At 66.6% G+C, this 55,354-nt stretch carries 51 protein-coding genes and 1 pseudogene (1 of these 52 cut by a window edge); 28 read left to right on the top strand and 24 right to left on the bottom strand.

The annotated features are described in order from the left end of the window. Together recX and recA are read right to left on the bottom strand one after the other, a co-directional pair. Positions 1–278 carry the 5' portion of a recombination regulator RecX gene (gene recX, locus PO605_RS25130; protein ID WP_047474582.1) on the bottom strand. The gene continues 202 nt to the left of window position 1, outside the view, so the window shows 278 of its 480 coding nt (coding positions 1–278); the start codon lies at positions 276–278; the stop codon falls past the left edge of the window. Between the two features lie 202 nt (positions 279–480). Next, a complete protein-coding gene (gene recA, locus PO605_RS25125) occupies positions 481–1,584 on the bottom strand; it encodes a recombinase RecA (protein ID WP_016449400.1) in 1,104 nt (367 codons plus the stop codon). A 147-nt stretch (positions 1,585–1,731) separates the two neighbouring features. Here recA and PO605_RS25120 point away from each other — a divergent pair, with 147 nt between their 5' ends. The 3 genes from PO605_RS25120 to PO605_RS25110 all read left to right on the top strand — a co-directional run bounded on the left by PO605_RS25120 (position 1,732) and on the right by PO605_RS25110 (position 4,599). After that, entirely contained in the window at positions 1,732–2,232 is a 501-nt protein-coding gene (locus tag PO605_RS25120) for a MarR family winged helix-turn-helix transcriptional regulator (RefSeq protein ID WP_016449401.1), read from the top strand. A gap of 100 nt (positions 2,233–2,332) precedes the next feature. Continuing rightward, positions 2,333–3,007 (top strand): response regulator, encoded by a 675-nt coding sequence (locus PO605_RS25115; RefSeq protein WP_012202808.1) that lies wholly within the window; start codon positions 2,333–2,335, stop codon positions 3,005–3,007. Positions 3,008–3,102: 95 nt separating this feature from the next. Next, positions 3,103–4,599 (top strand): sensor histidine kinase, encoded by a 1,497-nt coding sequence (locus tag PO605_RS25110; protein WP_047326381.1) that lies wholly within the window; start codon positions 3,103–3,105, stop codon positions 4,597–4,599. Here PO605_RS25110 and PO605_RS25105 read toward each other — a convergent pair. Next, positions 4,583–5,566 (bottom strand): LysR substrate-binding domain-containing protein, encoded by a 984-nt coding sequence (locus PO605_RS25105; protein ID WP_047474584.1) that lies wholly within the window; start codon positions 5,564–5,566, stop codon positions 4,583–4,585. The genes PO605_RS25110 and PO605_RS25105 overlap by 17 nt on opposite strands. Positions 5,567–5,675: 109 nt before the next feature. On the opposite strand from PO605_RS25105, the gene PO605_RS25100 reads away from it, so the two are divergent. Together PO605_RS25100 and PO605_RS25095 are read left to right on the top strand one after the other, a co-directional pair. Continuing rightward, entirely contained in the window at positions 5,676–6,644 is a 969-nt protein-coding gene (locus tag PO605_RS25100; protein WP_026062916.1) for a Bug family tripartite tricarboxylate transporter substrate binding protein, read from the top strand. Positions 6,645–6,819: 175 nt separating this feature from the next. Next, the gene (locus PO605_RS25095) at positions 6,820–7,752 is read left to right on the top strand and encodes an N-formylglutamate amidohydrolase (RefSeq protein ID WP_047218928.1); all 933 of its coding nucleotides are present in this window, start codon (positions 6,820–6,822) and stop codon (positions 7,750–7,752) included. Between the two features lie 74 nt (positions 7,753–7,826). On the opposite strand, the gene PO605_RS25090 is transcribed toward PO605_RS25095, so the two are convergent. Genes PO605_RS25090 through PO605_RS25080 form a run of 3 tightly spaced genes read right to left on the bottom strand, consistent with a single transcriptional unit; the run spans position 7,827 to position 10,070 of the window. Further along, positions 7,827–8,558, bottom strand: a complete 732-nt coding sequence (locus PO605_RS25090; RefSeq protein ID WP_047218929.1) for a hypothetical protein — start codon at positions 8,556–8,558, stop codon at positions 7,827–7,829. Positions 8,559–8,592: 34 nt separating this feature from the next. After that, a complete protein-coding gene (locus PO605_RS25085) occupies positions 8,593–9,423 on the bottom strand; it encodes a biotin--[acetyl-CoA-carboxylase] ligase (protein WP_016449407.1) in 831 nt (276 codons plus the stop codon). Then, positions 9,420–10,070, bottom strand: coding sequence for an SET domain-containing protein (locus PO605_RS25080; RefSeq protein ID WP_016449408.1), 651 nt, complete (start codon positions 10,068–10,070; stop codon positions 9,420–9,422). Before PO605_RS25080 ends, PO605_RS25085 begins: the two co-directional genes overlap by 4 nt. Positions 10,071–10,198: 128 nt before the next feature. Here PO605_RS25080 and PO605_RS25075 point away from each other — a divergent pair, with 128 nt between their 5' ends. Next, positions 10,199–13,114 (top strand): DNA topoisomerase III, encoded by a 2,916-nt coding sequence (locus PO605_RS25075; protein WP_034368856.1) that lies wholly within the window; start codon positions 10,199–10,201, stop codon positions 13,112–13,114. Between the two features lie 218 nt (positions 13,115–13,332). Next, positions 13,333–14,112 (top strand): tyrosine-protein phosphatase, encoded by a 780-nt coding sequence (locus PO605_RS25070; RefSeq protein ID WP_016454230.1) that lies wholly within the window; start codon positions 13,333–13,335, stop codon positions 14,110–14,112. A 479-nt stretch (positions 14,113–14,591) separates the two neighbouring features. Here the strand turns inward: PO605_RS25070 and PO605_RS25065 are convergent, their stop codons facing one another. Both PO605_RS25065 and PO605_RS25060 read right to left on the bottom strand, forming a co-directional pair. Continuing rightward, positions 14,592–17,117, bottom strand: a complete 2,526-nt coding sequence (locus PO605_RS25065; protein ID WP_272207047.1) for a penicillin-binding protein 1A — start codon at positions 17,115–17,117, stop codon at positions 14,592–14,594. Between the two features lie 163 nt (positions 17,118–17,280). Continuing rightward, complete coding sequence (locus tag PO605_RS25060; protein WP_017405563.1) at positions 17,281–17,850, bottom strand: ferritin-like domain-containing protein; 570 nt, start codon at positions 17,848–17,850, stop codon at positions 17,281–17,283. 232 nt (positions 17,851–18,082) lie between these two features. On the opposite strand from PO605_RS25060, the gene PO605_RS25055 reads away from it, so the two are divergent. From PO605_RS25055 to PO605_RS25045, 3 genes are all read left to right on the top strand, one after another. Continuing rightward, positions 18,083–18,589 carry a glutathione peroxidase gene (locus PO605_RS25055; protein WP_013804566.1) on the top strand — a complete coding sequence of 169 codons (507 nt, stop codon included), beginning with the start codon at positions 18,083–18,085 and terminating at the stop codon, positions 18,587–18,589. A 109-nt stretch (positions 18,590–18,698) separates the two neighbouring features. Next, positions 18,699–19,763: an asparaginase gene (locus PO605_RS25050; protein ID WP_016452086.1), complete on the top strand. Its 1,065-nt coding sequence runs from the start codon at positions 18,699–18,701 to the stop codon at positions 19,761–19,763. A gap of 113 nt (positions 19,764–19,876) precedes the next feature. Then, complete coding sequence (locus PO605_RS25045) at positions 19,877–20,335, top strand: RDD family protein (RefSeq protein WP_047471816.1); 459 nt, start codon at positions 19,877–19,879, stop codon at positions 20,333–20,335. Positions 20,336–20,437: 102 nt separating this feature from the next. Here PO605_RS25045 and PO605_RS25040 read toward each other — a convergent pair whose 3' ends face one another. From PO605_RS25040 to sbcD, 4 genes are all read right to left on the bottom strand, one after another. After that, positions 20,438–21,046, bottom strand: coding sequence for a hypothetical protein (locus tag PO605_RS25040; protein ID WP_047471814.1), 609 nt, complete (start codon positions 21,044–21,046; stop codon positions 20,438–20,440). 206 nt (positions 21,047–21,252) lie between these two features. After that, positions 21,253–22,191 carry a GSU2403 family nucleotidyltransferase fold protein gene (locus PO605_RS25035; RefSeq protein ID WP_026062422.1) on the bottom strand — a complete coding sequence of 313 codons (939 nt, stop codon included), beginning with the start codon at positions 22,189–22,191 and terminating at the stop codon, positions 21,253–21,255. 82 nt (positions 22,192–22,273) lie between these two features. Then, complete coding sequence (locus PO605_RS25030) at positions 22,274–25,771, bottom strand: AAA family ATPase (protein WP_047471811.1); 3,498 nt, start codon at positions 25,769–25,771, stop codon at positions 22,274–22,276. Then, on the bottom strand, positions 25,768–27,045 hold the full coding sequence (gene sbcD, locus PO605_RS25025; RefSeq protein WP_272207046.1) for an exonuclease subunit SbcD: 1,278 nt from the start codon (positions 27,043–27,045) through the stop codon (positions 25,768–25,770). Before sbcD ends, PO605_RS25030 begins: the two co-directional genes overlap by 4 nt. A gap of 139 nt (positions 27,046–27,184) precedes the next feature. Here sbcD and PO605_RS25020 point away from each other — a divergent pair, with 139 nt between their 5' ends. The 4 genes from PO605_RS25020 to PO605_RS25005 all read left to right on the top strand — a co-directional run bounded on the left by PO605_RS25020 (position 27,185) and on the right by PO605_RS25005 (position 30,760). Continuing rightward, positions 27,185–27,571, top strand: a complete 387-nt coding sequence (locus PO605_RS25020) for a VOC family protein (RefSeq protein WP_012202828.1) — start codon at positions 27,185–27,187, stop codon at positions 27,569–27,571. A gap of 90 nt (positions 27,572–27,661) precedes the next feature. Beyond that, positions 27,662–28,273 (top strand): class I SAM-dependent DNA methyltransferase, encoded by a 612-nt coding sequence (locus tag PO605_RS25015; protein WP_016449866.1) that lies wholly within the window; start codon positions 27,662–27,664, stop codon positions 28,271–28,273. Next, positions 28,270–29,118: a tRNA-uridine aminocarboxypropyltransferase gene (locus tag PO605_RS25010; protein ID WP_272207045.1), complete on the top strand. Its 849-nt coding sequence runs from the start codon at positions 28,270–28,272 to the stop codon at positions 29,116–29,118. Before PO605_RS25015 ends, PO605_RS25010 begins: the two co-directional genes overlap by 4 nt. A gap of 493 nt (positions 29,119–29,611) precedes the next feature. Next, complete coding sequence (locus PO605_RS25005; RefSeq protein WP_016449864.1) at positions 29,612–30,760, top strand: acyltransferase family protein; 1,149 nt, start codon at positions 29,612–29,614, stop codon at positions 30,758–30,760. An 81-nt stretch (positions 30,761–30,841) separates the two neighbouring features. On the opposite strand, the gene PO605_RS25000 is transcribed toward PO605_RS25005, so the two are convergent. Together PO605_RS25000 and yjjJ are read right to left on the bottom strand one after the other, a co-directional pair. Continuing rightward, positions 30,842–31,489, bottom strand: coding sequence for a DUF924 family protein (locus PO605_RS25000; RefSeq protein WP_047472087.1), 648 nt, complete (start codon positions 31,487–31,489; stop codon positions 30,842–30,844). A gap of 200 nt (positions 31,490–31,689) precedes the next feature. Further along, positions 31,690–33,042, bottom strand: coding sequence for a type II toxin-antitoxin system HipA family toxin YjjJ (gene yjjJ, locus PO605_RS24995; RefSeq protein ID WP_272207044.1), 1,353 nt, complete (start codon positions 33,040–33,042; stop codon positions 31,690–31,692). A 497-nt stretch (positions 33,043–33,539) separates the two neighbouring features. On the opposite strand from yjjJ, the gene PO605_RS24990 reads away from it, so the two are divergent. The 3 genes from PO605_RS24990 to PO605_RS24980 all read left to right on the top strand — a co-directional run bounded on the left by PO605_RS24990 (position 33,540) and on the right by PO605_RS24980 (position 36,128). Then, positions 33,540–33,989, top strand: coding sequence for a DUF1439 domain-containing protein (locus PO605_RS24990; protein WP_223275342.1), 450 nt, complete (start codon positions 33,540–33,542; stop codon positions 33,987–33,989). A gap of 237 nt (positions 33,990–34,226) precedes the next feature. After that, positions 34,227–34,949 (top strand): glutathione S-transferase C-terminal domain-containing protein, encoded by a 723-nt coding sequence (locus PO605_RS24985; RefSeq protein ID WP_016449860.1) that lies wholly within the window; start codon positions 34,227–34,229, stop codon positions 34,947–34,949. Positions 34,950–35,081: 132 nt separating this feature from the next. Further along, complete coding sequence (locus PO605_RS24980; protein WP_012202840.1) at positions 35,082–36,128, top strand: pirin family protein; 1,047 nt, start codon at positions 35,082–35,084, stop codon at positions 36,126–36,128. 16 nt (positions 36,129–36,144) lie between these two features. Here the strand turns inward: PO605_RS24980 and PO605_RS24975 are convergent, their stop codons facing one another. From PO605_RS24975 to PO605_RS24965, 3 genes are read right to left on the bottom strand one after another with little or no spacing between them, the layout of a single operon-like run. Further along, positions 36,145–36,597 carry a carboxymuconolactone decarboxylase family protein gene (locus PO605_RS24975; protein WP_016452075.1) on the bottom strand — a complete coding sequence of 151 codons (453 nt, stop codon included), beginning with the start codon at positions 36,595–36,597 and terminating at the stop codon, positions 36,145–36,147. A 16-nt stretch (positions 36,598–36,613) separates the two neighbouring features. Then, positions 36,614–38,014 carry a lyase family protein gene (locus PO605_RS24970; protein WP_272207043.1) on the bottom strand — a complete coding sequence of 467 codons (1,401 nt, stop codon included), beginning with the start codon at positions 38,012–38,014 and terminating at the stop codon, positions 36,614–36,616. 16 nt (positions 38,015–38,030) lie between these two features. Continuing rightward, positions 38,031–39,047, bottom strand: a complete 1,017-nt coding sequence (locus PO605_RS24965) for a Bug family tripartite tricarboxylate transporter substrate binding protein (protein ID WP_047472830.1) — start codon at positions 39,045–39,047, stop codon at positions 38,031–38,033. Between the two features lie 100 nt (positions 39,048–39,147). Here PO605_RS24965 and PO605_RS24960 point away from each other — a divergent pair, with 100 nt between their 5' ends. Further along, positions 39,148–40,041, top strand: coding sequence for a LysR family transcriptional regulator (locus PO605_RS24960; RefSeq protein ID WP_047326367.1), 894 nt, complete (start codon positions 39,148–39,150; stop codon positions 40,039–40,041). A 111-nt stretch (positions 40,042–40,152) separates the two neighbouring features. Next, entirely contained in the window at positions 40,153–40,623 is a 471-nt protein-coding gene (locus PO605_RS24955; RefSeq protein WP_034399899.1) for an FKBP-type peptidyl-prolyl cis-trans isomerase, read from the top strand. 85 nt (positions 40,624–40,708) lie between these two features. Here PO605_RS24955 and PO605_RS24950 read toward each other — a convergent pair whose 3' ends face one another. Both PO605_RS24950 and PO605_RS24945 read right to left on the bottom strand, forming a co-directional pair. Then, the gene (locus PO605_RS24950) at positions 40,709–41,554 is read right to left on the bottom strand and encodes a class III extradiol dioxygenase family protein (RefSeq protein ID WP_047474107.1); all 846 of its coding nucleotides are present in this window, start codon (positions 41,552–41,554) and stop codon (positions 40,709–40,711) included. Between the two features lie 47 nt (positions 41,555–41,601). Then, positions 41,602–41,943 (bottom strand): protocatechuate 4,5-dioxygenase subunit alpha, encoded by a 342-nt coding sequence (locus PO605_RS24945; protein WP_016449852.1) that lies wholly within the window; start codon positions 41,941–41,943, stop codon positions 41,602–41,604. A gap of 76 nt (positions 41,944–42,019) precedes the next feature. Between PO605_RS24945 and PO605_RS24940 the strand changes: the two genes are divergently transcribed. Continuing rightward, on the top strand, positions 42,020–43,039 hold the full coding sequence (locus PO605_RS24940) for a LysR family transcriptional regulator (protein ID WP_047474106.1): 1,020 nt from the start codon (positions 42,020–42,022) through the stop codon (positions 43,037–43,039). Here PO605_RS24940 and PO605_RS24935 read toward each other — a convergent pair. Continuing rightward, entirely contained in the window at positions 42,941–43,822 is an 882-nt protein-coding gene (locus PO605_RS24935; RefSeq protein ID WP_012202849.1) for a gamma-glutamyl-gamma-aminobutyrate hydrolase family protein, read from the bottom strand. The two genes, PO605_RS24940 and PO605_RS24935, sit on opposite strands and share 99 nt — an antisense overlap. A gap of 371 nt (positions 43,823–44,193) precedes the next feature. Between PO605_RS24935 and PO605_RS24930 the strand changes: the two genes are divergently transcribed. Continuing rightward, positions 44,194–44,574 carry an HPF/RaiA family ribosome-associated protein gene (locus PO605_RS24930; protein ID WP_016449850.1) on the top strand — a complete coding sequence of 127 codons (381 nt, stop codon included), beginning with the start codon at positions 44,194–44,196 and terminating at the stop codon, positions 44,572–44,574. A 97-nt stretch (positions 44,575–44,671) separates the two neighbouring features. On the opposite strand, the gene PO605_RS24925 is transcribed toward PO605_RS24930, so the two are convergent. Then, positions 44,672–45,610 carry a pirin family protein gene (locus PO605_RS24925; RefSeq protein ID WP_016452068.1) on the bottom strand — a complete coding sequence of 313 codons (939 nt, stop codon included), beginning with the start codon at positions 45,608–45,610 and terminating at the stop codon, positions 44,672–44,674. A gap of 191 nt (positions 45,611–45,801) precedes the next feature. Between PO605_RS24925 and PO605_RS24920 the strand changes: the two genes are divergently transcribed. Beyond that, the gene (locus PO605_RS24920) at positions 45,802–46,098 is read left to right on the top strand and encodes a hypothetical protein (RefSeq protein WP_272207042.1); all 297 of its coding nucleotides are present in this window, start codon (positions 45,802–45,804) and stop codon (positions 46,096–46,098) included. Between the two features lie 81 nt (positions 46,099–46,179). On the opposite strand, the gene PO605_RS24915 is transcribed toward PO605_RS24920, so the two are convergent. Both PO605_RS24915 and PO605_RS24910 read right to left on the bottom strand, forming a co-directional pair. Continuing rightward, positions 46,180–46,590, bottom strand: coding sequence for an OsmC family protein (locus PO605_RS24915; protein ID WP_047473446.1), 411 nt, complete (start codon positions 46,588–46,590; stop codon positions 46,180–46,182). A 57-nt stretch (positions 46,591–46,647) separates the two neighbouring features. After that, complete coding sequence (locus tag PO605_RS24910; RefSeq protein WP_047473444.1) at positions 46,648–47,544, bottom strand: MBL fold metallo-hydrolase; 897 nt, start codon at positions 47,542–47,544, stop codon at positions 46,648–46,650. Between the two features lie 81 nt (positions 47,545–47,625). Here PO605_RS24910 and PO605_RS24905 point away from each other — a divergent pair, with 81 nt between their 5' ends. The 4 genes from PO605_RS24905 to PO605_RS24890 all read left to right on the top strand — a co-directional run bounded on the left by PO605_RS24905 (position 47,626) and on the right by PO605_RS24890 (position 50,793). Continuing rightward, positions 47,626–47,943: an ArsR/SmtB family transcription factor gene (locus PO605_RS24905; RefSeq protein WP_017404646.1), complete on the top strand. Its 318-nt coding sequence runs from the start codon at positions 47,626–47,628 to the stop codon at positions 47,941–47,943. A 25-nt stretch (positions 47,944–47,968) separates the two neighbouring features. Next, positions 47,969–48,499 carry a rhodanese family protein gene (locus PO605_RS24900; RefSeq protein WP_047473442.1) on the top strand — a complete coding sequence of 177 codons (531 nt, stop codon included), beginning with the start codon at positions 47,969–47,971 and terminating at the stop codon, positions 48,497–48,499. Between the two features lie 100 nt (positions 48,500–48,599). Continuing rightward, positions 48,600–49,982 carry an aminopeptidase P N-terminal domain-containing protein gene (locus PO605_RS24895; protein ID WP_047473440.1) on the top strand — a complete coding sequence of 461 codons (1,383 nt, stop codon included), beginning with the start codon at positions 48,600–48,602 and terminating at the stop codon, positions 49,980–49,982. Beyond that, positions 49,975–50,793 (top strand): hypothetical protein, encoded by an 819-nt coding sequence (locus PO605_RS24890; protein WP_047217866.1) that lies wholly within the window; start codon positions 49,975–49,977, stop codon positions 50,791–50,793. Before PO605_RS24895 ends, PO605_RS24890 begins: the two co-directional genes overlap by 8 nt. Positions 50,794–50,832: 39 nt before the next feature. On the opposite strand, the gene PO605_RS24885 is transcribed toward PO605_RS24890, so the two are convergent. Then, positions 50,833–52,104 carry a TIGR03118 family protein gene (locus PO605_RS24885; RefSeq protein WP_047473439.1) on the bottom strand — a complete coding sequence of 424 codons (1,272 nt, stop codon included), beginning with the start codon at positions 52,102–52,104 and terminating at the stop codon, positions 50,833–50,835. Positions 52,105–52,723: 619 nt separating this feature from the next. Here PO605_RS24885 and PO605_RS24880 point away from each other — a divergent pair. Both PO605_RS24880 and PO605_RS24875 read left to right on the top strand, forming a co-directional pair. Next, a complete protein-coding gene (locus tag PO605_RS24880) occupies positions 52,724–54,787 on the top strand; it encodes a hypothetical protein (RefSeq protein WP_133074171.1) in 2,064 nt (687 codons plus the stop codon). After that, positions 54,781–55,209: pseudogene (locus tag PO605_RS24875) on the top strand (hypothetical protein); the annotation flags it as partial. The gene PO605_RS24880 and the pseudogene PO605_RS24875, both read left to right, overlap by 7 nt. Positions 55,210–55,354: the final 145 nt, after the last annotated feature.

Below are 55,354 nucleotides of genomic sequence, written 5' to 3'. Positions count from 1 at the left end.
GCGGCGGCGCGCACCAGGCCATCGTCCAGCCCCTTGCTGCGCAGCTCCTGCACCACGCGCGATGTGCCAAAGCGCGCGGCCTTGCGATGCAGCACGGACTCGGCCACGCGCTCGGCGCTGATGAAGCCGCGCTGCTCCAGCGCGTCGAGCATGGCGCCCAGGTCCTCGCCTTCCTCCACATGGGGGGCGAGCTTGCGTTCCAGCTCCAGCCGTGAATGTTCGCGCTGGCCCAGCAGCTTGAGCGCCCGGCCCTTGAGCGACAGCTTGGCGAATCCCATGCGGCAATGTCTCCTGAATCATCCCGAATAAAAAAGGCCCCCACGCTCCCCTTGCTGCGCAAGGTCCGCTGCCTCCCAAGGGGGCCGCTTTTTTGCCTTGGGGCGTCCCGGCGATAAAAAAGGCGCAGACGTGAGCCTGCGCCAAGATGGCAAACACAGTGTGTGCAGGCGCGGCGGCGCCTGCTGTGAGGGGTCTGGGCGCTCAGGCTTCGATCACGCCGTCCTTGTCGGCCTTGGCCTTGGCGCCCTTGGCGGCCTTGGCTTCGGGGGCATCGCCGCCGGCCGTGGGCAGCAGGGCAATGCCCAGGCTGTCGCGCACCTTGTTCTCGATCTCCACGGCCAGGCCGCTGTTCTCGCGCAGGAATTCGCGGGCGTTGTCGCGACCCTGGCCGATCTTTTCGCCGTTGTAGGCGTACCAGGCCCCCGACTTGTCGAGGATCTTGGCGTTGACGCCCATGTCCAGGATTTCACCTTCGCGCGAGATGCCTTCGCCGAAGAGGATGTCGAACTCGGCGGTCTTGAACGGGGGCGAGACCTTGTTCTTGACGACCTTGACCTTGGTTTCGTTGCCGATGGCTTCGTCGCCCTTCTTGATGGTGCCGGTGCGGCGGATGTCCAGGCGGACCGAGGCGTAGAACTTCAGCGCATTGCCGCCCGTGGTGGTTTCGGGGCTGCCGAACATCACGCCGATCTTCATGCGGATCTGGTTGATGAAGATGACCATGCAATTGGTCTTCTTGATGGTGGAGGTCAGCTTGCGCAGCGCCTGGCTCATCAGGCGGGCCTGCAGGCCGGGCAGCTGGTCGCCCATCTCGCCTTCGATTTCGGCGCGCGGTGTCAGTGCGGCCACCGAGTCCACGACGATCATGTCCACGGCGCCCGAGCGCACCAGGCTGTCCACGATTTCCAGGGCCTGCTCGCCGGTGTCGGGCTGGCTGATCAGCACTTCGTTGAGGTTCACGCCCAGCTTCTGGGCATAGCTGGTGTCCAGCGCGTGTTCTGCGTCGATGAAGGCGCAGGTGCCACCCTGCTTTTGCATTTCGGCGATGACCTGCAGCGTCAGCGTGGTCTTGCCCGAGGATTCAGGGCCGTAGATCTCGATCACGCGGCCACGGGGCAGGCCGCCCACACCCAGGGCGATGTCCAGGCCCAGCGAGCCGGTGGAGACGACCTGGATGTCCTGGATGGCTTCGCCTTCACCCAGGCGCATGATCGTGCCCTTGCCGAACTGCTTTTCGATCTGGGCGAGTGCGGCCTGCAGGGCCTTGGCTTTTTCACTGTTGGCGGTGGTGACGGCGGTGTTCATGCGGACTCCTGGGTTGGGTATGGATTCAGCTCTGTATTTGCATTCAGGCTGGATGCTTGAACAGTAGTTTATGGGCTTGCTGTCTTGATTTGTTGGTGTTTTTAGTCAGTTTTCCTGACTTGTTGGATTTGCCTCCACAATGCATCCATGAGTGAGCTTTCCCCCGTCACGCCGCCCGCCGACGCCTGGCGCCAGACCCACCTGGGCCGGTTGCTGGGCCATGCCATGCGGCGGTTCGACGCGCGTGTGCTGCAGCTCATGGCGCGCGATGTGGAGGTGCCGCTGGCACTGTCCAACCTCGCTGCGCGCGACAAGGTGGGGGCGGCCCATATCCACATCACGCGGCATCTGTCGCTGGCTGGCGACCGGCTGACGGACCTGGCAGAGCGCGCAGGCATGACCAAGCAGTCCATGGGCGACCTGGTGGCCCAGTGCGAGGCCTGGGGCCTGGTCACGCGCGAGAGCGACGAGCGCGATGCGCGCGCGCGCCGCATCCGCTTCACGCCAGCGGGCCTGGCCTGGCTGCAGGCTTTCCATGACGCCGTCTCCCAGGCCGAGGCCGAATTCCGCGAGGAAGTCGGCGACGACATCGCCACCGTGGTGGCGCTGGGGCTGGAGGCCTACGCGGGCGGCGGCTCACTCGGGTAAGGTCCCTGCCCGCACTGCGGGGCGCATCCTAGAATCCTGGGAATTAAAGGCGCGCATTTCCAACTCCCAGAGCGCGCCTGCATTACAGGAGACATCCCCCATGCGCATTCTGATTGCCGAAGACGACCAGGTCCTGGCCGATGGCCTGCTGCGCAGCCTGCGCGGCTCGGGCGCCGTGGTCAGCCATGTGGCCAATGGCAGCGAGGCCGACACCGCGCTGATGACCAGCAGCGAATTCGATTTGCTGATCCTGGACCTGGGCCTGCCCAAGATGCACGGTCTCGAAGTGCTCAAGAAGCTGCGCGGCCGCGGCGATGCGCTGCCGGTGCTCATCCTCACGGCGGCCGACAGCGTGGAAGAGCGCGTGCAGGGGCTGGACTACGGTGCCGACGACTACATGGCCAAGCCGTTTGCGCTGTCCGAGCTGGAGGCGCGCGTGCGCGCCCTCACGCGGCGCGGTATGGGCGGCGCCAGCAGCACCATCAAGCACGGCCCGCTGGTCTACGACCAGGCCGGCCGCGTGGCCACCATCGACGGCAAGATGGTCGAGCTGTCGGCGCGCGAGCTGGGCCTGCTGGAAGTGCTGCTGCAGCGGGCCGGCCGGCTGGTCAGCAAGGACCAGTTGGTCGAGCGCCTGTGCGAGTGGGGCGACGAAGTCAGCAACAACGCCATCGAGGTCTACATCCACCGGCTGCGCAAGAAGATAGAGCGCGGCCCCATCCGCATCGCCACCGTGCGCGGCCTGGGCTACTGCCTTGAGAAGATCGCGTCCTGAGGCCGCAGCCGTGGCTGTCAGGCCCGGGTTGGCTTGCCTGCGCATAGTGGTGGTTGCCGCGGGGCCGTGAACCCGTCGTAAGGGGCTGCCCGCCGATGAAAATCTTCCAGCGTGAACAGCGCTCCCTGTTCGGCGAGATCCTTGACTGGATGCTCACGCCGCTGCTGCTGCTGTGGCCCGTGAGCCTGGCGCTGACCTGGCTGGTGGCCCAGGGCCTGGCCAACAAACCCTTCGACCGCGCGCTGGAATACAACGCCCAGGCGCTGGCCCAGCTGGTGATGGTGCAGCACGGCAAGGTGCTGTTCAACCTGCCGCAGTCGGCCAGCGAGATCCTGCGTGCCGACGAGTCGGACACCGTGTATTTCCAGGTGCTGGGCGTGAAGGGCGAATACCTGGCCGGCGAGCGCGACCTGCCGCCGCCGCCCGAGCCCGACGAGGCTCTGACTGGCGCGGCGCCTCCAGGCTTGCCGTCCGGCGGCACCGTGCAGCTGCGCGATGCGGAATTTCGCGGCATCGATCTGCGCGTGGCCCATGTCTGGGTGCGCATGCCCCTGCCGGGCGAACCGCAGGCCCTGGTTCAGGTGGCCGAGACGCGCGAAAAGCGCAGCGTGCTGGCCACGGAAATCATCAAGGGCGTGATGCTGCCGCAGTTCGTCATCCTGCCGCTGGCCGCGCTGCTGGTGTGGCTGGCGCTGGCGCGCGGCATCAAGCCGCTGCACCGGCTGGAGGAGCGCATCCGCGCGCGCCGGCCCGAGGACCTTTCGCCCATCAACCACAAGGACGTGCCGCTGGAAGTCGTGCCGCTGGTGGATTCGGTCAATGACCTGCTGGGCCGCCTGGGCGACTCGCTGGCCACGCAAAAGCGCTTCCTGGCCGACGCGGCCCACCAGCTCAAGACGCCGCTGGCCGGGCTGCGCATGCAGGCCGAACTGGCCCAGCGCGAAGGCGTGAGTACGGGCGAGCTGCGTCAGTCCCTGGCCCAGATCGCGCGCTCCAGCATCCGTGCCACGCACACCGTCAACCAGTTGCTGGCGCTGGCGCGTGCCGAGAGCGCGGGCCTGGGGCGGGGCCTGGCCATGCAGCCGTGCAACCTGGTGCGCATCGTCACCGACGTGGTGCGCGACTGCCTGCCGCGCGCCATGGACAAGCATGTGGACCTGGGCTATGACGGCGCCGAGTCCTCGGCCGCCGGCGTCTGGCTGCAGGGCAATGCCACGCTGCTGACCGAGCTGGTGCGCAACCTCGTGGACAACGCCATCAACTACACGCCTTCCACCAGCAGCCGGCCGGGCATGGTCACCGTGCGTGTGCTGGCCGATCCTTTTGGTCAGGTCCTGCTGCTGCAGGTGGAGGATTCGGGGCCGGGCGTGCCCGAGGCCGAGCGCGAGCTGGTGTTCCAGCCGTTCTACCGCGTGCTGGGCTCGGAGGCCGATGGCTCGGGCCTGGGCCTGCCCATCGTGCTGGAGATTGCGCGCCAGCATGGCGGCCAGGTGGTGCTGGAAGATGCGCATCCGGGCCAGCAGCCGCCGGGTGCGCGCTTCAGCGTGCGCTTCACGGCACTGCGCTCGCCGCCGCCTAAGCCTGCGGCGTAGGCGGCACCGGTTCCCCATCTGCCGGCGATTCATCGGGGGCCACAGGCGCCACCGCCACCCGTCCGGGCGTCTGCGCTGCATGGTCCACCAACCAGTTGCGGAAGATGCCCAGTGTGCCGTGGTTGGCGCGGTCGGCCGGATAGCACAGCCAGTAGCCCAGGGCACTCTGGTAGCCGTGCTGGGGCAGGGGCTCGTTCACCAGGCCGGCGGCAATCTCGTCCTGCACCAGGCAGCGCGGCACCAGGGCGATGCCCATGCCCGCCATGACGGCGCGGATGATGGTCTGGAACTGGTCGAACTGCGGGCCTGCCAGCGGGCTGATGCCGTGGATGCCGTGGGCCTCGCTCCAGCGCGCCCAGGCGTCGGGAATCGTCACATGGCGCAGCCGCGTGCAGCGCGCCACGTCCTGGGGCGTGGTGATGCGGGCCTCGGGGCCGGAGCCGCGCGGCGGCGCGATCAACGCGACCTGGCGGCCCACCAGATAGTGGGCGTGCGCGCCGCTCCAGTGCCCGTCACCGAACAAAATCGCGCAGTCCAGCCCCGGACTGTCAAATTGGTAGCTGTGTACGTAGGGTACAAAGTGCAGGGTGATCTGTGGATAGCGCTGCTGGAACTGGGGCAGCCTGGGGATCAGCCACTTGGCAGCGAAAGTCGGCAGCGATGACAGGTGCAGCGCGCCTCGGCTGTCATCGCTGGTGATGAGTTCGAGAGTGGCTGCCTCCAGTTGGCCCAGCAGGGCGCGCACTGCGCGCTCATAACGCTCGCCCGCGGGTGTCAGGCTCAGCCGCTTGCGCTCGCGTTCGAACAGCGACACGCCCACCCACTTCTCCAGTTCCTGGATCTGCTTGCTGACTGCGCTTTGCGTCAGGTGCAAGGCTTCGGCCGCGCGCGAGACACCTCCGAAGCGCACCACGGTGGAGAAGGCGCGCAGCAGATGTATGGGCGGGTTGAGGCGGCGCAAACTCATGACAGGGATATGATGAAACTATTCCTGTTCGGAATATTAACAGGCACAGTATTTGCTTTTTTTGTGAGCAGATTTCTTTTAATCTGACCTTGTTTGTAAGAAAGATCCTATGCAACGACGCCATTTCCTTGCTTCCATCGCCGCTTCTTCTGTCGTTCCTGGAATGTCCTTCGCCCAGGAAACCACCCGTCCCCTGCGCATCGTCGTTCCGTTCCCTGCTGGCGGTTCCACCGACATGGTCCCGCGCAACATGCAGGACGTGCTGCCCAAGCTGCTGGGTGGCCAGGCCGTGGTGATCGAGAACAAGGCCGGCGCTGGCGGCTCCATCGGCATGGCCGAAGTGGCGCGTGCCACCGACGGCGTGACCTTCGGCATTGCCACGCTGTCCACCCATGGCGTGAACCCCGCCGTGTTCAAGAAGCTGCCCTATGACGCCATCAACGACTTCGTCGGCGTGACCGAGATCGTCAAGGCACCCGGCGTGATCGTGATCAACCCCAAGCTGGTGCCTGCCAACAACTTTGCCGAGTTCGTGAAGTACCTGAAGGCCAACCCCGGCAAGGTCAGCTTCGCCACGCCCGGCAACGGCACCATCGGCCACATGTGGGGCGCCCAGTTCATGAAGAGCACGGGCACCGAGATGCAGCACATTCCCTACCGTGGTGCAGGCCCGGCCATCAACGACGTGCTCGGCGGCCAGGTGCCCGTGTATTTCGACCAGGTCGCGTCCTCGCTGCCCCACATCAAGGGCGGCAAGGTCAAGGCCCTGGCCGTGTCCTGGCATGAGCGCCTGGACGTGCTGCCCGATGTGCAGACCTACGCCGAAGCCGGCCACGCCGACCTGAACGATCCTTCCTGGTTCGGCCTCGTGGCCCCCAAGAGCACGCCGCCCGAGCAGATCGCCCGCGTGCAAAAGGCCATCGCGGCCGCGCTCAAGGACCCGGCCGTGCAAAAGCGCATGGCTGCCCAGGGCCTGTACATCTCCGGCACCAGCAGCGATGCTTTCACCAAGCAGATCGCCAGCGAAGTGGCCAAGATGAAGAAGATTGCCGCCACGGCCCAGATCCAGCTGGATTAAAGGCTCCCCCTGAGGCGCTTTGCGCCTTCCCCCTCTCTCGCTTCGCGGGAGGGGGACGACGCCCTCGCTGCGGGGCGGCCCTTGCTCGGCGTCCCTGGCCTGGGACGCGCCAGTTTCATGGCGGGCTGGCCGCAGCGCAGCGGTGCAATGCGTAACCGAGATAGACCACTTCCTCATGCATCCCGTCCTGCGACTGATCAGTCAGAACTTCCTGCAATCCCTGCCCGGCGCGGCAGGCTCCGGCGCGGCCGATGCCGCGCAGCCCATGGTGACCAGCGTGGCCGGCACCAGCGCCGTGGTGCTGGACTCGCCGCACAGCGGCACGGTCTACCCGCAGGACTTCGGCTCCTGCCTGCCGCTGGCCACGCTGCGCCAGGCCGAGGACACGCATGTGGAGAAGATCTATGCCTTTGCGCCAGGCATGGGCGTGGGCTGGGTGGAGGCGCATTTCCCGCGCATCTACCTGGATGCCAACCGCGACACCACCGAGATCGACACCACCATGATCGAAGGCGACTGGCCGCTGCCCGTCACCACCGACCAGGTCGTGCTGCAGAAGGTGCGCCTGGGCAAGGGCCTGATCTGGAAGTTCACCGACGAGGGCGTGCCCATCTACGACCGCCAGTTGCCGGCCTCCGAGCTGCTGCAGCGCATCGAGCGCTGCTGGAAGCCCTACCACGCCGCCGTGGAGCGCGCCATTGACGCCGCCCATGCACGCCATGGCTACAGCATCCACATCAACTGCCATTCCATGCCTTCCGTCGCCGCCAGCCATGCCACGCTGCACCCGGGCCTGGTGCATGCCGACTTCGTCATCGGCGACCGCGACGGCAGCACGGCCAGCCCCGCGCTGTCCGAGCGCATCTGCGCCTTCCTGCGCGAGCGCGGCTACAGCGTGGACTACAACCATCCCTACAAGGGCGTGGAGCTGGTGCGCCGCTACGGCAAGCCTGCCGAGCACCGCCACAGCATCCAGATCGAGATCAACCGCAAGCTCTACATGAACGAGCAGACCCTGGAACTGGACCAGGCCGGCTACCTGCGCCTGACCACCGATCTGAAGGTATTGGTCGAGCAGCTCATGGCCACCGACCCGCGCGCGCTCTGACCCGCGGCGGCTGAAATGAAAAAGGCCCGCGATCCTGTGATCGCGGGCCTTTTCGCATGGCGTGCCCAACGGGTTCAGCAGGGTTTGAACGGCTTGCCCTCGAAGGCCTTGCCGCCCATGGCCTCGACCTGGCTGCGCAGTGCGGCCGTGGCCTGGGGCAGGCGCAGGGTGTAGAGCGTGATGTCGGGGCGCTCCTGCACCACGCGGGCCGTGCGCACGCCCTGGCGCGCGAAGTTGGTCAGCTCGCGCGTGGCCGCTTCCTCGGTGGAAAAGCGGCCCAGCGACAGGCCCGGCTCCAGCGCACCGCCCGCACGGTCGAAATCGATCTTGCGGGCGCGCAGTTCGGCGCGCTTGCGTTCCAGGAATTCGGCGTCGGGGAACTTGCCCATGTAGACCATCCAGCGGCCCGGCTGGTGCGTGCTGCTCAGGTCCCATTGGTCGCTGGCGACCTGGGCGATGAGGCCGCGGCGCAGCGCCTCGGCATGGCGGTCTTCGATGCCCGTGGCCACCAGGCAGCTGGTGGGCTGGCCTGCAGCCTGGGCGGGCCTGGGTGCAGGGGCGGGCTCCTCGCCGCCTGCCGGGGTGGGGGCCGGCGCTGGCGTGGACGGGGCGGCGGCCGGCGAGGGCGTGGTGGATGCGTTGTCCACGCTCAGCAGGCTCAGCGCCTCGGGGCGCACCTGCTGGGCCAGGCGCTCGGGCTCGGTCGTGGACGGGGGGGCCAGGCCCAGGGCCTGGAGCTGGCCGTGGCTCCAGAGGTAGTAGCCGGCATTGGCCAGCACCAGCAGCAGAAAGGCAATTCGCAGCATGTCGTTTCTCGGCGGGCCTAGTGCATCAATCGCTCTAGCCTACAGCAGCCGGCCGCACGCTGATTTCCGAGCTGGTGATGGCCTGCAGGCCGCGCGCCGTGCGCACCAGCAGCGCGCCATCGCGGCCCACGCCTTCGGCCATGCCGCTTTCGCCGTCGCTGAGATTGACGGCGCGCCCGCGCAGCAGGTCGCGCTGGGCAAAGCGGTCCACCAGCGGCGCAAAGCCCTGGGCGGCAAAGGCCTGGATGTCGGACACCAGTCCCGGCAGCACGCAGGCCAGGGCGGTGGGCGCGTCCAGGCGCTCGTCCAGCTCCAGCAGGCTGGCCGGCGGCGTGCGCATGCCGTCGCCGGGGCGGGGGCGCACATTCAGGCCGATGCCCACGACCACGTAGCGCGGCGTGCCGGGCTCATGCGCGGCGCTGCCGACAAAGCTGGCGGTCTCGATCAGGATGCCGCCGAGCTTGCGGTCGCCGTCGATCCACAGGTCGTTGGGCCATTTGAGGCCGATGCGCGGGCGCTGCGAGCCCGGGGCGGGCAATTGCGGCTGCAGGCTTTGCGCCACGCTCAGGCCCACGGCCAGCGACAGGCCGGACCAGTCGGCAGGCGCCAGCGGCATGCCCAGCGAGAAGGTCAGCGAATCGCCCACGCCGCTGGTCCACTGGCGGCCCAGCCGGCCCCGGCCGGCGGTCTGCACTTCGGTCACCAGCAGCACGGGTTCGTTGCGGCCATCGCGGGCGCGTGCCATCAGTTCGGTGTTGGTCGAACCGATGCTGGGCACGATCTCCACGGAAAAGCCCGGCAGTTGCGGCTCGATGGCCTGCCACAGCGACTCCGCAGGCCAGTGGATGGGGGACGAAGCCATCATGCGCCCGCCTTTGTCGAGGATGTGCCGGATTTCTTCTTCGGCTCTTGGGTGGGTTTGCCCAAAGGCTTTGGCGCTTGGGCCTGCTGTTTTTGGGGCCGCTTTGCCTTTTCAGACTTTTCCGATTTCGGCTTTGCGCCGGCCGGCAACGCATCGCCGGGCATGGGCGGACGCCAGCCGCGCTTGGGCGCCAGCAGCGTGCCGCGGCAGGTGGCCGCACCGCACCAGCAGGGATACTCGGCCTTCAGCTTCCTGGTGTAGGGTTCGTCGATGATCAGGCCGTAGTCGTAGCTCAGCTCCTCGCCGGCGGCGATGTTGCGCAGTGCGACGATGAAGATGCGGCCATCGCGCTCGTCGGTGTAGCAGTTGGGCGCGCAGCTGTGGTTGATCCAGCGCGAGGAATTGCCGCCGTAGTTGGCATCGATCACGCGGTCTTCGTCGATGTGGAAGTAGAAGGTATGGTTGGGCTGGCTGGGGTCGTGCGGGTGCCTGTCCTGGGCTTCCTGCCAGCTGACGATTTCCCCTACGTACTCGACAAGGACCTCGCCTTCGGCAAGATCCTGCACGGCGAAGACGCCCTTGCCATGGACACCCGAGCGGCGGGTCTGGATACGGCGGCCGCCGGAAGGGGCCAAAGCTGTGCGGGGCATGTTTTCTCTGATAACTTGAATAGGCACACATGCGCGTGCGCGTACACGTACGTACACGCGTGAGCCATGGATTGTAGAAGCGCAGGCATGCGACATGCAGCTCCTGCGGGGAATGACGAGTACACACAATGACAAAGACCCTGGTGATTGCTGAGAAGCCTTCGGTCGCGCAGGACATCGTCCGCGCGTTGACTCCGGTGGCGGGCAAATTCGACAAGCACGATGAATACTTCGAGAGCGAGCACTACGTCGTGACCAGCGCCGTGGGCCACCTGGTGGAAATCCAGGCGCCCGAGGAATTCGACGTCAAGCGCGGCAAATGGAGTTTTGCCAACCTGCCGGTGATTCCGCCGTATTTCGACCTCAAGCCCGTGGACAAGACCAAGAGCCGGCTCAATGCCGTGGTCAAGCTGGCCAAGCGCAAGGACGTCACCGAACTCATCAACGCCTGCGACGCGGGCCGCGAGGGTGAGCTGATCTTCCGCCTGATCGAGCAGTACGCTGCAGGTGCCAAGCCGGACGGCAAGGGCCTGGGAAAGCCGGTCAAGCGCCTGTGGCTGCAGTCCATGACGCCGCAGGCCATCCGCGACGGCTTCCAGAACCTGCGCAGCGACAGCCAGATGCAGGGCCTTGCCAGCGCGGCGCGCAGCCGCTCCGAGGCCGACTGGCTGGTGGGCATCAACGGCACGCGCGCCATGACGGCCTTCAATTCGCGCGACGGCGGCTTCTTCCTGACCACCGTGGGCCGCGTGCAGACGCCCACGCTGTCCCTGGTGGTGGAGCGCGAGGAAAAGATCCGCAAGTTCGTCAGCCGCGACTACTGGGAAGTGCATGCCGCCTTCGACGCGCAGGCCGGCCAGTACCTGGGCAAGTGGTTCGATCCCCAATGGAAGAAGAGCGAGGATGCGGAAGCCCGCGCCGACCGCATCTGGAACCAGCGCGACGCCCAGGCCATCGCCGACGCCGTGCGCGGCAAGCCGGCCCAGGTCACCGAGGAGTCCAAGCCCACGTCCCAGGCCAGCCCGCTGCTGTTCGACCTGACCAGCCTGCAGCGCGAGGCCAACGGCAAGTTCGGCTTTTCGGCCAAGACCACGCTGGCGCTGGCGCAAAGCCTGTACGAGCGCCACAAGGCCCTGACCTACCCGCGTACCGACTCGCGTGCCCTGCCCGAGGACTACGTGCCCGTGGCGCACCAGACCTTCGCCATGCTGGCCGGCAGCGGCATGCGCCACCTGGCGCCCTTTGCCCAGCAGGCGCTGGACGAGAACTACGTGCGCCCGACCAAGCGCATCTTCGACAACAGCAAGGTCTCGGATCACTTTGCCATCATCCCGACCACGCAGGCGCCCAGCGGCCTGTCCGAGGCCGAGCAAAAGCTCTATGACCTCGTCGTGCGCCGCTTCATGGCCGTGTTCTTCCCGAGTGCCGAGCACCAGGTGACCACGCGCATCAGCAAGGTCGAGCAGCACAGCTTCAAGACCGAAGGCAAGATCCTGGTCAAGCCCGGTTGGCTGGCCATCTACGGCAAGGAGGCCGCCAACGAGGTCGAAGGCGGCAAGGACGGCGACAAGGGCCAGCCCCTGGTCGCGGTGCAGCCCGGCGAGCAGCCGCGCGCCGGCCAGGTCGATCCCAAGGGCCTCAAGACCAAGCCGCCCGCGCGCTACTCCGAAGCCACGCTGCTGGGCGCCATGGAAAGCGCGGGCAAGCAGGTGGAGGACGACGAGCTGCGCGAGGCCATGCAGGAAAAGGGCCTGGGCACGCCTGCCACGCGCGCGGCCATCATCGAAGGCCTGCTGACCGAAAAGTACATGCTGCGCGAAGGCCGCGAGCTGATTCCCACGGCCAAGGCCTTCCAGCTCATGACGCTGCTGCGCGGCCTGGGCGTGGAAGAGCTCTCGCGCGCCGACCTCACCGGTGAATGGGAATACAAGCTGGCCCAGATGGAAAAGGGCCAGCTCTCGCGCGATGCCTTCATGCAGCAGATCCAGTCCATGACGGAAAAGCTGGTCAAGAAGGCCAAGGAATACGACCGAGACACCGTGCCCGGCGACTACGCCACCCTGTCCACGCCTTGCCCCAACTGCGGCGGCGTGGTCAAGGAGAACTACCGCCGCTACGGCTGCACGGGCAGCGACGGCCAGGGCGCGGGCTGCGGCTTCTCGTTCACCAAGTCGCCTGCAGGCCGCACCTTCGAGACGGCCGAGGCCGAGCAACTGCTGCGCGACCGCCGCCTGGGCCCTCTGGACGGCTTTCGCTCCAAGGCCGGCTGGCCCTTCGTGGCCGAGGTCACCATCGTGCACGATGAGGAAGGCGGCAACTACAAGCTCGAGTTCGACTTCGGCGACGACGCCGCTTCCGAAGACACGGGCGAGCTGGTGGACTTCGCCAGCCAGCAATCGCTGGGCCCCTGCCCCAAGTGCGGCGCGCCCGTCTTCGAGCACGGCAGCAACTACGTCTGCGCCAAGGCCGTGCCCACGCTGGCCCAGGCCACGCCCAGCTGCGACTTCAAGAGCGGGCAGATCATCCTGCAGCAGCCCATAGAGCGCGAGCAGATGCAAAAGCTGCTGCAGACCGGCAAGACCGACCTGCTGGACAAGTTCGTCTCCAACCGCACGCGCCGCAGCTTCAAGGCCTTCCTGGTGTGGGATGGCGCGGCCGGCAAGGTGAACTTCGAGTTCGAGCAGCGCGACAGCAAATACCCGCCGCGCAAGACGGCGGCCGCCAAGAGCGCGCCGGCCAAGAAGGCACCTGCCAAGAAGGCCGCGGCCAAGACCACGGCAAAGACGGCCACCAAGACTGCGCGCAAGCCGGCTGCCGGCACGCTGCAGCCCAGCGCGGCCCTGGCCGCCGTCATCGGCGAAGGCACGGTGGCGCGTACCGAGGTGGTCAAGAAGCTGTGGGAATACGTCAAGGCCCAGAACCTGCAGGACCCCAAGGACAAGCGCGTCATCCGCGCCGATGACAAGCTGCGGCCCGTCTTCGGCAAGGACAGCGTGAACATGTTCGAGCTGGCCGGCATCGTGGGGAAACATCTCACCCCCTGAGGCGCTTACGCGCCTTCCCCCTCTCTACTCGCTCCGCGAGGGAGGGGGACGACACCCTCGGTGCGGGGCGGCGCGGCCGGCTTAGGCCCTTCCTCGGTGTCCCTGGCTTTGGGGCGCGCCAGTTTTGAGGGCAGTGTTTGAGCTCTACACCAGCGGGTCGCCGGCCTGACATGGGGGCAACACATGCTTGGGCTAATCTAGCGGGCATGGATACCGAAATGCTCACCCCGGCAGCGGCTGCCGCCGCTGCTTCCTCCCCGGCGCCCTCGCGCTCCATCCGCCTGGACGGCGCCTCCAACTTCCGAGACCTCGGTGGCTACGCGGGCCTGGATGGCCGGCGCGTGCGCTGGCGCACGCTGTTCCGTGCCGACCACCTGGCCGGCCTCAGCGCAGCGGACCTGGACGTGCTGCAGGGCCTGAAGCTCGCGCGCAGCGCGGACTTCCGGGGCAAGATGGAAAGCGCCCACCTGGCCTACGAATGGCCGGGCATTGCCCGCCATGCGCTCATCGTCGAGCCCACCGTGGTGCAGCGCGCCAGCGCCCTGATCGCCGCAGGCAACGACCTCACGGCCGCCCATGCCGAGGAGCTGATGCAGGACACCTACCGCAGCTTCGTGCACGCCTACGCACCGCGCTTTGCACAGTTGTTCCAGCTGCTGCTGGAAAGCCAGGATCCGCTGGTCTTCCACTGCACGGCCGGCAAGGACCGCACGGGCTGGGCTGCCGCCTTGCTGCTCACCGCGCTGGGCGTGGACGAGGACACCGTGATGCAGGACTACCTGCTGACCAACCAGCTCTACCAGCGGCCCGCCACCACCTTCGCCCCCATGCCGGCCGAAGTGATGGATGTGCTGTGGCGCGTGCAGGCCTCCTACCTTGCGGCCGCCACCGACATGGTGCGGGCCGACTTCGGGGGGATGGAAGGGTATCTGCGGGATGCGCTGGGCATCGACAGTGCGGCACGCGAGCGGCTGGCTGCGCTTTACCTCGAAGGGTGATTACCTTCGCTCACGGGGCGGCAGGGTGGCGCGGCTAACATGGGCTGTGCCGGTCGGTTGCGCCGGAGTTCAAGGAGATTGCGATGAAATACGGCATGCGTGGGCTGGCCGCGATGGTGCTGGTGGCCCTGAGTGTGGGGCTGGCTGGTTGCGCGGGCGGGGTGCCTGGGGATGTGGCGGGGAGCCAGGCGTCCAGTGGCAGTGGGGTGACGGTGTTTGGGACTGTGGATGCCAATGTGAGTCATACGCGGACTTCGCGGTGACTCTTTGTGCTTTGGTTCTTTCGCTGGATTTGTCCCTGCCGGGTGGTTGTTTTTCGAGGCCGGGTTTCGGCCCGGCGGCCGACCGACTTTCTTGCCGCGCGGCAAGAAAGTAGGCAAAGAAGCGCGCCCCGCACTGCCCACGACCCTTCGCTTCGCTACGGGCGACCTGCGTGGGCAGAAGGGGGGAGGCTGGGTAACAGCCAACAGCCAGCCGGGTCAGGGCTGGATCGGCGTGATCACCACGCCGGTGCCTGCGGGGGCGTCTTCGCCGCCGGGCAGGGCGGGTGTGGCGGGGGTGGCTTCCTGCACTGCGCGCTGGTCCGTGGGGCCCAGCGTGCCCTGGGTGAGGGGGATGCTGGGGGCGGGCAGGGCGGGGGTGCTTTCTATGATTTCCTCGCCGGGCGACAGGCCCGGGCCGGGTGGCTCCGTGGGCTCGGGTGCGGGTTCAGGTGTCGGCGCCGGCTCCGGGGTGGCGGGTTGGCCGGGCTGTGCGGGCGGCTGCTGGTCAGGCCACCAGTCCTGCATGCGTTCCCGCAGGCGGCCGACCATGTCGGACCACCAGTGGCTTTGTTCGGGCGGCTCGAAGCGGGCCTTGGCGTCGATGACGGGGCTGCGCAGGGCGCGGGACATGAAGTCTCCCACCATGGGCAGGGCGCTGCGCGAGCCCTGGCCCCAGCGGTCGCTGCGCAGGGTGATGCGCGGGTCGTTGAAGCCGGCCCAGGCGCCGGTGACGATTTCCGGGTGCATAAGGATGAACCAGCCATCGGCATTGCCCTGGGTGGTGCCGGTCTTGCCGGCCACGTCGGCGTGGATGCCGTAGCGCTGGCGCACGGCCACGGCCGTGCCTTTGTCCACCACGGCGCGCAGCATGTCCACCAGGGCGTAGGCGTGGTCTTCGTCCAGCGCGCGCTCGGGCTTGGGCGGGCTGAATTCGGCAATGACTTTGCCCTCGGCGTCCTCGATGCGCGTGACCATCATGGGCGGCAGCCAGCGGCCACCGTGGGCCAGGCTGGCATAGGCGTTGACCATCTCCAGCAGTGACACCGGGCTGCTGCCCAGGGCCAGGGCGGGCACTTCGTCCAGCGGGCTCTGGCGCACACCCAGGGCGCGCGCCAGGCGCGCCACGCGGGCGGGGCCCACGGACTGCATGACTTCGGCGGTGATGGTGTTCTTGGAGTAGGCCAGGGCGTCGCGCAGCGTCATCTCGCGGCCCGTGGGTGGCGTGGCGTCGGTGGGGCGCCAGACTTCGCCGCCGGGCAGCTTGATTTCCACGGGGCCGTCCACGCGCTTGTCGTCGGGGGTGGCGCCCTGCTGCAGCGCGGCGCCATAGACAAAGGGCTTGAAGGTGGATCCGGGCTGTCGCCGTGCCTGCTGCACATGGTCGTAGGCGTCCTGCGTGAAGTCGCGGCTGCCCACCCAGGCCAGCACTTCGGAGGTGGCCGGGTTCAGCGCCACAAAGCCTGCCTGCACGCGCGTCTTGTCCTCGCGCAGCTGCTTCATGAAGGCCTTGTCGGCCAGCAGGGCCTTGAGGGTGTCTTCCTCGCTGTCCTTGTCCGTTGCCTTGTCCTTGCCTTGGCCGTCCGCGCGTTTGCGCGCGGCACGCCAGGCGGGGGTCTCTCGCACGAGTTGCTGCACCAGCGGGTTGGAGGCGTTCCAGCCGTCGCGCTGGCTCCAGGCGCCATTGGCCACGCCCTGCAGCGTGCGCGTCTGGCGCGCCACGGCCTGGTTGGCCCAGTTCTGCAGGCGCGAGTCGATGGTGGTGTGCACCACCAGGCCATCGGTGTAGATGTTGTAGTCGTTGCGGTCGGCCCAGTCGATCAGCCACTTGCGCAGATGCTGCGCGAAGTGCGGCGCCATGCCCAGGGGCTCTTCCTGGCGCTCGAAGTTGATGCGCATGGGGCGCTTCTTGAGCTGGGCGAACTCGGCCTCCTGCAGCACGCCGCGCTTGACCATTTGCGACAGCACCGTGTTGCGGCGGTACAGCGCGCGGTCGGGGTTGAGCACGGGGTTGTAGTAGCTCGTGCCCTTGAGCATGCCCACCAGCGTGGCGCTTTCCAGCACCGTCAGCCGCGCGGCCGGCTTGTCGAAATAGGTGCGCGCCGCCATCTCTATGCCGAAGGCGTTGTAGAGGAAGGGCACGGTGTTCAGATAGGTCTCGAGGATCTCGTCCTTGGTGTAGAGCGCCTCGATCTTGAAGGCCGTGATCGCCTCCTTGAGCTTGCGGTTGAGCGTGGGCGCGCGGCCGATCTCGGTCGGGTACAGGTTGCGTGCGAGCTGCTGGGTGAGGGTGGAGCCGCCCTGCGGATCGCCGCGCAGCGTGTGCACCACCGAGCCCAGCGTGCGGCGCCAATCCATGCCGTGGTGCTCGTAGAAGCGGTGGTCCTCGGTGGCGATCAGCGCCTTGATCACCGAGGGCGACATCTCGTCGAGCTTCACCCATTGCCGGTTGCTGCGCTTGAACTGCGCGAGCTGCTTGCCATCCGCGCTCATGATCTGGGCGGGCTGCTCCAGCTTGGCCTTGCGTATGTCGCGGATGCCGGGCGTGAACGGGATCAGGGCCAGCACATACAGCGCGAACAGCAGCGGCAGCGCAGCGGCGAACAGCAGCCATTCGCGCCGGGTGGGCCAGCGGTGCCACCAGGGCAGGGCCGCCACGCGCTGGCCGATGCGGCTGGCCAGCAGCCTTTGCCAGGCTGCGAGCACAGCGTTGGGCAGCTTCAAGTCATTGAAAGAAAAGCGCATATTGCAAGACGGCCCTGATGACAGGACATCAGGGCCGATAGGGCGGGACCATTCCGCGAAGGCTAGAGAATGCCCAAAAAAGCGGCACCCCGCTCGCGCGGGGTGCCTTGCCTATGGGCCAAGCCCCGGTATTGTCGGGCTGGCGTGTACTGGCGGGAAGTGCTTATTTCTCCAGCCAGTCGGACAGCTCGTCCGCGTGTTCCTGCTCCTGCTCCAGGATGGATTCGATCAGCCGGCGCGTGGTCGGGTCCTTGTCGCCGATCAGGTCGATCATCTGGCTGTAGGCCTCGATGGCCACGCGCTCGGCGATGAGGTTGGTGCGGATCATGGCCTTCAGGTCCGTCTCGCCGTTGTAGTCGGCGTGGCTGCGCTGGGTCAGCGTCTGGGGATTGAAGTCGGGCTCGCCGCCCAGCTGCACGATGCGCTGGGCCAGCTTGTCGGCGTGGGCCATTTCCTCGTTGGCATGGACCAGGAACTCGTCGGCAATGGCGGGCGAAGCCAGGCCCACGGCCGTGAAGTGGTGGCGCTTGTAGCGCATCACGCACACCAGTTCGGTGGCCAGCGAGTCATTGAGCAGCTTGATGATGTCCTCGCGCCAGGGCCCGAAATGCGGGGTCACGGCGCCATCGTCCAGGCTGCGCTTGGCAGCCTCCAGGGCCTTGGGGTCCAGCGCCAGGTGGCCGTTGCCGGGGTTGGATTTGGCTTGCTTCGTGGGGGTGCTGTTGGCGTTCATACAGGTGGCCTCTTCATCGTGGGACGGAAACTACGGCAGGCATGCGCCTATGCGGCTTGTAAACACCTGCCAGCGAAACGGGACCAGGCGGGCCGCTGTGCCCGCCTGTTGCCTTCCAAGGTAAGTTTTTGGCCGCCTGCTGTCTGTGAGACAAGTCCGCATCCCCATGCCCGGCCAGCGCGCCCCCGGGTGTCCCGGCGCTACCATGGATGCTCCACTTCAGGAGCACCGCATGAATGACACCGCCGCCGCGCCCCGCTCGGCCTACGACTTCGAGGCCACCTCCATCACGGGCCAGGCCGTCCCCCTGTCGGACTACCGCGGCAAGGTGCTGCTCATCGTCAACACCGCCAGCGCCTGCGGCTTCACGCCGCAGTACGCAGGACTGCAGGCGCTGCATGAGCAGTACGGCGAGCGCGGCCTGGTGGTGCTGGGCTTTCCGTGCAATCAGTTCGGTTCCCAGGAAAAGGGCAGCGAATCGGAAATCGCCAGTTTCTGCGACCTGAACTTTGGCGTGCGCTTCCCGCTCATGGGCAAGATCGACGTCAACGGCGCCAACGCCCACCCGCTGTACCGCTGGCTCACGGCCGAGGCGCCGGGCGTGCTGGGCACCAAGGCCATCAAGTGGAACTTCACCAAATTCCTCGTCGGCCGCGACGGCCAGGTCATCCGCCGCTATGCGCCGCAGGATGCGCCGGCCAAGCTGTCCACGGACATCGAGGCCGCGCTGGCGCTTTGATGCGCTGACCGCGCCTGTCCATCAGGGTTTCACGCAGGGCCGGCAGCGCGGGCCGGCCGCACGCCATGGTTAGCATGCTCCTTGACATCACAACAAGGAGACAACACCCGTGAAAGCCTTCCGCCGCACCGCCCTCGCCCTGCTCACTGCCTGCACCCTGCCCATGATTGCTACCAGCGCCGCCGCCCAGGACAAGCCCGTGGTCCAGTTCATTGCCACGGGCGGCACCATTGCCATGAAGATCGACCCGGTCAAGAACGCGCCCGTGCCCGCGATCTCGGGCGACGACCTGCTGGCCACCGTGCCCGACGTGGGCAAGTACGCGCGCATCCAGGTCAACAACCTGTCCAACGTGCCCTCCGACTACATGGACCCGGCCCGCTGGGTGCAGCTTACCCAGGCCGTACAGGCCGCGCTGGCCCGCCCTGAGGTGGCTGGCGCCATCGTCTCGCACGGCACGGACACGCTGGAGGAAACCGCCTTCTGGCTGGACCTGACCGTGCAGTCGTCCAAGCCCGTCGTGCTCATCGGCGCGCAGCGCAATGCCTCGGTGTCCGACTTCGACGGCCCGCGCAACCTGCTCAACGCCGTGCGCATCGCCGTGGACCCCAAGGCGCGCGACAAGGGCGCCATGCTGGCCATGAACAACCAGATCAACGCCGCGCGCTACGTTACCAAGACACACACGGCCAACGTGGAGACCTTCCGCTCGGGTGAATTCGGCTTTCTGGGCGAGGTCTACCCGGACCGCGTCAGCTTCGCCTCCGCCCCCGCGCGCCGCCAGCACCTGCCCATCCAGGCGCAGACCATGCCCGAGGTGGAAATCTTCCCCATGTACGGCGGCGCCAACGGCCAGGCCGTGCGCCAGGCGGTGGACCGGGGCGTCAAGGGCATCGTCATCGACGCCCTGGGCATGGGCAACATGAACGTCGCCATGCTCGATGCCGCCAAGTACGCCATCGGCAAGAACGTGCCCGTGGTCGTCAGCACGCGCGTGCACAACGGCCGCGTCATGCCCAGCTACGGCTTCGAGGGCGGCGGCAAGACCTCGTTCGAGGCCGGCGCCGTCATGGCCGACGATCTGCGCGCGCCCAAGGCGCGGATCCTGCTGATGCTGGCGCTGCAGTCCGGCGTGACGGGGCAGAAGGACCTGCAGGCAGTATTCGATCGCTAGTTCGACCGACAGGCCGCCGCAACCCTGCCGCGCAGGCCCTGGTCTTGCGCGGCATTTCTGGCGGGGCACCGAGGTGGCACACTGGCAGCCCCATATGCCAACCAGGGCGCACCATGCAGGATGACGATCTCGAATACGTGGGCTTCTGGGCCCGCACCGGCGCCGCGCTGATCGACACCGTGATCCTGCTCGTGCTCATGCTGCCGGCCCTGATCTCCATCTACGGATGGGAATACCTGGAGTCCGAAAAACTGTTGCACGGCCCGGCCGATTTCGTCATCTCCTGGGTGCTGCCTGCCATTGCCGTCGTCATCTTCTGGATCAAGAAACAGGCGACGCCGGGCAAGATGATCATCTCCGCCAGGATCGTGGACGCGCAGACCGGCGCGGACATGAGCACACAGCAGGCCGTCATTCGCTACCTGGCCTATTTCGTGTCCATCATCCCGCTGTGCCTGGGGCTGATCTGGGCGGCCTTTGACCCGCGCAAGCAAGGCTGGCACGACAAGATTGCGGGCACCGTGGTGGTCAGGCCCAAGCACCGGGGCGTGCAGCCGGTGAAGTTTCACTGATATCCATATCGCACTGCTCCAGCGCGCTGGCCGTTTGTGCCTCGGCCTGCTTCAACGCCTTCTGGCTGTCTGCCAGGCTGCGGGCAAGGCCCGCCCCGTGGCTCAATCCTCTTCCAACCCCGGCTCGTCCACCACGAAGCCCGAGCCGTCCTCGTCGCAGAACACGCATTGCCGCACGAAGCTGTCCATGCTGCTGGCGTGGAACCAGATCAGGCCCTGGTCTTCGTCGCAAAGCATGTCGGTCTGCTCGTCCACGCTGGCGGCGGCAAAGCCGCTCAGTTCCATTTCTTCGAGGAACTGCTCCAGGTCCTCGCAGCCCGCAAACAGCTCATGGTCCAGGCTGCCGATGCGGCCCTTGAAGGCGCCGTGCAGCACTTCCACGAAGGGGTTGCCGCCGGGGTCATGGCCAATGACCATGAAGTGCGCGGCAAACAGGTTCTCGCGCTGGTGGTCCTCCACGTCGCAGTGCTCCGAGCCTGCGCGGAAGTGGTGCAGGGTGCGCAGCCAGGCGTGGTTGTCGCCGGTCTCGTCGTCGGCCTGCAGGTAGTCCTCGCGGTCGGGCGCCGCTTCGAGCCGGTCGAAGTCCAGGCCGTTCTGCGTGATCAGGAACTGCGCGTAGGCGTCGGAGAAGCCTTGCTCGGCCTGGTATTCGCGCACCGCCTGGGCGTCGGGCAGGGCCAGGCCGAAGGGATTGGGAAAGCGCACTTGCATGGAGCGGTCCTTGAGAAGGAGTGAACGGCGGCCAGGCAGGCCGTGCCCGCAGGATGGTGCAGGCGTTGGGAGGCAGTTTGGTGACAGTTCTGTATTGAGCTGCAGAGCAGAGCAAAGCAGTGGCACGCAATGACTTCCCATATGTGCGTTGAACCCAGGCCTGCCTGCCCACAAATTGCACAGGTCTCAGACGTATCCGAAAGCACTCATAGAGGCAAGTACCCGTCCACCAGCGCTTGCACCACGTCCGCTTGCAGTACATCCCGCCTGCGCTTGATGGCCTCTCGCTCGCGCAGGCCGGCCATCCATCGCTTGAACGCGACGAAGGTTGCCGGGTGGACGGTATGCATGCGCGCCATGGCTCCATTGCTGGCGACGATGACGGCTGAAAACGGTGGCGCATCCAGCAGCACGTTGGCACGCCTGGCCTGGGCCACCCAGAAGTCTTCCTCGGCGTCGCTGAGTTTGATGGGGTGGGGATCGTCTGCCACACGTTCGCGACGGATGATGTCCACTTCAAAACCGTCTTTGTTGACGGCCGTGTAGAGCTGGCTTTTGCGCAGGCGGAACGTGCTGTCCACCTTCTTCAGTACGCCGAGCATGGAGCTGTCTACGCGGGCGAGTTGCGTGGCAAATTGCAGCCGCTTGCGGGTATCCCACAACAGGTCCATGTCGCGCGTGGCCAGGGCATCTGCCTGTAGCCGCAAGCCGGCTGCTGCCTCGTACGCGTAAAGCGCATGCGTTCCTACCACGCGAAAGTGCGGACTCAGCCCGGTGATCGACAGACGGTTGAGCAGCTCCACCACCAGCGGGTCCACCCTGCCTACGCGCAGCGCACGATTCAGTCGCTGGTGCTGGGCCAATGCGGCCTTGAGCCCGGCCAAACGCTCGGCGCTTTCCTGTTTGCGCTGCATGAAGCGTTCATAGATGGCTTCGGTTTCCGGCGTGCGAAGACCGAGGCTGGTTTCGGCGCCCGCAGGCGTGGTGCGGATCAGGTAGCTGGATTGAGGAGACGACGCCGGACCCGCATGCCAATACATGCCACCGCGTACTTGAGCCCCTTCATCCCGGGCTTCTTCCAGGGCTTCGAAGGTGGATACGGCGTCTATGTACTGGCGGGCCGCTGATGGCTGGAGGTCTTGCATTTCGGTATTTTTTTGAGAATTTCTCTTTTATACCGAAATTCTTTTAAAAACAACAGCCTAAGAGATTTTGAAACGCTTCGGATCACGAAGAAACCACCAGCCTCGAATGCCCCACGCCACCGCCTTTCTCCACCCGCACCTGCACGGCGATGCGTTCCTTGAGCGCCTCCACGTGGCTGATGATGCCGATCATCTTGCCGCTGTCGTTGAGCCGGTCCAGCGCGGTGAGTGCGATCTCCAGCGTGTCGGCATCGAGCGTGCCGAAGCCTTCGTCGAGGAACAGGGAGTCGATGGAGGTCTTGTGGCTGACCAGGTCGGACAGCGCCAGGGCCAGGGCCAGGCTGACGAGGAAGGCCTCGCCGCCCGATAGCGTGCGCGTGTCGCGCGGGGTGTCGCCCTGCCAGCTGTCGACGATGTCCAGTTCCAGCTCGCCCTCGGGCTTGCGGCGCAGCAGGTAGCGGCCGTGCAGGCGCGACAGGTGGAGGTTGGCCAGGTGCAGCAGGTGGTCCAGCGTGAGGCCTTGGGCAAAGCGCCGGTATTTGTCCCCCTTGGCCGAGCCGATGAGGCCGTCCAGGTGCTGCCACAGCTCGCTGTCGCTGGCCTGGGCCGCAATGCGCTCGAACAGGGCCTGCTGGCCCTGGCGGCGGCGCTGGTCGTCGGCCAGCTGGGTGCGGACGCCGCCCAGTTGTTCGCTGAGTGCGTTGCGGCGTTCCTCCAGCGTTTGCAGGCGGGCCTGGATTTCTTCGGGCGCCGCCTCGCTCAGGGCCTGGGCCTGCAGTTGCGCGTGCTCGCGCTGTGCGGCTTCGAGCAGGGTGGCAGCGCGCTGTTGTGCCGCCTGCAGTTGCTGGCGCAGCGCGACCAGGCGCTGGCGTTCGGGTGCGGGGAGCAGGGCCTGCAGGTAGGCGGGTTCGTCAGCAAAGGGACTGGCGGCCAGGGCGGCCTGCCATGCGGATTCGGCCTGGGCCGCTTCCTCGCGCTGGCGGGCCAGCGTGGCCTGGGCCTGTTGCTGCTGGCCTTGCAGGGCATCCTGCTGCCGCGTGAGAGCGGCGATGTCGCTGACGCATTCGGCCAGGGCCTGCGGCAGCTGTTCCAGGGGCGGCATGGGGAGTGAAGGCGGCTCTGCCACAGCCGTATCGACGGGATGGTGCTGCGCCGTTCTCTGCACCTCGCACTGTGCCTCCCACTGTGTTTCCGACTGCTTTTTCCAGCGCTGCGCATCGGCCTCGGCCACCTCGCATTCCTTGCGCTGCAAGGCCATCGATTGGGCCAGTTGCTGCAGGTCGTGCCGGGCCTGCTGCCAGTGCTGCCATTCGGCTTCGCGCGCTTCAAGCCAGGGCTGGGCGTCGTCGGGCAGGGTGTGGCCGGCCTCGCCGAGCGAAGCCTGCAACTGCGCGTTCAGCGCCTGGGCTTCGGCCTGCAGGCCGGCGATGGATTGCTGCAGTTCTTCGCGGCGTGCGCTGTGGTCGGCCAGGGCCTGCTGCTGCAGCGCAAGCTGGCCTTGCGCGGTCTGCAGTGTCTGGCGGCTGTGCTGGGCGGCGTCCTTGGCCTGTTGCACGGCCTGCTCGCCTTGCTCGGCGGCCTGCACGGCGCGCTTGAGCGTGTCCAGCTGCCGGGCGCAGGCCTGGGCCGATGCGGCGAGGGTGTCGGCCTGTTGCCAACTGTCTGGCGCGAGTTGCAGGGGTTGCGTGAGGCCCTGCCATGTGTCGTTCCATGTGACGTGCCAGCGTGCGATGTCCTGTTCCAGTTCGTCGGCCTGGCGCTGGCGCGCCGCCTGCGCGGCCGTGGTGGCGGCCAGCGTGGCGCGGGCGGTTTCGCCCTGGGTTTGCAGGGCGTCGAGTTCCTCCTGCTTGTGGCGCAGCGCGGCTTCGGTGGCCGAGGCGTCCAGCGCTTCGTAGGCGGCCACGGCCGGGTGCTCTTGCGCGCCGCACAGCGGGCAGGGCTGGCCGGGCTGCAGGGCGTGGCGGTGCTCGGACAGGCTTTGGATGCGCTGCTCCTGGGCCAGCAGTTTTTGCTTGTCACGGACCTGTTCTCGCACGTCTATGTAGCGCGTGCGCAGGGCTTGCCAGGTGTCCGTCTGCTGCTGCGCCAGTGCTGTTCCTTCGTGCAATTCCCGGGCCAGTGTCTGTTGCTGGCGCGCAAGTTCGCGGCGCTGCGCGGCCTGGGTTTCTGCCTGGCGCCACAGGTGCAGGCGGTCCTGCTCTGCCTGCTCGCGCGCGCGCAGCTCGGCCATGCCGCCGCTGCCTTGAAGGCGCTGCGCCTGTTCGTCCTGCGCGTGCTGGAGTGCGGCGCTGGCGCGGGCCTGGGCATCGGTGGCGGCTTGGACCTGGGCCGCGCCGGCTTCGACGCTTTGCGCCATGCGGGCCTGTTCGGCATCCAGCTTGCGCAGGGCCTGCTGCTGGTGGGCAGCCTGCTGTTGCTGGCTGGCGCGCAGCTTGAACTGCTGGCGCCAGCTGCCCAGGCGCTCGCCCAGCAGGGCATGGGCTGCATGGTGGGTGCAGAACTGTTCCAGCGTTTGGTGCTCGGCCTGCTGGCGGGCCAGGGTGTCTTGCGCAGCCTGGGCCAGGCGGGCGGACAGGGCCTGGGCATGGCGGTGCTGCAGCAGCAGGCGGGCCTGGGTCTGCTGTTCGTGCTCGCGCAGTTGCTGCAGTTGCTGGTGGCTGTCATCGCAGGCGGCGGTGCTGCGCTGCCAGGCCTGGTGCAGCGGCTGCAGCGCCTGCGCGGGCTCGTCATGGGCCAGGCTTTCCAGTTCTGGCGCGGCCTGCTCCAGTGCCTGTGCGGCGTCTGCGCAGCCGGTGCGGGCGGCCTGCAGTGTCTGGGTGGCCTGGGCCAGTTGCTGCTGCCATTGGTGCTGGGCCTGGGTGCGCAGGTAGTCGGCCTGCAGCGTGGCCTGCTCCGTCACCAGGCTGTCGGCCTGGGCCTGCAGGGCATCGCGCGCTTCGGGTGTCAGCAGCTCCACGCCATCGGCCTGGGCCTTGAGCTGGTCCAGGCGCTGGCGGGCGTCGCGGGCGCGTTCGAAGACTTTCTGCGAGATGAGGCCGTAGATCTCGGTGCCTGTCAGCTCTTCCAGCAGGCCGGCGCGCTCATTGGCATTGGCTTGCAGAAAAGCCGCAAAGCCGCCCTGGGCCAGCAGCATGGACTTGGTGAAACGCTGAAAGTCCAGCCCGGTGATGGCGGCGGTCTGCTCGAGCTTGTCGCGCGTCTGGCTGCTGAGGATGCTGCCGTCGCCCCGGGCCAGTTCCACCTTGGGCGCCTGCAGTGCGCCATCCACCCTGTCGCGTGCGCGGCGCTGGCTCCAGAAGGCTCGGTAGACCTGTCCCTTGACCTCGAATTCGACCTCGGCCAGACAGTCGGCCGTGTGGCGCGTCATGAGGTCGTTGGCGGATGCCGAGATGGTCTTCAGGCGCGGTGTCTCGTGGTACAGCGCCAGGCAGATGGCATCGAGCAGGGTGGACTTGCCCGCGCCCGTGGCCCCGGTGATGGCGAACAGGCCGTTGCCCGCGAACGGTGCCTGCGTGAAGTCGATGCGCCATTCGCCCTTGAGCGAGTTGAGATTCTTGAGCCGCAGCGTGAGGATCTTCATGCGCGGGCCTCCTCGCCGTGTTCGCCGGCGCCTGGGTGGGGCGCATCAAGCCCGGCCACCACCTCCTGGTAGCGCCGGGTGAGGGCCTGGGCCAGGCCAGGCTCCAGTGTTTCCAGCGCCAGGCGGCGCTCGAAGACGTCGGCGGGGCTGATCTCGTGCAGCGACTCGCCAGCGGCGGCGGCCATGCCGGCCACCGCCCGGCCGCGCTGGCGCCGCACGCGCAGCAGTTCCACCGGCAGCTCGTCGGCCAGGGCCTGCACGCGGTCGGTAAGCTGGAGCAGGTAGTCGTCCTGCTCCACCACCACCTCCAACCACACGGGCCGTGCAGGGCTGCCGGCCTGGGCGGCGGCGCGCATCAGATCCGGCAAGGCGGTCAGGCTGCCTGCCACCGAGGCCATGGGCTGAAAGCAGGGAACGGGCAGCGGCGTGACGGCCTGCAGCCCTTCGGGGCCCAGGTCCACCAGCAGCATCTGCTTGGACTGGCGGACCTCGTCAAAGCTCAGCGCAATGGGCGAGCCGCTGTAGCGGATGTGCTCCAGGCCGCCCACTTTCTGCGGCTGGTGGATGTGGCCCAGGGCCACGTAGTCGGCGGGCGGAAAGGCCGAGGTGGGGAAGGCGTCCAGCGAGCCCACATAGATTTCGCGCACGGACTCGCTGCTGCTGGCGCCCACGGTGGTGAGGTGGCCCGTGGCGACGATGGGCAGGCGCTCGCCGCGTGTGGCGGCCAGCGCATCACGGCGAGCGATGGCGGCGTCGTGCACGTTGCGGTAGCAGGCCTCGATGGCGGCCTGCAGCGCCTGCTGTTTTTGCTCGGCGCTTTGGCCCGCCTGGCTCAGCATCACGTCGCGCGGGCGCATGAAGGGCAGGGCGCAGACGATGCAGCCAGGCATGGCAGGCTGGCCCGGCCGGCGCCGCAGCGGCAACTCCACCACGTGGCTGGCCGTCTCGCCCACGGCGGCAACCACGGTGGTGTCCAGGCAGGCCAGCAGCTCGCGGTTCTCCGCCAGCGTGGCCACGGAGTCATGGTTGCCGCCCAGCAGCAGCAGGGCCACGCCCGCCGCGTGCAGGCGCACCACGAGCTGGCTGTACAGCTCGCGCGCATAGCTGGGCGGCGCGCCGGTGTCGAAGATATCGCCCGCGATGAGCACGGCATCCACCGCCTGGGCATCGACCTGCTCCAGCAGCCAGTCGATGAGCGCAGCGTGCTCTGCCTGGCGGCTCTTGCCCATGAAGTGCTGGCCCAGATGCCAGTCGGAAGTGTGAAGAAGGCGCATGGTTTCGGTATCGCGGTATCGGTCCAATGTCCGCCGGCTCTGGCGGGGGCGACAGTATGGTCGCTGGCGCGCATGGGTGACAGCAGGACGGCTTGCCGCAGCTAACATCCCGGTTCGCATCAACCAAGGAGACACAGGCATGTTCAGCCACGTCATGGTCGGGGTCAACGACCTCGAAAAATCCAAGCAGTTCTACGACGCATTCCTGGGCGCGCTCGGCATTGCGCCGGGCATGGCCAACAAGAACCGCTATTTCTACCGCAGCGCGGGCGGCACGTTTGCCATTTCCACACCGATCAACGGCGAGGCCGCCTGCCACGGCAATGGCGCGACCATCGGCTTTGCGACGCAGTCGCCCGAGCAGGCCGACGCGGCCCATGCCGCCGCCGTGGCAGCCGGGGGCGTGACCTGCGAGGATCCGCCCGGCTGGCGCGAGGCTTCGCCCGGTGGCCGGCTGTACTTGGCCTATGTGCGGGATCTGGATGGCAACAAGCTGTGTCTGTTGCATCGGCCGCCGAAGGCCTGAGCGAATACCGCATCCCGGCATATACAAACCCCTCTGCGCCATACTCCCGCCCGAACGCGCCCACCGGGCGCTCACCCCCAAGGAGAATGCGTGCAATCAGCAAGTGACCAGTGGTTCGACGAGGCGTACTACCAGCGCTACTACTTCGACAAGAAGACCAGTGTGGTCGACACCGAGCATGTGAACCGGCTGGGCGCTTTCGTGTGTTCCTATCTGAACTATGTGCGGGTGCCGGTGCGCCGCGTGCTGGATGTGGGCTGCGGCATCGGTCTGTGGCGCGAGGCGGTGCAGCGCCACTTCCCCGGTGCCAGCTACCACGGCGTGGAGTTCAGCGAGTACCTGTGCGGGCGCTTCGGCTGGGAGCGCGGCTCGGTGGTGGACTATGCGGCGCATGATCCTGCAGAGCCCTTCGATCTGGTGATCTGCCAGGGCGTGCTGCCCTATCTGAGCCCGCCGGATCTCAAGCGCGCGCTGGCCAATCTGGGGCGGTTGAGCCGAGGCGGTCTGTATGTGGAGGCGGTGGCGCGCGAGGATTACGAACGCGGCGTGATCGATGAGGATCTGACCGATCCGCGCCTGTTCCGCCACCGGGCCGATCTGTACCGGCGCGGGCTGGCCGAGCATTTCAAGGAACTGGGCGGCGGCGTGTGGCTGAGCCGCCGCGCCGAGCTGCCGCTGTTCGAGCTGGAAAGCGTGGGATGAGCATGGAGCTGCCTGACCAGGCTCCGGCGTCTCCGGTGCCCCTGTCCTATTTGCGTGGCGTGGATTCGGGCGTGGCGCCGCATGCGGTGTCGCGCCTGCGCACGCAGCGGCTGGCGCGCAGCACGCGGCCGTTCCTGTCGCGCGGCGGGCCGCGCGGCGAGCGCTGCGAGGGTTGCCGGCTGCGGCCTTCGCACTGCATCTGCGCGCTGCGTCCCATGCTGCCGACGCGGGCGGGTTTTTGCCTGCTGATGCACGATGCCGAGCCGCTCAAGCCCAGCAACACGGGCTGGCTGATCGCCGATGTGGTGGAGCAGACGCACGCCTTCGGCTGGGCGCGCACCGAGGCCGATGCGGGCCTGCTGGCGCTGCTTGCCGATCCGCAGTGGCAGCCCTATGTGGTGTTTCCCGGTGAGTTCGTACAGCCGCCGCAGCGCGTGGTGCACACGCTGCCGGTGCCCCATGCCGCGGTCGTGCCGGGCCAGGAGCGGCGCCCGCTGTTCATCCTGCTGGATGCGACCTGGCCCGAGGCGCGCAAGATGTTCCGCAAGAGCCCTTACCTGGACCGCTTTCCGGTGCTGAGCCTGCACCCGGACCAGGTCTCGCAGTACCGCCTGCGCCGCTCCCAGCGCGAAGACCACTTCTGCACCAGCGAGGTGGCCGCCCTGTGCCTGGAGCTGACGGGCGATGCGGGCGACCGGCGCGCGGGCCGCGCGCTGGAGAGCTACCTGGCGCTGTTCACCGAGCACTATCTGCGCGCCAAGAACCAGCAGCCGGTGCAGGCAGACAGTGCCGCGCACCGGGGTCTGCAGGACGCCGTCTCATCCCGCTGTACGCCTGAAGAATAAAAACGATAGCGGTAAACGCTTGTGTTCATTGGGATTGGCGTAGTTTTGTTCCAAATTGTTGACGGCACATCCATCGCCCAGGCCCGGTGCGCGCCGGCGGCTTCACGGGGTGGAATGGGCCAGGGTGCAGCGGCGCCAGCACAAACCTCCTGTTACGTTCTGGCTGCAGGGCGCCTCCCATACTCGCGGCGTGCGAAGAAAGGCGGGTGGACGGCAGGGCGGGGCATCGGATCCCGGGCTGAATGTCCATCGAACCTCGTCCCCGGGCGGTGATGGCTAGAATTGGATTTCGCTGAAATTCATCGGCCTGGCCCCGCTCAAGCGGGGCTTGTTCGTGCACGCAGGGCTGTCCGTCGAGGTGGCCCGCATCCTCAGGGCGCGCCGCACCGCGGCACGCGGATTGCTGTTCACCGCATCCGCCGGGAACCTTGGGACGTGCCGTCTCTCTTATCGCGCTGGACCATGCGTTGCACCCTTCGGGGCCGGCTGCGCCATGGCCGCGTGCTCCATTTTCTTGGGGTTTGTTCATGGCTCGGGGCCCATTGCTCCGGCGTTGGAAAGGTGTCCGGTTTTGGTGGTCAAGGATTTCAAACTGCGCTACAACCCCGCCCTTGACGGGCTGCGGGGCGTGGCGATCCTGTTGGTGATCTTGTCGCACTCCCATGCGCCTCTGTTTGATGGCGCGTTCTTCGGGGTCGACCTGTTTTTCGTGCTCAGCGGCTATCTGATCACTTCGCTGCTGCTGATGGAAAACGATTCCGAGGGCCGCATCGGCTTCTGGCGCTTTTACCGCCGCCGCTTCTTCCGCCTGATGCCGGCGCTGGCCCTGTTTCTGGCCGCGTACTGCATCTTCGCGCCCATGCTGTGGCCGGACCTGAACGACATCTACTCCGATGCGCTGGTCTCCATCCTCTATCTGGCCGACTACGGCATCGCCTTCTTCGACAGCCCGGACACGCTGCTGCACATGTGGTCGCTGTCGGTGGAGGAGCACTTCTACCTGATCTGGCCGCCGCTGCTGGTGCTTCTGCTGCGCTTTTCCAAGCCGGGCCGCCTGTGGCGCCCGATTGCCCTGCTGTGGGCGCTGAGCTGGCTGTGGCGCGTGTACTGGGTGGACCAGGGTCAGCACTTCTATGAGATCTTCTTCCGCTTCGACACCCGCGCCTCGGGCCTGTTCGCCGGTGCGCTGCTGGCGGCGCTGATGATCGAGCGCCCGGACTTCATCGCTGCGCTGAAGGCGCGCATGCACCACGCCATGTGGGTGCCGCTGGCCGTGCCGCTGTTGATGGCGCTGCAATGGGACAACCAGGACGCCATGGTCTGGGGCATCACCGTGGTGGAGTGCGCGGCCGTTGTGCTGCTGGTGGCGGTGAGCCAGGGCTCGGGCCTGGTCTACGACATGCTGTCGTCGCCCATGCTGGTGAAGCTGGGACGCCTGTCCTATGGCGTCTATCTCTGGCACTACCCGGTTGTGCGCTATCTGCGCGCCGACTTCTCGTGGCCCGTGGTCGTGGTGCTGGGCCTGGCGATCTCGGTGGTGCTGTCGGCGCTGTCCTTCTACACCATCGAGCGCTGGGCGCTGCGCATGCGCGATGGCGAGCGCAAGGGCGGCGAGCGCCAGCCGCAGGCGCAGCCGGCCTGAATGCCGGCAGCGCGCCGAAAGCAAAAAAGGGAACGTTGGCACGTTCCCTTTTTTTGTGGGTGAAGGAGATCCGCTGCGCTCTCAGAACCCTGCGCCGGGCTGGGACAGGTACTGCAGTTCCTCGGGCGTGCTGGTGCGGCCCAGGATGGCATTGCGGTGCGGAAAGCGGCCGTAGCGCACGATGACGTCGCGGTGCCTGTGGGCGTAGTCCAGCGTGCCGGCCAGGAACTCGCGCACGCCCTCGCCGACAGCGTCACCGGCCTGGTCGGCCAGGGCCTGGAAGGCGGCCACGCTGCGGTTCTGCAGGGCCAGGTCCTCGGCATGCTCCAGCGGCAGGTAGCAGAAGATGCGGGCCACGGCGGGCAGGTCGGCATGCCGGTCATGGCCCTGGGCGATGCCGTCCAGCGCCAGCTGCAGCGCCTGCGGGTCGCCCGCAAAGCTGCGCGCCGTGCCCCGGAACAGGTTGCGCGTGAACTGGTCCAGCAGCACGATCAGCGCCAGCCTGCCCAGCGCCGTGCCGGCCCAGGCGTCGAGTCGGCCGGCCAGCGCGTCTTCGACCAGGGCGCCGAAGCGCTCGCGGATCTGGTTGTCGGTGGCATCGGACTTGATGAACCACAGGTTCTTGCAGGCCAGGGCGCTTGCATTGTCGGGGCGGGTGGAGCCCAGCCAGTAGCCGAGCACGTCGGCAATGCGGGGGTCTGCGGCGGAGGGGGGTGCAATGCTGGTCATCGGGGGCCCGTGTCTGGTCGGATGAGGAAAGCTTCGATTGTGCAGGCTGTGGCGGGCCGAGGCTGTGGATGGCCGGTTCTACGCAGATGGATAACAGTTTGTGCAGAGGTTTTTCCAACCAATATGCACAGATTTTTCAAGAGGATTTCTATTGGTTATCAACAGGTGATGTCATTGATTCCATTGGAGGTGATTGAAAATCAGGCGGCAAGGGAATCAAGATTGCTTTCGGCAATACTGCGGAATTCCCCGGAGATGCGCGCATCCTGCGCCACGGCCCGCCAGAAGCGCCGCGCCAGTGCCTGGGCGCGCGGCCATTCGGCCAGCGTGGCGGCCGTGGGGCGCGGGGGCTGGGCGCTGAAGTCGCGCTCCACGATCTCGCCATTGATGGGCATGTAGAGCATGGGCAGCATGTCGTAGGTGGGCGACAGCGCCCAGTCGCCCTGCGGCTGCGGCAGCACGAAGGAGATGTTGCCGTAGTGCCGGTCGGTGTTGGCGATGAGTTGGCCGTAGGCCTCGAGCAGGCGCAGGCTGCGCGCATCGGTCTCGGTGATGAGGCCACGCGCCGCCAGGCGGCTGGCCGTGGCGGCCCAGTTGTCCACCTCGCCCACGTACTGGGCATTGAGCACCTGCAGGGAGACCATGCCTATGCGTCCGGGGTTGCGGTCCGGCGGCGGTGCGCAGCCCGGCTCGGGCTGGCTGCGATCGAAGCGCTCCGATTCGAGAAAGGCCCGGCCGCCATCAATGAACAGCCGCGTGCGCGCGGCGGGCAGGCCGTCTTCGGCCAGGGTCTGCAGCGCCAGATGCTCGCAGACCAGCAGGTCGCGTATGCGCTGCTCGGCCGGCGCGTCGCCTGCCGGGGAGAACTTGACGATGACGCTGCGCCCGGCCGTGGTGCAGCAGAACTTGGGCTGCTCGCCGCCCGCCGACGAGCCCGGATGCGTGCCCTGCATGGCCTGCATGGCCAGGCGCGGATACTCGGCCGGCGACTCGGCGCGCAGCGCGCGGGCGGGCAGGGTGTGGAAGCGCTCGAACGCGGCTTCGCCCACGATGAGGTTGCCCGGCAGGTCCTCGCCGAATCGGGCCAGGGCGCGCAGCACGTCGTCCTCGCCCCATTGGCGCGGGTCGCCACCCAACTGCAGTTCGGGATGGCTGTGCGCAAAGTTGCGGCCGATGAAGCCCTGGGGCCGCATGTCGTCCAGGAACCAGGGCAGGCCGTCGTGCTGCTCGCTGAGGCCATCGGCCTCGTCCACCCAGAAGCCGCCGCCGTGCAGCGCGATCATGCGGCCGAAGGGCGATGCGTGGCCTTCGGTATCCACGCGCATGATGGCCACCTCGGCGCCCACGCCCGCCACTTGGCGCGGCAGCACATAGCGCTGCGTGCGCGCCGCACCCACCTTGCGCACCTGGCCCGACCGGATCAGCGGCGCCAGCGCGCGCGACACGGTGGGCTGGCTCACGCCCAGCATCTGCTGCAGCTCGCGCGCCGCCAGCGCACCGCCCTGGCGGCGCAGTGCCGCCAGTACCTGGGTGGAGAGGTCTTCCAAGGCCATGGGAATCAATTGATGAATGAATAAAAATAGGGAGTAATTTATTAAAAATCAATGATTTATGCAAATCAATGAATGAATATATGAATAGATTCATGCGCCGGTGGAGGGCCGTGCCCAAGGCCGCGGCAAAGCTGGGCGGGCGGGAGGGCCGGCCAGAAGGATTGGGTGATGTTTCCGTACGGATGGCGGTACTGCCTATGTCCGATGGGCACTCGCTGTGAAGCGCCTTCGCGCAGGTGCCGGGCAACACCCACTGCAGGGACAGGGAATAGCCCCTGGCGGGACAATGCCGATCTCAAAAAACATAGCGCCATGCGTATGGCATGCATGGCGCTTCAGGGTTTCGTGTCGGGCTTTCTGGGGCTTGTGCTGTCGTGATGAATCGCCGCTTTTTGTTGATGGTCCTGGCCGCGGGCTGCAGCCTGGCTGCGACCGGATGTTCGGGAAAGTCCGGGCCTGGAAATGTCTCGATTTCGCGGCAAAGGCTGCAGGAGGTGGTGGCCCAGCGCTTTCCACGGCAATTCCCCGTGGCCGGCATGCTGCAGCTCAAGCTGCATTCGCCGGTGCTGGGATTGCTGCCCGAGCGCAACGCGCTCAATGCGGTGTTGCAGGCCGATCTGTCGGGACCCGTGCTCAAGCAAGCCTATGGCGGCCATCTGAACCTGGACTTCGCGCTGCGCTACGAGCCCACGGACCGCACGCTGCGCGCCCACCAGATCAAGGTCAACAGCCTGGTCATCAACGACCTGGCCCCCGCCATGAGCGACATGATCACCACCTACGCCAGCGCCCTGGCCGAGCAGGCGCTGGGCCAGCTCGTGCTCTACCAGCTGCAGGACAAGGACCTGGCCCTGATGGACTCTCTGAACATGGAGCCCGGCGCCATCACGGTGACGCCGGACGGCCTGAGCGTGGCCCTGGTCCAGAAGCCCGTCGCGCCGCGCTGAGAGCTGTGCCGGGCGGGCGATGCACGGTTCAGCCGTGCGCCTCCATCCGAGCGCCTCGGTAGCCGGTGCATGGCGGCGAGCGGGGAGACTGGCCATGCAATCTGCGTGGGTTGTCATGACCCGGCGGCAGGGCCGGGTCCGCCGTTATTTGGCGTGCCAAGCATGGCTGGGCGCCGAACGCTACGATGCAGCGGCCATCGATTTCTTGGCGAACCCGTCCAGCCTTCAAGGTGCCCCATGACTCCACAGAATCCGCTTTCCGCCTTTTCCGTCACGCGCAAGTGGCCGGCCATGCAGCCGGACCGCATCCAGCTGTATTCCCTGCCCACGCCCAACGGCGTCAAGGTGTCGATCGCTCTGGAGGAGATGGGCCTGCCGTATGAGGCGCACCGCGTGGGCTTCGAGAGCAATGACCAGCTCTCGCCCGAGTTCGTGGACACCTTTCCCAACAACAAGATCCCGGCCATCCTGGACCCGCAGGGTCCGGGCGGAAAGCCGCTGGCGCTGTTCGAGTCGGGCGCCATCCTGGTCTACCTGGCCGAGAAGTCCGGCAGCCCGCTGCTGCCCGCCGACCCGGCCGCGCGCTATGAAACGCTGCAGTGGCTGATGTTCCAGATGGGTGGCGTCGGCCCCATGTTCGGCCAGCTGGGGTTCTTCCACAAATTCGCGGGCAAGGACTTCGAGGACAAGCGCCCGCGCGACCGCTACGTGAACGAGTCCGTGCGCCTGCTGGGTGTGCTGGAGCGCCGCCTCGCAGGCCGCGCCTGGGTGATGGGCGAGCAATTCACCATTGCCGACATCGCCCTGTGGCCCTGGGTGCGCAACATGGTGGTGGAGCAGGGCTACAACGCGGCCGAACTGCTGGGCTGGGAGCGCTTTCCCGAGCTGCAGCGCGTGCTGGCCGCCTTCGTGGCGCGCCCGGCCGTGCAAAAGGGCCTGGTGACGCCGCCGCGCAACTGACCCGGCGGGCGTTGCATTCCTGGGCCGCACTGTCCCAGCCATGGTGGCTTTCAAAACCGGCGCGGGGGCCGCATCTGTCCGAGAATGCAGCGCCCCCTTTTTTCTTGCGGGCGCAGCCTCACAGGAGCCACGATGACCGCAGCCACCACCCCCGTCCTCCAAAGCCAGCCGCTGGGCCCGCTGTGGCCCACCATGGACCCCTTCCTGTTCTGTGCCCACCATGACGATGCCTATCCGCCCAGCGATGGCCGACTGGGCGTGCAGGCCGTGGACCTGGAAGGCCGCCAGATGGGCAGCGACTTCAGCCGCAAGGACGGCTTTTCCATGTACCACGGCGATGGCGTGCCGGGCTTTCCCGGCCATCCGCACCGCGGCTTCGAGACCGTGACCCTGGTGCGCAAGGGCCTGATCGACCATTCCGATTCGCTGGGCGCGGCCGCGCGCTTTGGCGGCGGCGACGTGCAGTGGCTGACGGCCGGCAAGGGAATCCAGCATTCGGAGATGTTCCCGCTGCTCAACAGCGACGCGCCCAATCCGCTGGAGCTGTTCCAGATCTGGCTGAACCTGCCTGCGCGCTCCAAGATGGTGGAGCCGCACTTCACCATGTTCTGGAATGAGCGCATCCCGCGCCTGGAGCACGCAGACGCCGCAGGCCGCAGGACCGTGGTCACCGTGGTCGCAGGCAGCCTGCCCGGCACGGCGGCCGCCCTGCCTCCGCCGCCCGAATCCTGGGCCTCGCAACCCGAGGGCGACGTGGCCATCTGGACGCTGCGCCTGGAGCCCGGCGCACGCTGGACGCTGCCGCGCGCAGCCGGCGCGGACACGCAACGCATGCTGTATTTCTTTGCAGGCCAGGCACTGCAGGTCGGGCCCACGGCCCTGGCCCAGCATGCGGCCCTGCATGTGGATGCCACGCAGGACTGGGAGCTGCACAACAGCGGCGCCGACGCCGTGGAATGCCTGGTGCTGCAGGGCCGCCCCATTGGCGAGAGCGTGGCGCAGTACGGCCCCTTCGTGATGAACACGCAGCAGGAAATCATGCAGGCCATGCAGGACTACCGGCGCACCCAGTTCGGCGGATGGCCCTGGGCCGAGCAGGACCCGGTGCATGGCGCAGAGAACCGGCGCTTTGCGCGCTACCCGGGCGCTGCGGCCGAGGAACAGCCGCCGGCCGCCTGAGTCCGGTCAGGCCGCGTCAGGCCGTGTCTGAGGGTGGATGAAAGCTGGCCGGCGCGGGCGTGCGCCCCAGCTCCTTGAGGATCTTCAGCGTGATGGCCATGCCGGTGTTGCCTGCGGGCACGCCGGCATAGACGGCGGTCTGCAGCAGCACTTCGCGGATGGTGTCCAGGTCCAGCGGCGCGGCCTCGGCATCGGCCGGATCGGCCAGCAGGCCGGTGCGGATGTGCAGCTCGAACTCTTCCCAGCGGCCCATGGAGGCCGTGATGGCCAGCACCATGATGCGGCGCGTGCGGCGCTCCAGGCCGGGGCGGCTCCAGATGCCGTCCCAGGCATAGGCCGTGATCATGCGCTGGAACTCCACATTCAGTTCGTTGGCGCGCGCCACGGATTGGTCCACCCATTCATCACCCAGCACGCGGCGGCGGTTGGCAAGGCCGCGCTGCAGGGCGTCGGCGGAAGGTTCGGTCATGGCGGGGGTTCCTGTGTCAAGCATGGGCATGGGCATGGGCATGGGCATTGGCGTTGGCGTTGGCGTTGGCGTGGGTCTGCGGCGCTGCCAGCAGCGCCAGGCACGCATCATGCGATGCCTGCACGGCGCGGGCCGGGTCGCAGGCCCGGGCCAGCGCATCTTGCAGCGCTTGCAGGGCTGCTGCGTCCAGCCGGGGCGCGGCCCATTCGGCCAGCAGCAGGCGCAGCTCGCGCCCCTGCTCCAGCGCCTGCGGGGCCAGCAGCTCCACGGCGGCCAGGGCCTCGGGCTTGCCCGTCCAGGGCGCCATGGCGTGCACGCAGGCCTCTGAAAACACCAGTCCGTGCAGGCCCCGCACATGGCCCAGCATGCGCTGCGGATGCACCTGCAGCGACTGGGCGGCCTGGCGCAATGCGGCGGCGGCGCCATGCACATGGCGCCACAGGTCGGGCCAGTGCGCGACCTCGGCCTGCCACTCGCCCAGCGCGCGTTCATGGGCCTGGGCCATGCAGCCCAGCAGCAGGGCCGCGAGTTGGGGGATGGCCTGGGCCTGTGCCACCGCCTGCATCAGGTGCACGGGATTGCGCTTGTGCGGCATGGCGCTGGAGGTGCTGCCGCGCGGCGCCTCGGCGATCTCGCCCACCTCGTACTGCGCCATCAGCGACCAGTCCCGGGCCAGCTTGGCCAGGCTGCCGCCGCACACAGCCGCTTCCATGGCCAGGCGCATCCAGTCGTCGCGCTGCGTATGCCAGCTGCGGTCGCAGGCCGACAGGCCCAGGCGCCGGGCCAGTGCCTGCTCCACCTCGGCACGGTGGCTTCCCAGCACGGCGCCATTGCCCACGGCGCCGCCCAATTGCACGCACAGCGCAGCGGTGGCAAGCCTTTCAAACTGTTCGATGCTGCGGCCCACGGCGGCAGCCGACTGCGCGCACTTGAATCCGAAGCTGGTGATCTGCGCGGGCTGCAGCAGGCTGCGCGCCAGCATGGGCGTGGCCGCGTGCGTGCGGGCCAGGGCCTGCAGTGCGCACTGCAGCGCGTCCAGCTCGGCCAGCAGCGCCTGCAGGGCCTGCTGCGTGAGCAGGGCCTGCGCCGTGTCCACGGCGTCCTGCGTGGTCGCGCCCCAGTGCAGCCAGGGCAGGCCTTCCGGGGCGTGGGCCTGCAGCCACTGCTGCAGCGGCCGCACCACGGCCAGGCCCAGCGCGCCGCTGGCGCGTGCCTGCTCCACCACGCCTTCGCACGTGAGCGGCGCCTGCGCGCAGGCGCGCGCAATGGCCTCGGCGGCCGGGCGCGGCACCAGGCCGCAGTCGGCCTGGGCCTGGGCCAGCGCGCTCTCGAAGCGCAGTAGCGCGTCCAGCCAGCGCGCGTCTGCAAACCAGTGGCCGCTGTCGGCCGGGCCCAGATAGTCCTTCACCAATGACATGCTGTCCTTGCCGGTCTCAGGCCGTGGCGCCCGAGGCCTTGATCACGGCGGCCCACTTGGCGCTCTCCACCTGGATGCGGGCCGCGTACTGCGCGCCATCGCCCAGCAGCGGCACGGCGCCCTCGATGCCCAGGCGCGACTGGAAGGACTCGGCAGACGCCACCTTGAGGACGTCGCGCCCCAGCGCGCGCACCGTCTCGGCGGGCGTGCCCTTGGGCGCGAGGATGCCGTAGGTCAGCGAGCTCTCGAAGTCGGCCAGCGCACGCACGCCGGACTCGGCCACCGTGGGCACGTCGGGCAGCTGGGGCTGGCGTTTGGCGCCAGTCACGGCCAGGGCGCGCAGCTTGCCGGCCTTCACCAGGGCCATGGCCGCGGGAATCACGCCAAAGCTGAAGTCCACATTGCCGCCCACCAGGTCGGTCAGCGACGGGGCCGTGCCCTTGTACGGCACGTGGATGGCCTTGGCGCCCAGCGCGTGGGCGAACATCTCGCCCGTCAGGTGGCCGCCCGTGCCCGAGCCGCTGGAGGCGTAGTTCATCTCGCCGCTGCGCTTGCGCATCTGCTCGGCCAGATCGGCCACGCTGCGCACGGGCGAGGAAGCCGGCACCACCAGCAGCAGGGCCGACGAGGCGAACATGGCCACCGGCTGCAGATCGGTGGCCGCATTGAACTTGAGGCCCGGATACAGCGAGGGATTGATGGACACCGTGCCCGTATGGCCCAGCAGCCAGGTGCTGCCGTCGCCGGCCGCACGCACCACGGCTTCCGTGCCAAGATTGCCGCCCGCGCCGGCCTTGTTCTCCACGATCATCCCGTAGCCGAAGGACTCGTTGAGGCCATGCGCCATCTGCCGCGCGAACACATCGTTGCCGCCGCCCGGCGCAAACGGCACCACCAGGCGGCTGCCGCGCTTTTGGGCCCAGGCCGGCAGCGCACAGGCGGCCAGCGCGGCGGCGGCGGTGGACAGCCACATCCGGCGCGGCAAAGAGGTCTGAGAGGCTTGAGCGGTTTGAGCGGTGGGCCGGGAATCCATGCGTCTGTCTCCTGAAATAGTCGTTGTCACGCAGTGTGGTGCAACGCAGCCTGGGAAAACAGCAGTTGCATCTGCGTTGTGATTCAAGAAAATGTGTGAAATGGACGTGAGATACATACACAATTTCTTGAGAGTGGTGGACACCGGCTCCATGTCCGAAGCCGCTCGCCAGCTGGACCTGAGCCCCTCGGCCATTGCCCAGCAAATGCGCGTGCTGGAGGGCGAGCTGGGTGCGCCGTTGCTGGTGCGCCATGGCCGCAGCGTGCGCGCCACCGAGGCGGGCGAGCGGCTGTTCGAGCGTGGCCGCCAGCTGCTGCAGGACTTCGAGGGCCTGCGCGAGTGGGTGGCCTCCGACGCGGACGGCGGCGAGCTGCGGCTGGGCACCGTGAACACGGCGCTGCACGGCTTTGTGCCCGCCGTGATGCGGGCCTTCGTGGCGCGCCACGCCGAGGTGCGCATCAGCGTGCGTGCCGGCCTCACGCCCGAGCTGTACACGGCCCTGGTCCAGTCCGAGCTGGACGTGCTGATCTGCCTGCAACCCTCATTCGACCTGCCCAAGACCGTGTGCTGGGCCGAGCTGCGCCAGGAGCCTTTGGTCGTGCTGTGCCGCGCCCGGGATGCGCAGCAGGACCCGCTGGCCCTGCTGCGCACCCGGCCTCTGGTGCGCTACGACCGCTCCCTGGCCGGTGGCCGGCTGGCCGACCGCTACCTGCGCGCCCAGGGCATTGCGCCGCTGGAGCGCATGGAGCTGAACTCGGTGCTGGCCGTGGCCATGATGGTGGACCAGGGGCTGGGCGTGGGCCTGGTGCCCGACATCGGCCCCGTGCTCTCCCAGGGCCGCGACGTGCGCGTGCTGGCGCTGCCCGATCAGGCCGGCGGCGAGGGCCCCCGGCCTGCCGATGCGCGCAAGGTCGGCCTGCTGTGGCTGAACACCTCGGCCCGCGCGCGCTGGGCGCGCAGCCTGCTCGAATGCGCGCGCGAGTGCCTGGGCTGAGGCTGGGCAGCCGGTGAACCCCCGGTCCCGACGCTGGAATGCCCCAGGTCGCCGACAATGGCGGCTTTGCGCGGCGCGCCTTTTGCGCTGCGGTTTTCCAAGGCCTTTGCCATGAACATCACCAAAGACACCGCCGTCACCATCAACTACAAGATCACCGACAAGCTGGGCAAGCTGCTCGACAAGGGCGACGTGGCCTATCTGCATGGCGGCTACGACAACATCTTCGCCAAGGTGGAAGCCGCCCTGGACGGCAAGGCCGTGGGCGACACGCTGACCGTGGACCTGGCCGTGGAAGACGCCTTCGGCGCGCGCGACGAGAGCCTGACCCGCACCATCCCCAAGGGCGAGTTCCCACCCGGCGTGAAGGTCGGCGGCCAGCTGCGCGGCACGGATGACCAGGGCCAGCCCCAGATCTACCACGTGGTCAAGATCAAGGGCCCCGTGGTGCTGCTGGACGGCAACCACCCGCTGGCCGGCATGGCGCTGCACTTTGCCTGCAAGGTCACCGAAGTGCGCGCGGCCAAGCCCGAGGAAATCGAGCACCGCCACGTGCACGGCGGCCACGGCCACCACCATTGAGAGGCAGGGCCGGGTACACCCGGTCCGCACGGCCCCGCAGAGCACAAAGGCCGCCTGGCATGCCCGGCGGCCTTTGTGTTTCCGACTAGACCGCCTCCAGCGCCAGCAGCGCCGTGGCGGTGTTGGAGATCGGTATGTGGTAGTTGCCGTGCACGCGGCGCACGCCGGGCGCAGCCGCGGACAGGGCGCCGCGCATGGCCAGCCACATCAGCAGTTCCACGCCCTGGGTGCCGGTCTTTTCCACGAGTTCATGCACGCTGAACTGCGTGGCCCATTCGGGATTGGTGGCCATGCTTTCAAGGAACTGCAGGTCGAAGGCCTTGTTGATGAAGCCCGCGCGCTCGCCATCGAGCTGGTGCGACAGGCCCCCTGAGGCAATGACGGCCACGCGCTGGTCGCTGTTCCAGCGCGCAATCGCCCGGCCCACGGCCTGGCCCAGCGCATAGCAGCGGCGCGCCGAGGGCAGCGGGAACTGCACGGTATTGATGCACACCGGCACGACGGCCACCGGGCAGTCGCCCTCGGGCCAGAACAGCTTGAGCGGCAGCGTGCAGGCATGGTCCACCAGCATCTCCTGGCAGCTGACCACATCGAAGTCCTCGCCCACCAGGGACTCGATCAGGTGCCATGACAGCTCCGCGTGGCCGCGCAGCGGTGCCAGCGTGGGAATGCCCCAGCCTTCGTCGGCGTTGCAGTAGCGCTCGGCCGCGCCCACGGCGAAGGTGGGCATCTTGTCGAGGAAGAAGTTCAGGCCGTGGTCGTTGTAGAACATCACCACCACGTCGGGGCGCTGGGCGGCCAGCCATTCGCGGATGGGCGGGAAGCCGTCGAAGAAGGGCTTCCAGTAGGGCTCGTTCTGCAGGCCCTTGTGGATGGCGTTGCCGATGGCGGGAATGTGCGAGGTGCCGAGGCCGCCGATGAGATGTGCCATGGTGGGTGTCTCCTGTACTGTGTCTTGCGTATGGTCTGTGGCGGGGCTCAGGCGTGCGAGCGCAGCAGGGCCTGGAATTCGGCCTTGGTCATGCCGGTCTGCTGGGCGCCTATGTCCTGCATGTCCAGGTGGAAGATGCCGGCCAGCTTGGCCAGGTAGTAGGCGTTGCCGCCGGCCGCGATCATCTGCAGCACGTTGCGCGCGCGCACGGCCTCGGCCTGCTCCTGGTTCAGCCCGTAGCTGCGCATATAGGCCTCCTCGTCGGCCAGGAAGGCCTGGCGGTTGGCCAGCTCGTTGAAGGAAAAGCACATGCTGTTGAGCGCATAGCCCTTGCGGGCCTGCCTGCCGTCGAACAGGGTGGTGCCGGGAATCTGCGGCTGATCGGCCATGTTTTGTCTCCGGTATTTGCGTTGGATCAGCGGCAGTGTCCGGCGCGCGTTGCCAAAGATAAAGCGGCGGCCAATCATGGAATGCATGAGACAAATCGATGGATCGCAGCTCGATGGCAGGCTGCTGCAACTGCTGCTGGCCGTGCTGGAGACCGGCAGCGTCACGGCGGCGGCGCAGCGCCTGGGCGTGACGCAATCGGCCGTCAGCCATCTGCTGGACAAGCTGCGCGCCATCACGGGCGACCGATTGTTCGTGCGGCAGGGGCGGGGCATTGCGCCCACGGCCCATGCGCTGGCGCTGCAGGACCCGGCGCGCGAGCTGCTGCGGCAGATGCAGCAGTTCGGCCAGGGGCCCAGCTTTGACCCCGCGCACTGGCGTGCCGAGATCACCATTGCCGCCAACGACCTGCAGCGCGAACTGCTGCTGCCCGCGCTGGCCCGGCGCCTGCGCTCATCCGCGCCCGGGACGGTGCTGCGCGTGATCGACAGCGGCGCGCCGGATGCCGAACTGCTGCGCTCGGATGCCTGCCTGCTGGCCATCAGCCCGCGCCCGCCCGATGCCACGGACATCGTGCAAAAGCGCCTGTTCAGCGATGAGTACGCAGTCTTCCATGACAGCGCCGTGCGACAGCCGCCGGCCAGCCTGGCCGACTATCTGCACGCCGACCACGCCACCGTGGCCTATGCCGACCGCCAGGCGCTGGACCTGGACCTGCAACTGCAGGCGCGCGGGCTGGAGCGCCGCTTTGCCGTGCGCGTGCCGGGCTTTGCGGCGCTGGCCGCCTTTGTGCGCGGCACGCCGCTGCTGGCGACGGCGCCATCGCTGCTGGGCCGCACGGCCCTGTCATCGCTGGCCAGCGTTGCGGTGCCCGTGGACTGCCCGCCGCTGCCCATGTTCATGATCTGGCACGCGCGCCACCAGGCCGATCCCGCCCATGCGTGGCTGCGCGGGCAGTTGCAGCAAGTGGTGGCGCAGGCGCTTGGCGGCGCCGAGCCGTCAATGCCTGCGAAGCAAGGCGCGGCGCAGCAGGCGCGCGGCGCGGTTGCGGATCTGGAAGGGGCTGTGGCTCACGGCCGGGCTCACGCGGGCGCGTGAGCAGGCGGCCAGGAAGTCGCGCAGCAGCACGCTGTCATCCAGCGTGCTGGTGTCGGGGTTGCGGAACTGGAATTCGGGGTGCCACTGCGTGGCCGCGATGTAGCTCTTGAGCGTGCCGGGCTTGCGGAAGATGGCCTCGGGAATGCGGTCGGGCAGGCTCCAGGCCTCCACATCGAACTCGGGCGCCACGTCCTTGATGCCCTGGTGGTGGATGCTGTTGACGCGTGCGCGGTCCAGCGTGGGATACAGCGCCTCCAGCCGGCTGCCGGGCACGATGGCGATGTCGTGGTAGTGGCGGTCGTACTCGGTGGGATTGCGGTGCAGCTGCGAGCCGGGCACCTGGGTCTCGATGTCCTGGTAGAGCGTTCCGCCGAAGGCCACGTTGATCAGTTGCAGACCGCGGCAGACGCCGAAGATGGGCTTGCCGGCCTGGGAAAACGCCTCGACCACGGCCAGGTCGTAGAGGTCGCGCACGCGGTCGCCCAGCCATTCGGGGCGCATGGGTTCCTCGCCATAGCTGCCGGGCCAGACGTCGGCGCCGCCATGCATGACCACCCCATCCAGCCACTCGGCATAGTGCTCCAGCGTCACGTCGCCGCGTGCGGTCTCGCCTGTGGGGCAGGGCACCATCACCACCATGGCGCCGGCCGACATGATCCAGTGCGCTATCGATTGCTCCACGTACTGCAGCGTCTTGCCCGTGAAAAGCGGACGCTGCGGGTCCGCATGGGAGAAACAGGCCGAAAGGCCGATCTTGAGGCGGCGTGAGGCAAGTGGGCTCATGGGGTGGTGGGCAAGGGGAAAGTCCTGATGGTCACGTTGTAAGCCCAATCGTGCCTGCGACCTGTAGGAAGGGGTTGAACGCCCGCGACCGGCGCAGGGCCATCACCGCAAATAGGTGTAGGTGAATGCAAGAGTTGTCTTGAGGCATCTCAAGCTTCTTCAGCGCGCTGAACCCGGCGTCGCCCCTCTGGGTGTAGCCTGTAGGCAGGGTGGGGACTGCGGATGCTGCAGTGCGAAAAACCTGACGACGCAGGGTGCGACTTGCTGTGCAGGCAGCCCGCATGGCGTTACGATGGTTTCGCCAGTTCATCAATGGCCCCGACAACCCCGCCGCGCCGGTGGTGCGGCTTTTGGCGACTAGGAGGATATGCATGCAAGTTCAGGTTCATGCCGACGATTCGATCCAGGGTGGCGAGTCCTTGGCGCAATGGGCGCAGGAAGAAATCAACGCCAAGCTGGCGAGATTGAAGGACTATGTGGTGCGCGTGGAGGTGTTCCTCACGGGTGTCGATGCGCTCAAGACTTCGGGGGCTCCCGGCAAGCGCTGCGTTCTGGAGACCCGGGCCAATGGACGCCCGCCGATCGCCGTGAACGCCGAGGCCGAGAAGGTCAAGGACGCCTTCAACGCCGCCATCGATAAGCTGAAGCGGGCGGTGGAAACCGATCTGGGCAAGCTCAAGGACAAGCATGGCCGCGAGAGCGTGCGCGGCGTGGAAGATGGCACCGAGGTGGATGCGGCCAGCCCGGCCTGACCCTCGAAACTCCCGCAACATCAACGGCAAGGCGCCCCTTTCGGGGCGCCTTTTTGCTGGGGCGGCGATCGCCGCGAAGGCTGCGGTACGGCGCGTTTCAGCGCGAGGCGCGCAGCACCACGCCGTCCAGCGAAGGCGCATGCAGCGGCGCCAGGGGCGAAGCCAGCGGCGGTCCGAAGCGGCGCGCCGCAGTGGCGGGCTGCCGGGTCTCGGCCTCCCACTGCGCGCGGGCCTCGGCGATTTCCTCTCCCGTGCGCGCCACGAAGTTCCACCACAGCAAGATGGCTTCATCCATGGGCTCGCCGCCAATGACCAGCAGGCGGCTGCCGGGCGCCGCTTCGATGGCGACCGAGGGCGTGCCCAGGGGCAGGTAGAGCAATTCCTCCACCGGCAGCGGCTGGCCGTTCACGCGCACGTCACCTTCCAGGCTGAGCACGGCATGCTCGAAATCGGCGCGCAGCGGCAACGTGGCGACGGCATTGGCGCTGCGTGCGCTGTCCGCATGCAGATCCACGCTCATCAGGGGCGTGTGCACCTCGGCGGGCGACGTCAGGCCCAGCGCCTCGCCGGCCAGCACCGTGGCCGTGAAGTCCCCCACCGTGGTCCTGGGCAGCTCGGGGTAGTGCTGGAAGCGAGGCGGACCGTTGCGGTGCGATTCGGGCAGCGCAATCCACAGCTGGGCGGCGTGGATGTGCGAGGGCGTCTGGCTTTCCTCGGAATGGGCGATGCCGTGGCCTGCCGTCATCAGATTGACCTGTCCGGGCCGGATGATCTGGGTGTTGCCCAGGCTGTCGCGGTGCAGCACTTCGCCGCGGATCATCCAGGTGAAGGTCTGCAGGCCGATATGGGGATGCGGGCCGACCTGCATGCCGGGCGGCGCGGGATCGGCGGGGCCGGCGTGGTCGAGAAAGCACCAGGCACCGACCTTGCGCAGGGCGCGCTGCGGAATGGCGCGCTGAATGGGAATGCCGCCCACGTCGGCGGTGCGGGTGGGAAGGTGCTGGGGCTGGGAGTTGGGTGGGGACGTGTCGGACATGGGCGGATCGGCCTGGTTCGTGGGGGAGGCCACCAGTGTCGTGCAGCTCGGCGCAGCAGGCAAACCAGGATCGCAGATATTGGGCCTGTTCGCTGACAGCGCATTCTCAGGAACATTGTTTACATTCGAGGAACGGCCCGGCGCCCGTCCTTTTGGCGGGCGCCGGCCTCACTCTTACAGGAGAAAACGCCATGAATTCATCCGTACAGACGCACGCCGAAGCCGCTGAAGAGGCGGTCCAGAGCGCCGTGGAAGTCCAGCGATTCCCCGAGAAATTCGAAGCCACGGTCACCGGCAATGTGCAGCACCGGGTAGGCGATGGCCAATTGGAAGACATTCCGCGTGGCACCCGTGTGCAGGTGGCCACGGCCATCGGAAGCTATGTGCTGTCCTGGACCCAGGAGGATCAGCCGATCACCGTGTCGCTGGCCAAGCGGGAGTTCGAACTCTATGTCGATACGGGGGAGATCGAGGTCAGCGAAGCCTGACGCCGGCCATGTCCCCGTCCACTCCGAAGGCCCTGCGGCATACCTGCCGCAGGGCCTTTTGCATGGTGGCCAGTCCTTCGCTCAGGCGGGCAGCTGCAGCGCGGTCTGGATGCGCACTTCGCCGGCCAGCAGCTTGTGCACGGGGCAGGCCTCGGCCACCTGCAGCAGGCGCTGGCGCTGTTCGTCGTCCAGGTCGCCTTGCAGGGTGATCTGGCGTTCGATCAGGTTGCCGCTGGCCGGCGTGCCTTCGGGGTTCAGGCGCAATTGCACATCCACCTGCTCCAGCTTCCACTGCTTGCGCGCCGCATACATCTGCAGCGTGACCGTGGTGCAGGCGCCCAGGGCCGACAGCAGCAGCTGCAGCGGGTTGGGCGCCGTGTCGCCGCCGCCCTTGTCCGCGGGCTCGTCCACATGCCAGCTGTGGCCTTGGGGGTCGCCAAGCGTGACGCGATAGGGGGTGTCCGTGCTGGTGGCATGGGCGCTGTGGATCATGGAAGGTCCTTTGTCCTGGGGGTGTCGCAAGAGGGGTGGGGGAGCCAACGGACGACTCTACGCCTGCTTCGCGTCCGCTGCCTGGGGCCGATGCTTCATGCGCAGCGGAATTTTGAGGTAGTGCACGCCGTTGGCCTCGGCCTCGGGCCAATGGCCTGCGTGCATGTTGACCTGGATGGCGGGCAGCAGCAGGGCTGGCGCCGACAGCGTGGCGTCGCGCCGGTTGCGCATGGCCACGAAGCTGGCCTCGTCCACGCCCGCGTGCACATGCACGTTGCCGGCACGTTGGTCGGCCACGGTGGTTTCCCAGGCGTGGTGGTCGCGGCCCGGCGCCTTGTAGTCATGGCACATGAACAGGCGTGTTGCGGGCGGCAGGGCCAGCAGGCGCTGGATGGAGCGGAACAGCGTGCGCGCATCGCCGCCCGGAAAGTCGGCGCGCGCCGTGCCGTAGTCGGGCATGAACAGCGTATCGCCCACGAAGACCGCATCCTCGATGCGGTAGGACACGCAGGCGGGCGTATGGCCGGGCGTGTGCATCACCTCGATGCGCAGCCCGCCCAGCGGCAGGCTGTCGCCGTCGGCCAGCAGCCGGTCGAAGGGCTGATCGCCGCCGGACGCGGGCAGGTTGAAGACGGGGCGGAAGATGCGCTGCACCTCGCGGATGTGCTCGCCCACGGCGATCGGGGCGCCCGTGCGCTCGCGCAGGCACGGGGCCGCGCTGAGGTGGTCGGCATGCGCATGGGTTTCCAGGATCCAGCGCAGGCGCAGGCCCTGGGCCTGCGCGGCGGCCAGCACGGCATCGGCCGAGCCGGTGTGGGCCTGGCCGCTGGCATGGTCGTAGTCGAGCACGGGGTCGATGGCGGCGGCCTCGCCCGTGTTCGCATCCCAGACCAGGTAGGTCACGGTATGGGTGGCTTCGTCGAAGAATGGCGCGATGCGCAGCGGCGAGGTCATGAAAGCACTCCTTTGTCGATGGCTCCAGTGCAGCCTGCCGGCAAGTATATTAGAATTTGCTAAATTAGATTTTTCTTAATCATGAACCAACCCATCCTCTCCTCCGAACAGGCTTTCCTGCAGCAGGGTGCGGCGCGCGCCGCCGCCCTGCTGCGCGCCGTGGGCAACGAGAGGCGCCTGCTGGTGCTGTGCCTGCTGATCGAGCATGGCGAGCTGTCGGTGGGCGGGCTGCTGGAGCGTATCCCGCTGAGCCAGTCGGCTCTGTCCCAGCATCTGGCGCGCATGCGCGAGGAGGGCCTGGTCGCCTACCGCCGCGAGTCGCAGACCCTGTACTACCGCATCGCCGATCCCGATGCGCAAAAGCTGGTGGCGGCACTCAAGAGCATCTTCTGTCCCTGAAAACCCCCACCCCAGGAGTCGTCCCATGTCCCTTCCCCTCATCTCGGCCCAGGCCGCCCGCCAGTTGCAGGCGCAAGGCGCCTGGCTCATCGACATCCGCGCGCCCGACGAACATGCGCGCGAACGCATGGCAGGCGCCCGCAGCATGCCCATGGAGCGCCTGGGCGCCCAGGCCTGGGGCGATGCGCCGGCCGCCGTGGTCTTTCACTGCCGTTCCGGCAACCGCACGCGGCTCAACGCCCAGGCCCTGGCGGCTGCCTTGCCGCCCGGCTGTGTCGGCCATGTGCTCGACGGCGGCCTGGACGCCTGGAAGGCCGAAGGCCTGCCCGTGCTGCAAGACAGCCGCCAGCCGCTGGAGCTGCAGCGCCAGGTGCAACTGGGTGCGGGCGGGCTGGCTCTGCTGGGCGCCGTGCTCGGTGCCACGGTTTCACCGTGGTGGCACCTGCTTTCGGCCTTCGTGGGCTGCGGTCTGATCGTGGCGGGTGCCACCGGCTTTTGCGGACTGGCGCGCCTGCTGATGAAGGCGCCCTGGAATCGGCGCGCCCTGGGGCAGTGACGGTGTCTGCGCTGAAGTCCACCTGACGCCGGCCGGCTGCCCCCCTCCTTCCCCTGTTCCGGGGACTGTGGAGAACCCCGGACGGCAGTACGATAGCTGCATGACATCTGTTTATGCCCAACGCCGCGCACGCTTGGCCGCCCAGTTGGGCGCCGGCGGCATCGCCATCATTCCCACCGCTCCCGAGCGCCAGCGCAACCGGGACACCGGCTATCTGTACCGCCACGACAGCTATTTCTATTACCTGACCGGCTTTGCCGAGCCCAATGCCTGCCTGGTACTGGCCGCCGATGGCACCAGCGTGCTGTTTTGCCAGCCCAAGGACCTGGAGCGCGAAATCTGGGACGGCATCCGCCTGGGCCCCGAGGCTGCCGTGGCCACGCTGGGCGTGAGCCAGGCGTTCTCCAGCGCCGAGATCGATACGCGCCTGCCCCGCCTGCTGGAGAACCGGGGCCGCCTCTGGTATCCGTTCGCCACGCATGAAGGGCTGGCCGTGCGCGTGGAAGGCTGGCTGGGCCAGGTGCGCGCACGCGTGCGCTTTGGCGCGCTGTGCCCGTCCGAGCAGGGCGACCTGTGCACGCTGCTGGACGAGATGCGCCTGGTCAAGGACGCCCGCGAGCAGGACATCATGCGCCGCGCCGCCGCCATCAGCGCCCAGGCCCATATCCGCGCCATGCAGCGCTCGGCGCGCATGCTGCGCGCAGGCCAGGAAGTGCGTGAATACCACCTGGATGCCGAGCTGCTGCATGAATTCCGCCAGCAGGGCTCGCAGTACGTGGCCTACGGCTCCATCGTGGCCGCCGGCGCCAATGCCTGCGTGCTGCACTACCAGGCCGACAAGGCCCCCGTGCGCGCGGGCGAACTGGTGCTGATTGACGCCGGCTGCGAGCTCGACGGCTACGCCAGCGACATCACGCGCACCTTCCCCGCCGATGGCCGCTTCACCGGCCCGCAGCGCGCGCTCTACGAGCTGGTGCTGGAAAGCCAGAAGGCTGCCGTGGCGGCCACGCGGGCCGGCGCGCGCTTCAACGATCCGCACGACGCCACCGTGGCCGTGCTGGCGCAGGGCATGCTGGATCTGGGCCTGCTGGACAAAAAGGTCTATGGCAATGCCCAGGACGTGATCGAGCAGCGCGCCTTCTTCCAGTTCTACATGCACCGCACCGGCCACTGGCTGGGCATGGACGTGCATGACTGCGGCAGCTATGTGGAGCCTTCGGAGCTGGGCCAGTCGCACGAGCGCAAGGACCCGCTGTCGGGCGAGACCATCACCAACCGCCCCAGCCGCATCCTGCGTCCGGGAATGTGCACCACCATCGAGCCGGGCATCTACGTGCGCCCTGCGGCCGGCGTGCCCGAGCAGTTCCACAACATCGGCATCCGCATCGAGGACGATGCCATCGTCACCGAGACCGGCTGCGAGCTGATCACGCGCGGCGTGCCCGTGGAGCCCGACGAGATAGAAGCCTTGATGCGTGACTGACAACGCCAGCCTGCCCACCACCGGCCCCGTGTCCACTCTCATGCCCGCCCCATCGGCCTATGCCGCACCCGCACTGCCCCGGCTGAGCTGGCGCATCTTCACGGTGCTCTGGCTGCTGGGGCTGCCCGGCGTGGCGGCCATGGCCTGGTTCGTGCTGCCCGACTGGATGCGCATGCTGGGCCTGCCCGTGGAGCCGCTGGCCACGCCGCTCACCGGCATCGGCGTGATGGCCGCGCTGCTGGCCCTGCCCGTGGGCGTGGGCGTGTGGCTGGGGCCGCGGCTGGGCCTGTCCGCACCGCTGCTGACCACCTGGGTGGCCGGGCGTTCGCCCCAGCGCGCCGTGCGCTACCTCACGCTGCCGGGGCTGGCCGGTGGCGTGGTCGGCGCGGCCTGGCTGGTGACCCTGGCCCTGGCCTGGCCCGACGACCTGACCCTGATCGACCCCGTCTACGCCATGCCGCTGGGCGCCAAGATGCTGTACGCGGGCATCACGGCCGAGCTGGTGATGCGGCTGGGCGGCATGACGCTGGTGATGTGGCTGCTGTGGCGGCTGAGCGGACGCACAGACCGCCGCCCGGGATGGACGCTGGGCTGGTGGTCCGTCATGCTGTCGGCCCTGCTGTGGGGCATGCTGCAGCTGGCCCTTGCCTGGAGCACCTGGGGCGGCCTGTCGGACGCGCTGGTGCTGCAGTTGCTGCTGTTCGAGGTCGTCCACGGCGCCGTGGGCGGCTTCCTGTTCTGGCGCTATGGCCTGGAGGCGGCCATGGTGGCCCATGCCATCACCTACCTGCTCTCGCACGGACTGGTGTGAGGCCTGGCGTCTGCGCAATGACACCGCCAGGATGAAGCGTCACAGAAGCCTCAGCGAGCCGAACAGGCCCTCGGTTTCGTCCTCGGGGCCGGCGGCGAAGTAGAGCGCGTCGCTGTCGCCCAGGGCCACGCCGTTGCCGAACTGCAGGGCCCACAGGCCGGGGATGGCCACGGGGCGGTGCTGCGCGTCGCGCAGATCGTCCACATAGCGGCCCGTGGACAGGTCGAATGCACAGATGCGGCCTGCTCCCCCGAAGTTGCCGACCAGCAGGTGCCCCGCCAGTGCGCCGAAGCCGTCAGGAGCGATGGCCACGCCCCAGGGCGCATTCAGGCGTCCATCGTCCTCATACATGCGCAGCAGGCGGCCGTCGAGGTCGAACTCGGCCAGCCTGCCGCGCGCAGGCCGGTTGCCGCTGGCCGCTTCTGCGGCTGCGTCCACCGCATCCTCCTCGCCGGCATGGAACGCCAGGGGATCGTCCGGGTCGGGCTGGCTGATCGCATAGAGCACGAACACGCGGTCGCGGCGGCCGTCGTTGACGACCTGGATGTTGAAGGGCACCGGATCACCGGGCCGGGCCTCGCCTGCCGCGCCTGATGCGAACGGGTTGGCGAAGCCCTGGGTGGGCACCAGTTGCCACTGCGCGTCCAGCGTGCGGATCTGGGGCCGGGCGCCGAAGTCGGCCATCCACACGCGGTCCCAGCGGCCCGTGTGGATGGCTGCCCCGAAGAAAGCCATGCCCTGGTCGGCGCCATTGAACATTTCCACCGCAGGGCCGTCCACCCGGACGATGGCGCCCGTCTGCGCATCGCGCTCCGTCCAGGCGCTGACGCTGCCGCTGTCGGTCACGAAGACGAAGCGGGCCGAGCCCTCGAGCAGGCGTCCGGCGGCAGGCTGCTGCTGGACCCGCAGCAGCTGCGAGGCCAGGGGCGCACCGTTGTAGACCACGCCGGTGACTTTGCCGGCACTGTCATCGCCGGTCAGGGCATCGGAGCGCGGAACGGCCACTTCGCGCAGGCCGTCCTGGTGCAGGGCGCGCATCCCGGGATCGGCCGAGCGAGCCACGTCACCGATGAACTGCCAGGACGTGCCCCCGCCGCCAATCCAGAAATGGCCTCCCGCGCCGGCCGGGCGGATGGCGATGCCCCAGCCGTTGACGAAGCCGGGCTGCGTGAAGCGCGCGCCGTAGCGCGCATGGCTGGCGAGCAGGGGAGTCTGGACATAGCGGTTGGCGGCAACATCGCCACCCGCGCCGCAGGCGGTCAGCGCCGGGGAGGCCAAGGTGGTCAGAACAAAGCGTCTGCGGTCAAGCATGGTGGATTTCCTGGTGGCATGGCAAAGCTGTGGATGGGCTGGCTGAGCATGCGAAACCAAGGGGAACCGTATGTTCTGGCTGCGGCCTGCGGGCCGGGTGGCCCACAGGAATATGAAGGCGATGCTAGGAAGCAGGGGCGGGCCGCGTCAATGTGGACCAGTCTGATTCTGTGGTGTCCTGCGGCGCGGTGAGCATTGCGAACGCGGCGGGCAAAACTGCTTTCACAGGAGACCGGCATGGCACAGCGCCTTTGCCGGGAATGCTGCAGTGCAGCATCAAAAGCAATAGCGGCAAAGGCAGTGCACCGCAGTGTTCGGCGATGGCAACGGCATCCGGCCGCCCCCTTGCGCAGGCTCAGGATGCGGGGTCTTCACGTCTACACAAGTAAATCTGACGTCATGGGTACAGATCTTCAAAGTATCCAGGATTCATGCAGGTTGCGGACCGGTCAAGGCAAGATTTATAAAAAACTGAGATCAAGTAAAACTGACGTCAGCAGAACGAACGCGTGCTTTGGGTTAAGTAAAGCTGACGTTCATAGGACAAACGCGGGCTATGGAGCTAGTGCGGTGGGCGACTATGGGATAGATTCAGAAGTCCTCTTGTGGTGGAGGTCGTATGGTCGTACCTCACGTTGTCCGAAAGCCCAGGGTCAACATGACCACTGGAGATGCAGTAGATGTGTCTTCTTGGACTGAAGTAGACATTTCTGCATTGTCAGAGCCTGTTTGCGCCCAATTCCGGGCCCGTAAACGTGCTATTAACATGTATCTTGATGGTCTATCCGCGAAAGATATTAGAGCTGAGACCGGGTTAGATATCAAGCAGATTTATAAGATCATATTTGATAGATGTTTGGCTCTTGATGAAAATGGCGTGCCTTGGGGCTGGCGTGGTGTAATACCATATTTTCGAATTCAGTCTTATAAAAGAAAAACTCCTCCAAATATAAAAGAAAATGGTGCTGGTGCGTCAGGTGCATTGAGCTGGGTATTCGGCAGTCCTGAATGCGTTGGGCTTGAAGATAGGTTTGTAAAGATAATATTGTCGCAACCTAAAGGGATGAGGGGCATCCGTAGAAATAATTTATATCTCTATAAGTGGTTGATTGATGAGTTGCGAAATATTGGCTTAGAGGAGCGTAATGAATGGCCATTTAATGCCGAAAAACTGGGGTACGTCTCGATTCTAGAATATATAAATATAACAATAAAGAGTAATGCGAAGAAGTCACTAGAAATATATGGTGGTCCTGATGCGGTAAAGAAAGGTCTGGCAGGTGATGGCGTAGATAGGCCAGTACTTAAACTTTTTGATCGAGTTGAATGCGATGCGCATAAGCTTGATGCAAGAATGGTCGTCAGAATTCCTTCTCCGCACGGAGGTTTCGAGAATAGAAAAATAAACAGATTATGGGTTGTTGTAATTATTGAAGTCGCATCTCGAGCGATCCTTGGCTACTATTTAAGTATGGGGCGAGAGTGCTCGGCAGAAGATGTCTTGCGCGCAGTAAAAAGAGCACTCACACTTAGTCCTAGAAAAAAAGGTTTGGTGGATCTTCCAATAAATGGAGCTCTTCCATCAGAGCATAATTCGAACTACCTAGGAGTTTGCTGGAATGAGTTCAGTGTTGATGGTGCCTTAGCAAATGTCTGCAAGAAAGTCACATCGAAAATCGAAGGCGTAGTAGGAGGGAAAATACTTAGTCCGATGCATCCCGGTAGCTTTTCTGTCCGTAGAAGTAAAGACGATCGACCCTTTATCGAGAGGTTTTTCGAACTTCTGGCTGGAAGGACTTTGCATAGGTTGAGTGTGACAACGGGGAATGATCTGCACGATAAAGTTAGAAATAATCCAGAGGAAAAGGCGGATGAGCTGTGCTTTCAGCTCGAATTTGCGGAAGAGCTTCTAGATGCTGTTATTGCTAATTACAACGCCACACCCAATGGCGGTATAGGTTATAGAACTCCCCTAGAACAAATGGACCTGTTGTATGCGCAGGATCCCCTCAGGTTTCGGCGGGCAGATCCAATTGATGTCCGTAGCCTATGTAGCGTTCGGAAGTTATGTACGCTCTTGGGTGGAGAGATGACCGGGCGCAGACCATATTTTAATTTTGAATCTGCAAGATATTCCGCTGAGTGGATCGTTTTGCGCTTAGATCTTTTGGGTAAAAGACTTTGGCTTTCCCTAGAAGACGAAGATGACGCTCGGCTTGCGACGGTTTCGACAGAATCTGGCGTTATCTTGGGAGTTGTTCGGGCCGCACCTCCATGGAATATTAGCCCTCACACAGTATTTATAAGATCTTCTATTCGAAGATTGGCCAAAAGAAGAATGCTGTACATTTCAAATGAATGTGATGCAGTCGAGGAGTTTATCAAATTCTGCGAACGATTGGAAAATAAGAAGCTGCCAGCACATGCAGCATATTTGGAGGCGAGGAGGGTTTTTCGAGAGCACGCGGACAGGATGGCGGATTACGAATCTGAAAATAAATATTGTGAAAAATATAATCAGCCACCTGAGGATTTAGACGCTGAAACTGATGGCAGTTCTTGTAGAGTTAAATCAAGCATTAGCGCAAGAACTGAACCATCGACAACGTCGATCGTAAAAACTAAGAAGCGCAAGGAGAATGGGGTAAATGCTCCGGTCATGAGAAAGGCAAAGATATGGTGATGGATAATAAAGCCCTTGTTCCAGCCCATCTTCCTCGTGACCACCCCTTGATCACGCAAGAATATTCGTTATACACGCAGTCAATCGATGATATGGTTGTGAAGATAGCTGGATGGCTTGATGATCAAGTAGACGGAGGAACAGTCTACGGACCATCTCGATTTGGAAAATCAAGCGCTGTTAATAATTGGCTGCAGTCCTTGTTAAGTGAAAGGTATCGTGGATTTGTGCCAATGGTGATATGGAGTCATATTGATGCGGGAGCAAATGCGACTATAGGGCGGCTTTGCTCGCATCTTCTTGAGGCGAGCCGTCATCACTTGCATAGAGCCCCTAGAAGTCCAGAAGACCGGCAAAGGATGCTTATTGAGAGACTTGCGACTCTTGCCATGCAAGGTGGTGGGCGGTTCGTCGTTTTGGTTATTGACGAAGCGCAGGGCATGACTCAAAGGGAGTGGCTTTGGCTTGTGCAGATTCATAGCCAACTAGCTGTCGCATCCCGTACGATCATATGGTCGCTTGTGAAACAGGTGCGGGTGGGTCTGGTACCAATCTTTCATGGCCTGC

Source organism: Delftia sp. DT-2, assembly GCF_028401915.1.
Lineage (GTDB): Bacteria > Pseudomonadota > Gammaproteobacteria > Burkholderiales > Burkholderiaceae_C > Comamonas > Comamonas tsuruhatensis.
This window is presented reverse-complemented; position numbering and strand designations above follow the sequence as displayed.

Bases quoted from the DNA above. Each gene is read 5' to 3' on its own strand.
- PO605_RS25035 (WP_026062422.1), bottom strand. From the start codon at position 22,191: ATGCAAGACCTCCAGCCATCAGCGGCCCGCCAGTACATAGACGCCGTA.
- PO605_RS25120 (WP_016449401.1), top strand. From the start codon at position 1,732: ATGAGTGAGCTTTCCCCCGTCACGCCGCCCGCCGACGCCTGGCGCCAG.
- PO605_RS24880 (WP_133074171.1), top strand. From the start codon at position 52,724: ATGGTCGTACCTCACGTTGTCCGAAAGCCCAGGGTCAACATGACCACT.
- sbcD (WP_272207046.1), bottom strand. From the start codon at position 27,045: ATGCGCCTTCTTCACACTTCCGACTGGCATCTGGGCCAGCACTTCATG.
- PO605_RS25070 (WP_016454230.1), top strand. From the start codon at position 13,333: ATGCTCACCCCGGCAGCGGCTGCCGCCGCTGCTTCCTCCCCGGCGCCC.
- PO605_RS25115 (WP_012202808.1), top strand. From the start codon at position 2,333: ATGCGCATTCTGATTGCCGAAGACGACCAGGTCCTGGCCGATGGCCTG.
- PO605_RS25020 (WP_012202828.1), top strand. From the start codon at position 27,185: ATGTTCAGCCACGTCATGGTCGGGGTCAACGACCTCGAAAAATCCAAG.
- PO605_RS24980 (WP_012202840.1), top strand. From the start codon at position 35,082: ATGACCGCAGCCACCACCCCCGTCCTCCAAAGCCAGCCGCTGGGCCCG.
- PO605_RS24965 (WP_047472830.1), bottom strand. From the start codon at position 39,047: ATGGATTCCCGGCCCACCGCTCAAACCGCTCAAGCCTCTCAGACCTCT.
- PO605_RS25005 (WP_016449864.1), top strand. From the start codon at position 29,612: ATGGCCGCGTGCTCCATTTTCTTGGGGTTTGTTCATGGCTCGGGGCCC.
- PO605_RS25095 (WP_047218928.1), top strand. From the start codon at position 6,820: ATGCATCCCGTCCTGCGACTGATCAGTCAGAACTTCCTGCAATCCCTG.
- PO605_RS25080 (WP_016449408.1), bottom strand. From the start codon at position 10,070: ATGCCCCGCACAGCTTTGGCCCCTTCCGGCGGCCGCCGTATCCAGACC.
- PO605_RS25045 (WP_047471816.1), top strand. From the start codon at position 19,877: ATGCAGGATGACGATCTCGAATACGTGGGCTTCTGGGCCCGCACCGGC.
- PO605_RS24970 (WP_272207043.1), bottom strand. From the start codon at position 38,014: ATGTCATTGGTGAAGGACTATCTGGGCCCGGCCGACAGCGGCCACTGG.
- PO605_RS24895 (WP_047473440.1), top strand. From the start codon at position 48,600: ATGACATCTGTTTATGCCCAACGCCGCGCACGCTTGGCCGCCCAGTTG.
- recA (WP_016449400.1), bottom strand. From the start codon at position 1,584: ATGAACACCGCCGTCACCACCGCCAACAGTGAAAAAGCCAAGGCCCTG.
- PO605_RS25100 (WP_026062916.1), top strand. From the start codon at position 5,676: ATGCAACGACGCCATTTCCTTGCTTCCATCGCCGCTTCTTCTGTCGTT.
- PO605_RS24900 (WP_047473442.1), top strand. From the start codon at position 47,969: ATGTCCCTTCCCCTCATCTCGGCCCAGGCCGCCCGCCAGTTGCAGGCG.
- PO605_RS25030 (WP_047471811.1), bottom strand. From the start codon at position 25,771: ATGAAGATCCTCACGCTGCGGCTCAAGAATCTCAACTCGCTCAAGGGC.
- PO605_RS25040 (WP_047471814.1), bottom strand. From the start codon at position 21,046: ATGCAAGTGCGCTTTCCCAATCCCTTCGGCCTGGCCCTGCCCGACGCC.
- PO605_RS24925 (WP_016452068.1), bottom strand. From the start codon at position 45,610: ATGTCCGACACGTCCCCACCCAACTCCCAGCCCCAGCACCTTCCCACC.
- PO605_RS25000 (WP_047472087.1), bottom strand. From the start codon at position 31,489: ATGACCAGCATTGCACCCCCCTCCGCCGCAGACCCCCGCATTGCCGAC.
- PO605_RS24915 (WP_047473446.1), bottom strand. From the start codon at position 46,590: ATGATCCACAGCGCCCATGCCACCAGCACGGACACCCCCTATCGCGTC.
- PO605_RS24985 (WP_016449860.1), top strand. From the start codon at position 34,227: ATGACTCCACAGAATCCGCTTTCCGCCTTTTCCGTCACGCGCAAGTGG.
- PO605_RS24945 (WP_016449852.1), bottom strand. From the start codon at position 41,943: ATGGCCGATCAGCCGCAGATTCCCGGCACCACCCTGTTCGACGGCAGG.
- PO605_RS25055 (WP_013804566.1), top strand. From the start codon at position 18,083: ATGAATGACACCGCCGCCGCGCCCCGCTCGGCCTACGACTTCGAGGCC.
- PO605_RS24955 (WP_034399899.1), top strand. From the start codon at position 40,153: ATGAACATCACCAAAGACACCGCCGTCACCATCAACTACAAGATCACC.
- yjjJ (WP_272207044.1), bottom strand. From the start codon at position 33,042: ATGGCCTTGGAAGACCTCTCCACCCAGGTACTGGCGGCACTGCGCCGC.
- PO605_RS25110 (WP_047326381.1), top strand. From the start codon at position 3,103: ATGAAAATCTTCCAGCGTGAACAGCGCTCCCTGTTCGGCGAGATCCTT.
- PO605_RS24975 (WP_016452075.1), bottom strand. From the start codon at position 36,597: ATGACCGAACCTTCCGCCGACGCCCTGCAGCGCGGCCTTGCCAACCGC.
- PO605_RS24950 (WP_047474107.1), bottom strand. From the start codon at position 41,554: ATGGCACATCTCATCGGCGGCCTCGGCACCTCGCACATTCCCGCCATC.
- PO605_RS24940 (WP_047474106.1), top strand. From the start codon at position 42,020: ATGGAATGCATGAGACAAATCGATGGATCGCAGCTCGATGGCAGGCTG.
- PO605_RS24935 (WP_012202849.1), bottom strand. From the start codon at position 43,822: ATGAGCCCACTTGCCTCACGCCGCCTCAAGATCGGCCTTTCGGCCTGT.
- PO605_RS24910 (WP_047473444.1), bottom strand. From the start codon at position 47,544: ATGACCTCGCCGCTGCGCATCGCGCCATTCTTCGACGAAGCCACCCAT.
- PO605_RS24920 (WP_272207042.1), top strand. From the start codon at position 45,802: ATGAATTCATCCGTACAGACGCACGCCGAAGCCGCTGAAGAGGCGGTC.
- PO605_RS24960 (WP_047326367.1), top strand. From the start codon at position 39,148: ATGGACGTGAGATACATACACAATTTCTTGAGAGTGGTGGACACCGGC.
- PO605_RS25105 (WP_047474584.1), bottom strand. From the start codon at position 5,566: ATGAGTTTGCGCCGCCTCAACCCGCCCATACATCTGCTGCGCGCCTTC.
- PO605_RS25060 (WP_017405563.1), bottom strand. From the start codon at position 17,850: ATGAACGCCAACAGCACCCCCACGAAGCAAGCCAAATCCAACCCCGGC.
- PO605_RS25085 (WP_016449407.1), bottom strand. From the start codon at position 9,423: ATGATGGCTTCGTCCCCCATCCACTGGCCTGCGGAGTCGCTGTGGCAG.
- PO605_RS25010 (WP_272207045.1), top strand. From the start codon at position 28,270: ATGAGCATGGAGCTGCCTGACCAGGCTCCGGCGTCTCCGGTGCCCCTG.
- PO605_RS24885 (WP_047473439.1), bottom strand. From the start codon at position 52,104: ATGCTTGACCGCAGACGCTTTGTTCTGACCACCTTGGCCTCCCCGGCG.
- PO605_RS25075 (WP_034368856.1), top strand. From the start codon at position 10,199: ATGACAAAGACCCTGGTGATTGCTGAGAAGCCTTCGGTCGCGCAGGAC.
- PO605_RS25090 (WP_047218929.1), bottom strand. From the start codon at position 8,558: ATGCTGCGAATTGCCTTTCTGCTGCTGGTGCTGGCCAATGCCGGCTAC.
- PO605_RS24930 (WP_016449850.1), top strand. From the start codon at position 44,194: ATGCAAGTTCAGGTTCATGCCGACGATTCGATCCAGGGTGGCGAGTCC.
- PO605_RS24905 (WP_017404646.1), top strand. From the start codon at position 47,626: ATGAACCAACCCATCCTCTCCTCCGAACAGGCTTTCCTGCAGCAGGGT.
- PO605_RS25065 (WP_272207047.1), bottom strand. From the start codon at position 17,117: ATGCGCTTTTCTTTCAATGACTTGAAGCTGCCCAACGCTGTGCTCGCA.